The organism is Providencia sp. PROV175, from assembly GCF_032707045.1.
GTDB classification, from domain to species: domain Bacteria; phylum Pseudomonadota; class Gammaproteobacteria; order Enterobacterales; family Enterobacteriaceae; genus Providencia; species Providencia hangzhouensis.
The window spans coordinates 3,575,150-3,632,820 of the sequence record NZ_CP120533.1; the positions used below are offsets into that span (position 1 = coordinate 3,575,150).

Consider the following 57,671-nt stretch of genomic DNA (forward strand, 5'->3'; position numbering starts at 1 on the left):
TACCCAAATAACATCAGAATCAGTACCAGGAGCACTACTTAATACAATATTCACACGTTGTGGCAATGGGCGCCCAATTGATTCATAGGTAACACGGCCCATGATAACCGGTTTGTTTAACGTATTTCGTTTGAACCACGCTAGATCCCCCGGCAAATTCCAAGGCATCGCTTTTTCCATGCCGATAACCTGATCGATCGCCATTGCTGCGATTAAGCTAATATTCATCTACTCACCTTAGAAACAAGATATAAAAATTGAGCACACTATACGGAAAGAGAATTGCTTCGTCGACTAAATTTAAACTTCCTTAAACAGGTTTGAATCACTTATACTCGAATTGATAAACTTATGACTAAAAATAACATTTAAAAACAAAATGAACCCTCTAAGACCAGTCTAAATGTGAGTGTCATTAGCAGGTCATTTTTATTTACCAACATTGAACGGGAAAAGAGATTATAACATGTACGAAACGAGTATTATGGTTGCGACCATCGCTGCACTCGGTATGCTTTCTCCAGGGCCAGATTTCTTTTTGATTGTTAAAAATTCAGCACGCTATCAACGCTCTGCCGCATTAATGTCTGCATGTGGTGTGATAGTCGCTATCGCTTTGCATATGTCTTACTGTGTTGCAGGCCTCGCTGTCTTGATTACAACTACGCCTTGGCTGTTTAATATCTTAAAATACGCGGGTGCAGCCTATTTAATTTGGATCGGTGTCAAAAGCTTACTTCCGCAATCGGGCCATAGCGTTGATCTAACAACCAGTAAACACGAAATTGTTTCATTCAAAAAAGCCTTTATGCAAGGTTTTCTCTGTAATGTATTAAACCCAAAAGCCACGCTGTTCTTTTTAGCGGTTTTTACCCAAGTGCTAGATATTAATTCCACTGTTGGCGAAAAGCTGTGGTTTGCCTTTATTATTTGGGGTTTAGCCGTCATCTACTGGCCTATTTTAGTGTTTTTAATCCAAAGTGCCCCTGTAAGAAAAGGCCTAGCAAAAGTGCAAAAATATGTTGATAAGGTTCTCGGCGTTGTATTAATCGCCTTTGGTATTCGAGTGGCGCTAAGCTAGCTTTGTCAACAACCTAAAGCAGGCTAAATGCCTGCTTATTGGATATTCAATATTGTTGTAATACGAATTATTGCATGGTGTCTTGCGGTGCAACAACCAACTGCCCTACAGACCCTAAATCCGCCTTCTCTAAATTGTGGCTATAAAATAAGAACGGGAAATGGTTATAGGACGGTTGCATCATTTGAACTAATAATTCAACTCGGCTATCAACCCACACTGTATCTTTCCAGCCATAATCTTCTGGCGGTGTTGGTTTACCATTACGGTTTAAGACCTTAAAGCGCACACCTTCAATATGAAATGCTTGCGGTTCATTCGTCGTCACAACCCAACGCTCCCAATTGCCTTGGCGGCTTGAAAAATCAACCCTGTTTGTATCAATAGTCGCATTGTTAATACCAAAACCATCATTAAGGTGAATATTACGTTGTGTAATACTGGATGTGACTTGCGTTTTATCTTCAACTAATTGTGCCGGTAAACCATCCGTTACCAATGACATTAATCCAGTTGCCTTGATAGTTAATACATTGGTTGAAATTAAGCTATTCGATGGTTCAAATAGCCCTTTTAAACGGTCCATAAAGGTAGCCGACTCGCCCGCAGTAATGGTTAACTCTTGCGTTTTCGCCATATCAATCAAGACTTCACGCCGTTCACCCGGCGCTAATGGGAGTTCCTGAACACTAACAGGTACGGTTAATAACCCTTGATCAGATGCAATCAATGAAAATGGGCGACCATCACTGATTTTCATTACATAATAACGGGAGTTCGACGCATTTAATAACCGTAGACGTACCCACCCTCGAGAAACTTCAATGTATGGATTTTGTACGCCATTAACCAGTAATGAATCGCCTAAAAACCCATTTTCATCGGCTTTGTATTCAGGGACGCCAAAATTATCTAAACGCTTATCTTGAATAATGACAGGAAAATCATCAACACCATAGTGTTTAGGTAAACGCAGGTTTTTCGTCACATCATCTTCGATGATCCACATCCCCAATAAACCATTGTAGACTTGCTCGCCCATTTTCCCTTGAGTATTTGCGTGATACCAAAGCGTTGCTGCATTTTGGCGTATCGGGATCACTGGAGACCAGTCCGCATTAGGTGAAATTAACCTTGCCGCTCCACCAATTTGTGTTCCTGGTATTTGCAACCCGCTGATTGTCATCGAAACGGCTTCAGGTAAGCGATTACTATAAATAAGCTTAATATCATCGCCATTTTTTACTTTGACTGTCGGCCCAGGGGAAGAACCATTTACTCCCCAAATATCGGCTGAATATTTTCCATCATAAGACCAATGAATTTTTTGTAATGTTAAAAATAATGGCTGTCCAGACCGTGATTCTAATAATGGTGGCACAGGTAAAGCTGTCGCCCCCTCTGCATTTGCATAAATTGGCACATAGGACAAACATAGAGCCACCCCCGCCGCTATCAGGGCTTGGCATCGATTGAATGACATAAATTCTCCGCTAAACAAAAATTCCAGCGCATTTTATTATTTAGTATTGTAGATTTTCAGCCTATAAAATGGCTAATTTATGATTGGACCCAGCAATATAACAACTTAGATACAACAATTTAAGGTCGCAATAATTTGTAAGCCATGATATCGCGAAAAAAGGCTAAATTCTAAAAATATCTAGCAAATGTGTAAAAATATAATTAATAAGGTTATAAATAGTAAGGGTAAGTAATTAAAAAAGGAAATAAGACAGGTAGGAAACAATAAAGTCAATTTATGCTGTATTCAACCTAAAAGAATGGGCAATATTTGTATATTGCCCATTTTTAAATAAATTCAATGAATTAAGTTATTTGCCTTGTTTTGCCATTTCTTCGACTTCGAGATCGAGTTCTTTTATTTTGGCTTCCATTAAAGCATGGCAATGCTCAGATAATTCCCTCACTTGCTCTCGGCTATAAAGCGATGTATCGATAGGGTCTAGCATTTCAATAATGACAGTACCGTTATTCCAACGGTTTAACTTAATTTTACCTTGTGTACTAGAAACGCAAACAGGCACAATCGGTACCCCTGCTGCAATCGCTGCATGAAATGCCCCCGTTTTAAATGGCAGTAAACCACGACCACGGCTGCGAGTACCTTCAGGAAACATCCACACAGAAATTTTACGTTTTTTAATCTGGTCAGCAACTTGCGTGATTGTGTTATGGGCTTTAGAGCGATTAGCGCGGTCAATTAAAATATTACCCGTTATCCAATATAAAAAGCCAAAAAAAGGTATATAAACCAAGCTTTTTTTACCAACGGTTACCGTTCTTGGTAATACCCCATTTGACATAGTCACCATATCGTAATTGTTTTGGTGATTACCAATATAAATACTCGGGCCATAGCTCTTAGCTTTCTCGGGTACACGATTTATAATGTTAACCCCAAAAACGACTGATAACCGCCCGAACATGTGACCAAATGTCATTACGTGTTTTGGGTTACGAGGGCTAAATAGACAGTAAATCCCCCCCCCTACACACACCGCAATCGTATAAATAATAACAATGATCGCTCTAATAAGCGCTAACATACTAACCCCAAATTGTAAGAAGCTTTTCAGCTCCATGATAAATATTATCTACTTATAAACCTTTTGAAGTTCATACTAAAAAAGGTTTATAAGGTTTGTTCTTTGTTAATTATTCAGACTCTACTGGCTCAATATCAATACGCTCAATATTGTGCATTCCACGCGGTAACGACGTCCCTTTACGACCTCGTTCTGAACGATATTTTTGTAAGTCTTCTGCTTTAAACTTCAGCTTCCGCTTACCGAAATGCAAGGTCATTGATGCCCCCACAGGCAAAATCATCAACCAAGTCAATAAATCATCGCCAGTTGCCGCTTGCGCACCTGCAATATTGATAATCTTATTCCCTTTACCTTTTGAAAGTTGGGGTAAATCCGCCACAGGGAATATTAACATACGCCCTGCCTTGGTAATTGCCAACAGCAAATCTTCCTGTTCATTATGCAGTTCAATTGGTGCCAATACTTTTGCATTTTCAGGCAAAGAAATTAAGGCCTTACCAGTTTTATTTTTAGTGACTAAGTCATTGAAGGTACAAATAAAACCGTACCCTGCATCAGAAGCCATTAAATATTTTTGCTCGTCAGGCGCCATCAATACATGTTCAATGGATGCACCTGGAGGCAGAGTTAATTTACCCGTTAGAGGCTCACCTTGACTACGCGCTGAAGGTAATTCCAGTGGGTCCACAGAATAGCTGCGCCCTGTCGTATCAAGGAACACCGCCGCCTGATTTGACTTACCTCGCGCAGCCCCTTTAAAACCATCTCCCGCTTTATAATTTAGGTTAGTCGGCTCGATATCATGCCCTTTAGCACTTCGCACCCACCCCATATCAGAAAGCACAACGGTAATCGGTTCTGACGGTAAAATTTCATGTTCGCTCATTGCTTTCGCTTCTTCACGCTCATGCAATGGGGAGCGACGGTCATCACCGTAATCTTTGGCGTCAGCTTGAATCTCTTTTTTAATCAGCGTATTTAAACGTCTTTCAGACCCAAGAATCGCTTGTAAATCATCGCGCTCTTTGGCTAATTCATCTTGCTCGCCACGAATTTTCATTTCTTCGAGCTTGGCTAAATGGCGTAATTTTAACTCTAAAATAGCTTCAGCTTGGGTATCACTGATATTAAAACGTGACATTAAAACCGCTTTGGGTTCATCTTCTGTACGAATAATTTCAATGACTTCATCAATATTCAGATAAGCAATCAATAAACCATCTAAAATATGTAAGCGTCTTAATACTTTTTCTAACCTGTGATTTAAGCGATTACGTACAGTTTGGCGACGGTAAGCAATCCACTCATTTAAGATCTCAACAAGCCCTTTTACCGCAGGTCGGTTATCTAAACCAATCATATTAAGGTTAACGCGATAACTACGCTCTAAATCCGTTGTAGCAAATAAATGCGTCATAACCTGTTCAAGGTCAACACGATTACTACGTGGAACTATCACCAAACGTGTTGGGTTTTCATGGTTAGATTCATCGCGTAAATCTTCAACCATAGGCAATTTTTTCGCGCGCATTTGGCTGGCGATTTGTTCTAAAACTTTCGCCCCAGAAACTTGATGAGGTAGAGCCGTGATAACAGCATTACCATCTTCTTTTTCCCACACCGCACGCATGCGTACAGAGCCGCGCCCATTTTGATAAATCTTACGAATATCATCACGGGAAGAAATAATTTCTGCTTCTGTAGGGAAATCGGGTCCCGGCACAAATGCCATGATGTCATCAAGATTTAGCGTAGGTTTATCCAATAAAGCAACCAAAGCTTGAGCCACTTCTCGGGCGTTATGTGGTGGAATATCTGTCGCCATCCCAACCGCAATACCCGTTGTACCGTTTAACAAAATATTTGGCAAACGTGCAGGCAACATTTTGGGCTCGTTTAGCGTACCATCAAAGTTTGGTACCCAATCGACGGTGCCATGACCAAGTTCACTGAGTAAAATTTCAGCGTATTTGGATAGTCGTGATTCGGTATAACGCATTGCTGCGAATGATTTAGGGTCATCCGGTGCCCCCCAGTTTCCTTGACCATCCACCAGCGGATAACGGTAAGAAAACGGCTGCGCCATCAAGACCATCGCTTCATAACAAGCGATATCACCGTGTGGATGATATTTACCGAGAACATCACCCACAGTTCTGGCGGATTTTTTATATTTTGCAGTGTTGCTTAAGCCAAGTTCTGACATTGCATACACAATACGGCGCTGAACAGGTTTAAGCCCATCGCCAATAAACGGTAATGCCCTATCCATGATGACGTACATCGAATAGTTCAGATAGGCATTTTCAGTGAAAGCATGAAGCGGTAAGCGCTCTACGCCATCATGAGTAATTTCACTCATTCAATTCGTTCCTTTCTCATCGCAATTCGGATATTAGACATCAATTTCAGCCATATCGCCTTTTTCTTGCAGCCAATTACGGCGATCTTCAGAGCGTTTTTTCGCAAGAAGCATATCCATGACCGCAAGTGTTTCTTGGTAGTTTTCATCATCGATAATTAGCTGTACAAGACGACGAGTATTTGGATCTAATGTCGTTTCACGTAATTGCAGTGGGTTCATTTCCCCCAGCCCTTTAAATCGCTGAACATTGGGTTTACCTCGCTTGCGGCTAAGGCGTTCAAGTACAGCATTTTTTTCGCTTTCATCAAGGGCGTAAAACGTTTCTTTGCCTAAATCGATACGATATAACGGCGGCATTGCCATATAGACATGCCCTGCTTTTACTAATGTTGGGAAATGACGGACAAATAACGCACATAGCAATGTAGCAATGTGCAAGCCGTCGGAGTCCGCATCCGCAAGGATGCAAATTTTCCCATAGCGTAATTGGCTAAGGTCTTCGCTATCAGGGTCTATTCCAATGGCAACAGAGATATCATGTACCTCTTGGGAAGCTAAAACCTCATCAGAAGACACTTCCCATGTATTGAGAATTTTACCGCGTAGCGGCATGATAGCTTGGTATTCGCGGTCACGCGCTTGTTTTGCAGAGCCCCCTGCGGAGTCCCCTTCTACAAGGAACAATTCCGTCATACTCAGGTCTTGCGAGCTACAATCAGCTAATTTACCCGGTAAAGCAGGGCCACTGGTGAGTTTTTTACGCACCACTTTTTTCGCTGCACGCATTCGACGCTGCGCGCTAGAAATTGCCATTTCTGCAAGCTGTTCAGCCACTTGCACGTTTTGGTTAAGCCATAAACTGAAGGCATCTTTTACCACGCCTGAAACAAACGCAGCGCATTGACGAGAAGACAGACGCTCTTTGGTTTGCCCCGCAAATTGTGGGTCTTGCATTTTAACGGAAAGCACATAAGTACAACGCTCCCAAATATCATCTGCTGAGAGCTTAACACCACGAGGCAATATATTGCGGAATTCGCAAAATTCACGCATCGCATCGAGCAACCCTTGGCGTAAACCATTAACATGGGTTCCACCTAGTGCTGTTGGGATAAGGTTAACGTAGCTTTCCGTCAGTAATTCACCACCTTCAGGCAACCAGAGCAACGCCCATTGTGCGGCTTCTGTTTCCCCTGAAAATTCACCTGTAAATGGCTTTGGAGGTAACGCTTCAAGGCCGTCAATTGACTCCATTAGGTAATCGGTCAACCCGTCACTGTAGCACCAACTTTGCTCTGTATCGTTGAGCTTATCCTTAAACGTGATTTTCACGCCAGGGCATAAAACAGCTTTGGCTTTTAAATTATGAGTTAAACGAGTTACTGAAAATTTTGGACTATCAAAATAGCTGCCATCTGGCCAAAAATGCACGCTAGTCCCTGTGTTGCGTTTTCCACAAGTCCCTATTACATGTAAATCTTCAACCTTATCGCCATTTTCAAAGGCAATTTGATACACTTGGCTATCACGACGAACAGTAACTTCAATACGTTTTGATAACGCATTGACGACAGAAATCCCGACACCATGCAAACCACCTGAGAATTGGTAGTTTTTATTGGAGAATTTCCCCCCCGCATGTAATTGCCCCAGGATCAGCTCAACCGCTGACACTTTCATTTCTGGGTGAATATCGACAGGCATACCGCGCCCATCATCAATTACTTCAAGGGATTGATCGGCATGTAAAATAACCTCAATATGGCTCGCGTGCCCCGCAAGCGCTTCATCGACGCTATTATCAATTACTTCTTGAGCCAAATGGTTCGGTCGACTGGTATCGGTATACATCCCCGGACGACGGCGAACAGGCTCTAAACCACTGAGGACTTCAATGGCCTCTGCGTTATAACTAGATTGAGTCATGTTGTCATTCTGCGGTAATAGGTGATTAATTGAACTATTCAATCAGTGAGTTACTGTTGATAATAACAGTGTTCATACGTTTTGACACTATTTCTCTGCCAATTGTAGGAAATCAACAATTTGAGAAAAGTAAGCGTCAAAACCAATAAAGGCATGATTACCGTCAGGTTCCACAGTTTGTTTGCACTTTGAAAGATAGGCAACAGCCTCTCGATAATCAAGTACTTCATCGCCCATTTGTTGTAACAACCAGATAAGCTGAGGGGATGTTAATCTTTCAATGTATAAGGATTTTAGCTCATTAATGTGCTTTTCTTCCAACACATATTGTTCATGAGTATATGGGTTTGTATTGTCGCCTAAGTAATCTTGCAGTAAATCAAAAGGACGTACCGCAGGGTTTACGACGACAGCAGGAAGCTGATAACGCTCTGAAAACCAAATTGAAAAATAACCGCCGAGCGAAGAGCCGACTAACCCCATTTTCTCATGCGGATGCTGTTGGACAATATCATCCAACATAGCTTGAGCTTGCTGAGGGTAATTCGGTAACTGCGGTACAATCATATTAATTTGCGGATAATTCACCTCAATCCATTGCTTTAAGTTATTAGCTTTAGCTGATTGAGGGGAACTATTAAAACCATGAATATAAAGTAGAGTTGACATAAGCGAATTAATAACCGTCTGAGTCAAGGTCAGGGCTAAATTCCCTTGTATCTAAGCGATGAACGCGGGTTGTAATATGCCTTTGCCCTTGTTCATTAATACTTAATTCTAAATATCGCCAACCTGGCGCGACGGTATCAAGCGCAAAATTAGTACAGTGAGGCTTAAATTGCACACAGGTAGAAGGCGTTGCCAACAACCGAATACCGTGCCAGTTTTCATCCATTTCTTGGTGAATATGGCCACATAGCATCGCTTTAACATTTGAGTAGCTTTTTAAATAATCAGCTAAAATATGTGAATTTCTCAAACTGTGCTGATCAAGCCAAGTACAACCCGAGGCTAGAGGATGGTGATGCAGCATAATCAATGTAGTACGTTCAGGTTCAGCATCTAAGCTGGCTTTCATCCACTCTAACTGTTGTTCAGAAAGCTCGCCATGAGGTACATCTTGAAGTTGGCTATCAAGCATCAAGATTTGCCATTCATCACCAATTAAAACTTGTTTAGCGCTTGAAATCCCAGCAATTCTGAGTGTTTTGACCATAGCCGGTGGATAGTCATGATTACCAGGAAGCCATACGCAAGGAGCAGGAATACGCGCAATACCATCCGCAAAATGCTGATAAGCTTGTGGTGATTGGTCTTGAACTAAATCCCCTGTCGCCACAATTAAGTCGATTGGGAGATTTTCCTCTGAGATAGCATCAAGTACCGCCTGATAGCTACGGTAAGTATTTACCCCTAAAAGCGTATTTTCTGTATTAGCAAAAAGATGCGTATCAGTAACCTGTAAAATTCTCACAACTTTAGAGTTCTTTGCAGTCACTTCAAGCTGGCTGTCCAAAAGTATTCCTTTTCTTAAATATTATTTAGTACCTAATCTATTCATTACAACTATATAAAAGCTCAACATACTTACAACTATCTTAAAGCTTTACTTTCCAACTTTCTGATAATCAGCACACACTTCATCAGATTAATCGTTATTTAACACAGTTTCATCCACTTTTCATGAAGTTTTTGATAGTGAAGTTGTAACCATTGAATCGCTATCACTGTTGCTGCATTATCAATTGTGCCGTCTTCAACCCATTGAAAAGCTTGCTCTCGACTAACCACATGTACACAAATATCTTCATTTTCTGACGCTAGCCCATGAACACCTTTCGCTCGGCTGCTATCAACTTCACCGATAAATACATGCATACGTTCAGTCGTACCGCCAGGGCTAGAAAGATAACTTACCGCTTTTTCAGTGCGACCAATAATAAGCCCAGCTTCCTCAACGGCCTCACGACGAATAACCTCTTCCGGTGATTCGTTTTGCTCTATCATTCCAGCTACCGCTTCAAGTAACCAGGGTGTTTCACTAGTCTCAATCGCTGGCAACCGAATTTGTTCAATTAAAACAACACTATCTGTTTTCGGATCATAGGGTAAAACCACGCCAGCATGGCCGCGTTCAAAAACTTCACGGCGAATTTCTTTACTCCATCCTCCTGCGAAAAGGCGATGACGAAATTGATATTCAACCATTTGAAAAAAACCGTTAAATAATTTACGCTTGGATATAATTTCAACATCATTTTTGCCGTATTTAATTGGCTGCTCTATTTGTTTTGTCATTTCATTCTCCAAACCCAATTATTCCATCTTAAGGAAATAATTGTGGATTAAAACAGTTTTTAAGGTTTTTTAACCTTAGATGAGGTAATGTTTAATAAATTGAGACAAAATGGCACAAAAGGCTACCGTTAATAGAAGTGATACTCTGTTACAATAAGCGCCATTATTCAAATCAAAGAGCAACGTAGTGTCTGTTTTTAATAACTGTCTCTAAAACGGATAATTTAATATCTATCGCCTAGTTAGGCATGGTACGTTTTAGGCAACAGACTCAACTTAATTTGCTGTTTAATCAAGGAATCAAAATGAAGAAACTGCTTCCCCTTTTAATTTCGATGAGTTTTGTGGGTCTCAGTACCAATAGCTATGCAGAAGATTTACTACAGGTTTACCAAAAATCCAAAGAAAGTAACCCTGAATTAAGAAAATCATTAGCTGAACGTAATCAAGCTTTTGAAAAAATTAATGAATCTCGCAGCCCATTATTGCCACAATTAGGTTTAGGTGCAGGGGCTAGCTACGGCAGTGGTTACCGTGACGCAAGAAATACTGAAAGCACAGGTTTAAATGCTTCACTGAAACTCACTCAAGTTGTGTTTGATATGTCGAAATGGCGTCAATTGACTATCCAAGAAAAAACCGCGGGTATTTCTGATGTCACATACCAAACAAGTCAACAGCAATTAATTTTAGATACTGCAACTGCGTATTTTAATGTGTTAAAAGCGATTGACGCGTTATCTTATATTGAAGCAAATAAAGAAGCCGTTTATCGCCAATTAGACCAAGTTACACAACGCTTTAACGTTGGCCTTGTTGCCATTACCGACGTGCAAAACGCCCGTGCAAACTATGATAGCGTTATTGCACAAGAAGTCGCTGGCCGCAATGATTTAGAAAATGCGATTGAAAAACTGCGTCAAGTCAGTGGCGTGTACTACAGCCAACTTGCTTCTTTAAATATCGACCGCTTTAAAACCAATGAGTTGGGCGATATCAACGCTATCCTAAAAGAAGCAGAAGAGCGTAACCTCAGCCTATTAAGCGCACGTTTAGCACAAGATGTTTCTCGTGAAAATATTCGCTTAGCAGAAACAGGCCACATGCCAACAGTTAACTTAGATGCATCAACATCAGTCACAAATAGTTACCAACACGGCAGCGGTTATAATACTCCATATGGTGGTGGTGCGACCAACAGCTATAATGGTCAAAATAGCATTGGCTTAAATTTAAGCATTCCACTGTATACTGGTGGCGCAGTCAGTTCTCAGGTTGAACAAGCACAATATGGTTTCCAAGGTGCTAGTGAACAACTAGAAAGCGTTTACCGTAATGTGATTCAGTTAGTTCGCTCATCATTTAATAACGTATCATCGTCAATCAGTAGCATTAATGCCTACAAACAAGTCGTTGTTTCCGCACAAAGCTCATTAGATGCGATGGAAGCCGGCTATCAAGTAGGAACTCGTACTATTGTTGACGTGTTGACAGCAACAACTGCGCTATACCAAGCGAAACAAAACCTGTCTAATGCACGTTATGACTACATGATTAACCAACTGAATATCGAATTTGCTCGTGGCACACTGAACGAAGACGATATTGCCCGCCTAAATGCGAATTTAGGTAAAGAGATTTCAACCTCTGCAAGTAGTATTATTCGTAATACCAACGCGCCAAAAATGAATTAAAATTCTTAGTTTATTTGAAAATGATATAATGACCCGCTTATATAGCGGGTTATTTTTTGAAGGAAGCCAAGTAAATCGTTTAGAATTGCTAATTTGCACTAATTGAACCGCTTACAACCCCTTTTCATTAGCCTCTGGCACAAATTCAGTTAATTCTCACTCTTAATACTGCGCACTAGAGCAAAAAACAACCAATAGTTAACACATTGATATAAAATAAAAATATTATTTTCCCCTTTAACTAATACCATGCTAAATAGGAAAAAATAGCAAAAAGTTATCAAAATGATAAATTCAGCTCATTTCTCCTATATTTCTGCTTTAATTTTCAGCGTTTATCCCCTATCCTAGAGCTAACATCTAAAAACATCTTACTTAATTAAATTCAGGGTAATTACCATGACCATGAAGCGTACCAAAGATATTAATCAGAGCGCCTTCCGTAAGTCTTGGCGTTCATACCGTTTAGCGCCTGTGGCTGTTGCGGTCAGTGCCGTATTTATGCTTTCCGCTTGTGAAGAAAGTGATGAAACCGTCTCATTGTACACAAACGCACAAGACTGTAGCCAAGCGAACCCATCACAAGCAGAACAGTGCACTATCGCCTACAATAATGCGCTACAAGAAGCCGCTAAAACTGCACCTAAATATGAAACTCAAGCTGACTGTATTGCTGAGTTTGGTGAAGCTATGTGTACTCAAGCTCCGGCTCAAGCAGGTATTGCTGGCACTAGCTCAACAAATGGTGAACAAACAGCTCAAGCCCAAAGTAGTGGCGGTAGTATGTGGATGCCATTAATGATGGGTTATATGATGGGCCGTATGATGGGCGGTAGCGCTGCATCACAACCATTATTCAGCTCAAAAAACCCAGCTAGCCCTGCCAATGGTAAGTTTGTTGACGCTTCAGGTAAAAGCTATGGCCCTGCTGTTGCAGGTGGCCGTTCCATGAGCGTACCAAAAACAGCCATGGCACCTAAACCACCAACAACTTCAACAGTTACCCGTGGCGGTTTTGGTGACACCGTAAATAAACAAGCGATGGCACAGCGTTCATCTTCTTCTGCAAAATCAACCTCTTCTTCCCGTTCGATGGGTGGTTGATAAGTAATGAAACGAGTTCCTATAGTAGAGCGCCCAAACTGGCGCGAAAAAGCTTCTGAGTTTGGCTTTGAATTTCATACTATGTATGGTGAGCCCTACTGGTCAGAAGATGCATATTACCAATTTACTATGGCACAAATTGAAGAAATCGAAGATGCAACCGAACAGTTGCATCAAATGTGCCTAAAAGTGGTTGAACGTGTTGTTGAAAGCGATGAGTTAATGGCACGTTTTCAGATCCCTAAGCATTGTTGGGAATTTGTTCGCAGCTCATGGAAAAGCGAGCAACCTTCTTTATATTCCAGGCTTGACCTCGCTTACGATGGTATTAACCCACCTAAGCTATTGGAAAACAATGCGGATACTCCAACCTCATTATATGAGTCTGCATTTTTCCAATGGATCTGGCTAGAAGATCAAATTGAAGCAGGAAAACTCCCTGAAAATGCCGATCAGTTTAATAGCATTCAAGAGCAATTGATCGAACGCTTTACACAATTAAAAGATCAGTATGGTTTTCGTTTGTTGCATATGTCTTGTTGCCGTGACACTGAAGAAGATCGTGGTACCGTTCAATATCTACAAGACTGTGCAAATGAAGCGGGTATTGCCACTGAATTCTTATATATCGATGAAATTGGCCTAGGTGAAAAAGGTGAGTTTTCGGATACCCAAGATCAGGTGATTAGTAACCTGTTCAAGTTATATCCATGGGAATTTATGCTAAGAGAAATTTTCTCGACTAAATTGCAAGACGCTGGCGTACGCTGGCTAGAACCTGCATGGAAGAGCATCATTTCTAACAAGGCTTTATTGCCTATGTTATGGGAAATGTTCCCAGATCACCCAAATTTACTGCCTGCCTATTTTGCGGATGGCAAAACCCAGCCAGAACTCGAAAAATACGTTATTAAGCCATTATTTTCTCGTGAAGGCGCTAATATCCGTATTATCGAAAATGGTAAAGAAATTGCAGCCGCAGACGGCCCATACGGCGAAGAAGGTATGATTATTCAACAGTTCCATCCACTTCCACAATTTGAAGGTAACTACACCTTAGTCGGAAGCTGGTTGGTGAATGATCAACCTGCGGGGATCTGTATTCGTGAAGATAAAGAACTGATCACTCAAGACTTATCACGCTTTTATCCACATACGATCATCGACTAATCGTATTTAACGTTAAAAGGAAAGCCCAAATATAGCAATATGATTTGGGCTTTTTTGTTAGTCAATTCTATAGCAGAAAACTTACCCTACCTGAATAGACAACATACTTAACGATGCCGACACAATTCCTTCAATCGGTGTACTGATCTCTTCTTGCCCATCCCAAGTTCCCAAAATAGGCAAAATAGGCAAGTAATGCTCTGGTGATGGGTTCGATAATTTGCCATCCTCCCGTTCTAATCCTTTAGTCAGTGGGTGAGGCGTTTCATGACTTTGCAGATTGTCATATACAAATTTTTCAAAAGATATTGCCCACGGGTACGGCTCAGCATGAGAGTTCTGCCAGTTCATCGCCCGTAAATTGTGGACAACATTGCCACTGCCCATAATCAGCACGCCTTTCTCCCTTAAAACACTCAATTTTTTACCGAGTTCATAGTGCCAAGTAGCGGGCTTGCTACCATCGATACTCAGTTGGATCACGGGGATATCCGCTTCTGGATACATACGCAGCAAAATTTCCCATGTACCGTGGTCTAATCCCCACTCTTGTTCATCAAGGTAAATTGGCTCAGGGGCGAGTAATGAAACAACTTGCTGAGCTAATTCAGGAGAACCAGAAGCTGGATATTCGATTTGATACAAGGCTTCGGGGAACCCGCCAAAATCATGAATCGTTTTTGGTTTTAACATCGAAGTCACAGCAGTACCGCGCGTATACCAATGGGCTGAAATCACCAAAATTGCGCGTGGCCGAGGTAAGGCTTTACCGAGATTTTCCCACGCTTGAGTGTAAGGGTTATCCTCAATCGCATTCATAGGGCTACCATGACCAATAAAAATGGCAGGGATCTTATTTTTTACCATCGAAGTATTTAATGACATGATAATTTCAACTCCAACTCAATTAGTTTCTCCCTACAGCATACGCTTTCCAGCAAAAAACACAGTGGGCTAATTATGAGTATGATCATCAAAAAAATTGAAAAGGCCACGAGGTGTGCAACTCAGTGGCCTTTATAACATTCTATATGCTTAACAGACTATTTATTACCTAAATAACTAAAACCATTACATTAGATAATATTCAAGATATGACGAGAAAAAAGATTAGCTCGCTTTCTTTTCCTGCAACTGACGATACTGAACTAAGTCTTCAATCGTCACCACAGTCAAACCATGTTGCTGACCAAACGCAGCCACTTCTGGGGTACGAGCCATAGAACCATCATCATTGGTTAACTCACACAGCACACCGGCTGGCTTGAAACCTGCCAATATTGCTAAGTCGATAGACGCTTCAGTATGGCCACGACGCGTTAATACCCCGCCTTCACGGCCACGCAGAGGGAAAACATGTCCTGGGTGGTTAAGGTCTGAAGGAACGGCGTTATCTGCAATTGCAGCGCGAATAGTAGTGATACGGTCTGCGGCAGAAACCCCTGTCGTCACACCTTGTGCCGCTTCAATGGTCACAGTAAAGCCTGTTTGATTTTGGCTCGTATTGTTATCTACCATCATCGGTAATTCGAGCAACTTACGACGCTCTTCAGTGATACAAAGACACACGATCCCACTGCTATAGCGAATGGTAAATGCCATTTGTTCAGCGGTCATGGTTTCTGCTGCAAAAATTAAATCGCCTTCGTTCTCACGATCTTCATCATCAAGAACAAGAACACCTTTACCTTGGCGTAAAGCCTCGATAGCATTTTCAACACGTTCGATAGGGTTACCGAATACAGAAAGTAGCGAATGATCCATGGTAAAAAACCTCTTAAATAGTTATTAACTAGTTACCAGAATCAAGGCAGTCTTAGGAATACGAGAAATGGTGAATATATAAATAGCCAATAAGAGGCATTTACCTATTCAGGTATGCAGAACACTATTGTGCGTAACAGCACAAACATGCAGATACTGTTAATTCTCTCCCATCCGGACTATAACCGTCGGCCCCAGATTCACACTGGGTCTGCTGACCTTTACCACAAAATGATAAAGCGCTCGCGGGCTTCATGCGTGATGCATGTTTACCGCCGGTGGGGACTTTCACCCCGCCCTGAGATATACGCAATTAATATAACGCCAATAATTCAAGTTCGCAACGATGATAATCAAAATTGGCGAACGACTCACACTTTTAGCCAAAAAACATGAATAAAAACTTAGAGTTATCAAGGTTAATTTCACTATCGGTTCTAAACCTCTCTCTAAATAATTCAAGCTAGCGCAAGGCAGCAAGAGGTATTAAACTACTCCCAACAATTCACAACAATATTTTGATAAACTGAAGGACCCGCGAAATGCTCGATCCGAAAAAAATTGAACAAGTTGCCCGCCAAATTCAAGGCGCTTTACCACAAGGCGTGCGTGATTTAGGTGAAGATTTTGATAAAAAACTGCGTTCACTATTACAATCACAGCTCGGTAAATTAGACTTAGTCAGCCGTGAAGAATTTGATATTCAAACTCAAGTCTTATTACGCACCCGTGAAAAATTAGCGAAGATGGAACAACGCGTTAGCGCACTTGAAGCCCATTTAGATGTAGAAGAAAAAACGGCTGAGTAATTAAATTGAAAAAGTGACCCCACTTTAATTTTAGATAAATAAAAACCTCACGGCGTTTTTACATACCCACGTGAGGTTTTTAACTAACTAATTAATAATGATAAATTAACTCGTTTTCATAATATTTTTAATGATATTGGTTGTAGAAATACCATCTTCAAAGTTAAGGACTTTAACTTCGCCTCCCGCTGCCCAGACCTCCGCACTGCCCGCTATCTCTTCAGGGCGGTAATCCCCCCCTTTAACTAAGATGTCAGGCAGAATTTCTGCGATTAAACGTTGTGGAGTGTCTTCTTCAAAAGCGACGACCCAATCAACGGATCCTAGCGCTCCGAGTACGGTCATTCGCTGTTCTAATGGGTTGACTGGACGTGTTTCCCCCTTTAAGCGGCGCGTCGATGCATCGCTATTGACCGCCACAATCAGGCGGTCACCCAATTTACGCGCGTTAGCTAAATAAGACACATGCCCTGCATGGAGAATATCAAAACAACCATTAGTCATCACCACACGTTCACCGCGCAGTCTTGCATTCTCAACCGCTTGTTTTAATTCACTTTCCGTCATAACACCAAAACCAGTGTCAGCACGGCCACGAATAGCGTTTTCTAATTCAATAGGCGAAACTGTTGAAGTCCCTAATTTGCCCACCACCACGCCTGCTGCGGCATTAGCTAGTGCGCAGGCTTCATGTAATGGACGGCCAGATGCAATAGACGCAGCCAGTACGCCAATAACCGTGTCTCCTGCCCCTGTCACGTCAAACACTTCTTGTGCCTGAGTCGGTAAATGCAATGGGGCTTCATCACGGCGGATCAGGCTCATACCTTGCTCTGAACGCGTAATTAACAGGGCTTTAAGCTCCAATGAATGAAGCAGCTTCATGCCTTTTTCTTCAACGTCTTGGTTGTTTTTACATGGCCCAACAATCGCTTCAAACTCAGACATATTTGGCGTCAATAATGTTGCCCCGCGGTAACGTTCAAAATTGTTTCCTTTCGGGTCAATCAAAACGGGAACATTGGCCTTGTTCGCGAGCGCTATCATCTTTTCAACATGCGTTAACGCCCCTTTTGCGTAATCAGACAGCACTAGTGCGCCAATGTGTGGCAGTGCTTGTTCTATGCGCTCCAGTACGGGGGCTACATCCACGTTTTCAAAACCTTCTTCAAAATCAAGACGAATAAGTTGCTGATTGCGAGAAAGTACACGTAATTTAGTAATCGTTGGATGGGTTGGAATAGCGACAAAATCACACCGCACCTGCACCGCATTTAAATTTTCAGTTAGAGCTTTTGCCGCGTCGTCAATCCCAGTTAACCCCACAAGGCGGGAGTTTGCCCCTAATGAAGCAATATTCATCGCGACGTTAGCTGCACCACCGGGACGCTCTTCTACCATCGTGACTTTAACCACCGGAACAGGGGCTTCTGGCGAAATTCGGTTTGCAGGACCATGCCAATAACGGTCTAACATAACATCACCAACCACCAGCACACCGGCTTGTTTATAATCCGGAAGAGTTACTTTCATCCTGCACTCCAGTCTTAAAAAGGAAATCTGATAATAATTAGCAACAATACTAGCATATTGCGCTGTTTAGCTAAATAAAATGCGTTTGTTCCTTATTCCTCAAGCCATTTTTGCCAACTTGCTAAAACTTGTTCACGTTGTTGAGTAAATTGGTTTATTTCAACGCGGCTTGGCAACGATTGTAATGCTAAGTGATGGAGTTCATTACGCATCGTGACATACGCTTGAGTTAAAGCATTCGCCTCATCTTCAGGCATGAAACCATATTGCGCCATTAGTTCGAAAATACGCACATTATCAGACCAACGTGTTAACACATTGTTTTCTGAAGCGAAACGCAACACTAAGTATTGCGCGATAAATTCAATATCAGTGATCCCACCTGGATCAGCTTTTAAGTCGAACACATTGGCTTGATGGCTTCCTAAGTGCTGATGCATTTTTAACCGCATATCGCGCACTTGCTGCTGCAGAGTTTGAGGTTCTCTTGGCATACACAAAGTTTCGTGGCGAGTGTGTATAAATTTCCGTTGTAAATCCTCATCACCAAACACCATTCGGGCTCGAATTAGCGCCTGATGTTCCCATGTCCAAGCATCGTTTTTTTGGTAGTCATCAAATGATTGTATTGTACTGACTAACATTCCTGACTCACCGGAAGGCCTAAGTCGCGCATCAACTTCATACAACACACCAGAAGGGGTTCGAGTACTAAACAAATGGATAATGCGCTGAGCGACACGCAGATAAAATTGGCGAGCATCAATGGAACGTTCGCCATTGGTGACGACATCTAAAGGACAATCGAAGAGAAAAACGAGGTCTAAATCCGAACTATAACCCAATTCCCAGCCACCTAGCTTTCCATAACCTAACACCGCAAAACCATATTGTTTTTTATCATTTAGTTCTAGATGTGAGGGCTCTCCGTAGCGTTTTGCCATTTTTTGCCACGCTTGGTGTACCACTGCATCAATAATCGCTTCAGCAAGGTAAGTCAGATGGTCACTGACCTTCATTACAGGTAAAACCCCCGAAATGTCTTCGGCGGCGATGCGCAACAATTGGGCTTGTTTAAATTGACGTAAGGCTTCAAGTTGCTGCTCTTCGTCATCTTCAGGAACCCGCATTAAATATTGGCGCAGTTCATCGCGGTAAGCCGTTAGTGGTAGCGGCTGGTATAATGATTGAGGGTCGAGCAATTCATCTAATAACAATGGGTGGCGCGCTAGCTGCTCCGCTATCATAGGTGACGCTGCACATAAGCGAATAACGTGAGTTAAAACCTCGTCAAATTCGAGCATTAACTCCAGATAAGTTGTACGGCTAACAATGCTCAATAACAGGGGGGTGATACGCTCAATGACTTGGCCTGCATCATCACGTTCACCGACTTTTGCCAATAATTTAGGCATTAATTCATCAAGAACATCCCGTCCACGAGGGCCAATGGTGCGTTTATTAAGATCATGACGGAACATCACTATGCCGTGAATAATGCGTTGGGCAATATCTTCATTTTTAGAGGGTAAGTAAGTGGCTAATTCTTCTTTCGATAATTCACTTTGCCATAGCGTGATATAAATTTCATCGAATGCATCAGTGTTCTCACTATCATCTTCCTTGCCTATTTGCTCAGTGAATATTTGATGCACCGCGGCCATTTTCTGGCTCAAAACCAGATAAAATGCGGGCCAATCCGCAAAGCTCATTCCCCACGCTAAGCGCGTTTGGTTTAAACTATCGTCAGGGAGTGTTTGTGTCTGTTGGTCATCGATACTTTGCAGTAAATTTTCGACTCTACGCAAGAAAAGGTAGCCATCTTGCAGGATATTCACTTGTTCTTCCGTTAATAATGCAAGTTCTCGGATCCCTTGTAATGTTGAAAATAAGGATTGCGACTGTAAAACAGGTTCTCGCCCCCCTCGAATTAACTGAAAAACCTGTGAAACAAATTCAACTTCACGAATACCTCCAGCCCCTAATTTGATATTATTTACCAAACCACGACGCCGGACTTCCCGCTCAATCATATTTTTCATGTTGCGCAAAGATTGGATCACGCTAAAGTCGATATAGCGACGATAAACGAAAGGACGCAAAAGCTGTCGCAAACACGCCTCATAATGCAGGCTATCAGCCCCCATAATGCGAGCTTTCACCATCGCATAACGTTCCCAATCACGCCCTTGTTCTTGGTAATAGTCTTCAAGTGCGGAAAAACTAAAAACTAACGGCCCGCTATCACCAAATGGCCGTAAGCGCATATCAACCCGGTAAACAAAACCATTCTCTGTCACTTGATCAAGTACACGGATCAACTTTTGCCCTAAACGCGTAAAAAATTGCGCATTATCTAACTCTTTTCGGCCACCTTGGGTAACCCCGTTTTCTGGATAAACAAAAATTAGGTCAATATCTGATGAAAAATTAAGCTCTCTGCCCCCTAACTTTCCCATCCCTAAAACCAATAGCGGCTGCGGTTTTCCTTCTGCATTACAAGGGGTTCCCCATGACTGACTATATTCTTGATACAACCAATCTCGCGCCGCAACAACCAAGGTCTCCGCCAATATGCTGAGCTGATAAATCGTTTCTTTTTGCGTGCTTATTTCTAACACTTGCATCCATGCACAGCGCACTAACATATGGTGGCGAAAGATGCGCAATACTCGCATCAAATGTTCTTCATTGTTAACTAACGACAAATTTTGTGATAACCATGATGCATAACTTTTCCATTCATCAGCTTTCGGTGGCTGAGAACGAATTTCAAGTAAAAACTGTGGGTGCGCGAGTACTTGCTTGAGTGCAAAATCGCTGAAAGACAGCACCTGAATTTCTTGTTCACTTAACGGCAATAACTCGTGAGCCTGCTCCGTAATTCGGTTTAAAACACGTTCACCTTGGCTTTGCAATACGTCAGGAAAAGCATGCATATTATCAATACCTTAATGGGCTTCTTGATAGGTTAAAGCACTTAACCATTGGATAAAGGCTAATTTACATTTTAACCACTGGCTGCTATAGCAAAAATCCTCTGCACTCATGGATTCATCAGCAATGTTTGTGCGTAATTGTTCTAGCGGAGTATCATGAATAAAATGAGGCGCTGAATTTTGGTAATGCACTAAAAATGCCTGAACAAAACGTAAAAACTCACTGAAACCTTGGCGCGCATTGCTTCCATTTTCTAACCAGTAAGCTTCATGCTGCTGGCAAAGTAATTGCATATGCATTAATGACTTTTCTAAGGGCAGCTCTTCGTAGTCAAACAGCGAGTCTGGACAAGTTAATGGCTCTTTTGGCAGCGATAGCAAGGAATATCCACGTGCAGCTTTGCTAAGTGATGACAAATGTAATCCGTCGATATCTGCAAATTTCTTCGCTAAATTGAGTACATCAGCAATAAAGCCTTTTTTTAGTTCTAGTTCAAACTCTTGAATAGGCAAATCCTTTGCGCCAGAGGAAATTTCACCTTGGTCAAAAACCACTTCTATTTCGCTATCTTCAAAAGTCACTAACCATTTTTCACGGGTAAAATTGGTGCTAAAGAGGATATTTAATTCAGACTGAAGCTGTGAAACATCAGTGCCTTCTGGCCAAATTTCAGCAGGTAATGCGGCTAAATCAAGCTCAGGTGAATCAATGTCAACATTATATTCAGGCCGTTGGTGTAAGCCGCCTATCGCCTGCCCAGCCGTTTTCATTGTCATTTCATAACGACCATCACAACCGCGGATACGTAAGCCCATATCCCACTGACGTAACTGCTTATTTGCCGTATCAAAGTAGATATTGGTTAACTTCGTTGGTTCGCTGTACTGGTGAGACAATGTTGATAGACACTGTCGTACAGCCTCTATTGCCGAGTGCTTAGCAGCAAGTTTGAGTTCAACCTCTACGTGGCTCATACATATCCTTATTTAATTATTTCACTACACTCATATTACCCCAATCGAGCTAAGCTGAGAAAAGAAACTGCATAGGAATCAAAAATTCTACCTGTCATATTTCTTTCAGTGAGTTATATTGAAAATAGAGTGAAAATAAGGGTAATTTAGACAGTTAGGATAGTTCTCATTCTCCTTTTGGGTGTGAATACATCTGCGTTTAGGGTTTGCACCCTTACACTTTACTCATTAGTATTCAAATAATATAAAACTCATTCACCATCAAAAGACTGTAAATACCATGCGAAAAATTCCATTATTATTAATTTCAATCATGGGGCTAGGCCTTTCCTTAAATTCATATGCAGCAGAAAAACGTTATGTGTCGGATGATTTATCCACATACGTTCATAGTGGACCAGGCACAAAATATCGTATTGTAGGTACGCTTAATGCCGGGGAAGCGGTTGAACTGCTTTCCACAGATAACAAATTTGCACAAGTTCGCGATGAAAAGGGTAGAACGGTCTGGTTACCCGTAGATCAACTCAGTAATACACCCAGTATGAAAACCCGCATTCCAGAACTTGAAGCGGAAAATCAAAAACTACGTCAGCAACTCGATAATATTGACAACACTTGGAATACACGAACCGCAGATATGCAGCAAAAAGTCGCTGATAATGACAATATTGTCAGCCAACTGAAAGCTGAAAATGAAAAATTAAAAAACGAGCTAATTAAATCAGGTAAAAAGCTGGAGATTGCAGAAGTCAACTTAGATGATCGCCGTCGTGAATTGATTTTACAATGGTTTATGTATGGTGGTGGCGTTGCCGGTGTTGGCTTAATTTTAGGTTTGATTTTACCGCACATCATTCCACGTCGTAAAAAGCGTAATGATGGTTGGATGTAATTGAGGCCATTCACATGAAAGTCTATCTCGTGGGGGGGGCTGTACGTGACCAACTTCTTGGGCTACCTATTTCAGATAGGGACTATGTGGTGGTTGGCACAACACCCGAGGCAATGCTATCGCAAGGTTTTCAACAAGTTGGAAAGGATTTTCCTGTATTCCTACATCCAAAGACCCATGAAGAATACGCTTTAGCCCGCACAGAACGTAAAACTGGTGCCGGCTATACTGGCTTTAGCTGCTATAGCGCTCCCGATGTTACTATTGAAGATGATTTGCTACGTCGCGATCTAACAATTAACGCGATAGCACAAAGTGGATCAGGTGAAATTATTGACCCATTCCAAGGCGTAAACGATCTCAATAACCGTATTTTACGTCATGTGTCTGACGCATTTTCTGAAGATCCTTTACGGGTCTTACGGGTTGCGCGATTTGCCGCTCGCTACTTTGAACAAGGTTTTACGATTGCGCCTGAAACATTGGCATTAATGCAAAAAATGGCCACAACAGGGGAATTATCTCACCTCACCGCCGAACGCGTTTGGACAGAAACCGAAAAAGCGCTGAAATCAAATTCTCCACAGGTGTATTTTGATGTTTTACGCCAATGTGGTGCTTTAGCTGTACTTTTTCCTGAAGTTGATGCGTTATTTGGTGTTCCTGCCCCTGAAAAATGGCACCCTGAAATTGATACCGGTATCCATACTTTAATGGTAATGAAAATGATTGCCGAGTTATCTAATAATGTAGATATTCGCTTTGCGGCCTTATGCCATGATTTAGGCAAAGCGCTAACACCACCGGATATTTGGCCGAGCCATCCAAACCACGCTGAGGCAGGTATTCCATTAATAGAAACTCTCTGCGCAAGATTAAAAGTACCAACTACGGCTCGTGACTTAGCCCGTCTAGCGGCACGCTATCATGATAAAATCCATGTTATCAATAAATTACCTGCTAATGAGCTAATTGCGATTTTTGATGGGCTTGATAGCTGGCGTAAACCAGAACGTATTGAACAACTGAGTTTAATCAGCGAAGCTGATGCAAGAGGCCGGTTAGGCCTTGAACAGCAAACGTACCCACAAGGGATATATTTCAAGCAGGCTTTTGCTATCGCACAAGCGGTTGATGTCAAACCTATTGTTGAACAGGGATTTAAAGGCCCTGAAATTCGCCAAGAACTTACAAAACAACGCATTGAAGCGGTAACAGATTGGCAGCAGCAACAAATCATCTAACGACCATAAAACTGGCGGCTAAACACCGCCAGTCATCATTTAAGCGGTTTTCATGCCTCTTTCGATAATAACCCCAACCTGCTTGGCTCGCGCCACGGCTCCCGGCTTAGCCACCTTAATACGAACCCATGGGCTAGCAAACTGTGTCATCAATAACTGTGCAACTTCTTCAGCAACACGTTCTACTAACCCAAACTTGTTATTCCCTACATGAGCTAGGATAGCCTGACTGACTTTGGCATAATCTAGGCAATATTCTACATTATCGCTCATAGACGCGCGTTTGTTATCCCATCCCATTTCGATATCGAGCACGAGTTTCTGTTCAATATCTTGTTCCCAGTCATATACACCAATCGTGGTGATGACTGATAATTGCTCAATAAATACGATATCCATCACGTCATTTTCTCATTTATGTACTGAATTGATACCACTTCAGCAAAAATATGCGTATTATCCAAGACTGAAGTGAATTTATGGCCTTAACCGTTTTTGGAGTTAGCTATGAGTGCAACCGCGCTTGGCATGATAATCTTCGCCTATCTTTGCGGCTCAGTTTCGAGTGCGATACTGATCTGCCGTTTGGCGAGACTACCCGACCCCCGTCAACACGGCTCTGGTAACCCTGGTGCAACTAACGTATTACGTGTAGGCGGTAAAGCAGCCGCTGCCGGAGTACTCATTTGTGACGTATTAAAAGGGATGATACCAGTTTGGCTTGCTTATTATTTAAATGTGCAGCCATTCTATCTTGGCTTTGTTGCAATTGCAGCCTGTCTTGGGCATATATATCCCATTTTCTTTCGTTTCAAAGGCGGAAAAGGGGTAGCAACCGCATTTGGTTCAATTGCCGCTATTGGTTGGGATCTTTCTGGTTTAGTCGCAGGGACATGGTTACTTACGGTATTGCTTAGTGGTTACTCATCACTCGGCGCGATTGTCAGCGCCTTACTTGCCCCCTTCTATGTTTGGTGGTTTAAACCTGAGTTCACTTTCCCTGTCGCCATGTTGTCTTGTTTAGTGTTAGTTCGCCATCACGGTAATATACAACGCCTTTGGCGCGGTCAAGAAAGCCGTATTTGGCAAAAACTAAAAAACAAAAAGCAAAAAACCAATAAAGAAATAGCCCAAGAAACCAAAGAACAAGAACTAGATGACTAATCGTTAATATGATTTTTCCTAAGAAGAGCTGATTTCAGCTCTTTTTTATGCTATTTGCCTTGTTTAAAATTTCCAAAAACTCCCCCAATAACAACCGTTCGATATCTCTCCTTAAAACTGTACTGATAGCAATTTGTGCTACGTTACATTTTTGCCATAACCAGCGCACACTTTTAAAAAAAAGTTAAATAATTGCAAATTTATTACTAAGGAATATTTAAAAGCTGTCGACTATATAAAAGGAAAATTAAACAATAATAATGGTATTTATAATGAGCAGAACCCCTTATATCACTCAAAACGAATATGTATTAGATGAAAATATCACCTTGATGACAACCAGCGATTTGCAAGGAAATATTGTCCACGCTAATGATTTCTTTGTACAGGTTAGTGGTTATGAATTAGATGAGTTATTAACACGTCCACACAATATTATCCGCCATCCGGATATGCCCAAGGAAGCTTTTGCCGACATGTGGGCAACACTTAAAAAAGGAGAGCCTTGGACTGGTATTGTGAAAAATCGTCGCAAAAATGGCGACCATTACTGGGTTCGAGCCAATATCATTCCAATGGAACGAAAAGGGGCTATTACAGGCTATATGTCTATTCGGACACGCGCAACACGTGAAGAAATTGCTACGGTAGAACCCATCTATGACGCAATGAATGAAAATAAAAGCCAACGAAAAATTTTTAAGGGAATTGTGCTTTCTAAAAAAATGCCATTTCACTTTTCAACATATTCAACGCGTTCGCGTATCCGGCTAATCATGAGTTTGTTATTTATTCTTTGGCTCATCATGGCAAGCTTCATTCCCCAGCCAATCGCACCTCTTATGATGATGAGCGCCTGTACATTTATCACGTTACTAGTCGGTAATGTGGTATTTGAAAAAATGCTAGCAGCGCCATTGGAAAACATCACCAAACAAGCACTTGGTATTGCACGAGGAAATCGACATAGCGTTAACCATATGCAGCGCACAGATGAAATTGGCTTAATATTACGTTCTATCGGGCAGCTTGGGCTAATCTGCCGTTGGTTAATCAAAGATGTCTCCGAACAAGTTGATAACGTTCGCAAAGGCAGTGAATCTTTGGTTTCTGACTGTCGTGAATTAGATACTCACACTCAGCTAACCGTCGGCTATATGCAACAAACCGTTGCAACAATGAACCAAATGGCTGTTTCCGTAAAAATGAATGCTGATAACACGATTCAAGTTGATCAGCTTTCCAATACCACCAGCGAAACTGCAGTAAGTGGAGGTGCCATGATGGAAGCTGTTGTTGATACCATGAATGAAATTGTCAGTAGTACCAGCAAAATCAATTCCATCACTGATGTGATTAAAAGCATTGCATTTCAAACTAATATACTCGCGTTAAATGCGGCGGTAGAAGCCGCGCGTGCAGGTGAGCAAGGCAAAGGCTTTGCTGTGGTTGCCAATGAGGTCCGTAGCCTTGCAAGCCGCAGTGCAAGCGCAGTGAATGATATTCGCGAATTAATTAATGATTGTGAAAAGAAAGTCAATTCAGGAAAAAACCAAGTCCATACAGCCGGAGATACCATGAAAGAGATTGTTGACCAAATACAAAATGTCACACAATTGATCACCCATATTAGCCAAGCGACCTCTGAACAAGCGGCTGGTATCGCAGACATTACCCAAGCAGTCAGTGAGCTCGAAACCATCACACAACAAAGTACATTACTGGTAGAGCAAAGCACAGAGACATCAACGATGGTAAAAGCACGCTCAAGCCAACTTGAAGATGCTGTTGTTGTTTTACATTAATATCTAATTGAATAGCAAAAGGGCTGTCATCCAGCCCTTTTTACAAAAAATATGAATTCATTAACAATGATTATTTTTCTAAGGGTGGTAATTCAGCCAAAGGCCAGCGCGGACGAACTGTTACACCAAGTCCTGCCGTTGTTCCACCTTTAAGACGAATAAGCCCCGCTAACGCAATCATCGCTCCGTTATCTGTACAAAACTCAGGGCGCGCATAAAAAACTTCACCACCGCGCTGTTTGAGGACGTCTTCCATTTTAGCTCTGAGAGCACGATTAGCACTAACGCCGCCGGCCATCACCAAGCGTTTAAAACCAGTTTGCTCCAATGCACGTTTGCATTTAATCGCAAGCGTATCTACCACCGCATCTTCAAAGGCTCTCGCAATATCTGCACGGGTTTGGTCATCATCCGCATTTTCACGAATGGTATTGGCTGCAAAGGTTTTTAACCCTGAGAAGCTGAAATCCAGCCCTGGTCTGTCGGTCATTGGACGAGGAAAAACAAAGCGACCTGCTGTGCCTTGCTCTGCCATTCGAGATAACACAGGGCCTCCAGGGTAGTCTAAGCCTAATAATTTAGCTGTTTTATCAAACGCTTCACCTGCCGCGTCATCGATGGACTCGCCAAGTAGCTCATACTCACCAATTCCCGTCACACTGATAAGCTGGGTATGCCCACCTGAAACCAGTAACGCAACAAAAGGGAATTCAGGGCTTTTCTCTTCTAACATCGGTGCCAATAAATGGCCTTCCATATGGTGAACGGCCACGGCAGGAACATTCCATGCAAAAGCTAATGAACGCCCAACAGTTGCACCAACCATTAAAGCCCCCACCAAACCAGGGCCCGCAGTGTAAGCTACGGCGTCGATGTCTTCACTGGTTAAATTGGCTTCTTTCAACGCCGCTTGAATTAACGGCACTGTTTTACGAATATGATCACGTGAAGCCAGTTCAGGCACGACACCACCGTAGTCTGCATGAACTTTAATTTGGCTGTATAATTGATTGGCTAATAAGCCACGCTCATCATCATAGATTGCGATACCAGTTTCATCGCAAGAGGTTTCGATACCTAAAACACGCATTGCACTACCCTTGTTTATTGCATAACCGCAAGTCTATCACTATTTTCGTTCAATCGCGTAATTAATGTTGTCAAAAGGCTGACTTTCCTAACTGTATAGTCTATAATCAGCCCCCTGTAATAAAAAATTTCGTGTGGCTAATTCTCATTATTATCTGGTTTTGTTTGCTTTTTCATCAAATGAACTGCAAATCAGGTAATCTTGTGTGATTCAATTTTATACGGCACTTTACAAACCCGTACTCATTGAAGTAAAATTCCGCACCATTTTAAATGAAGGCTGGTGAATCAGTACCAGCAACAAACCGATTTCTATTGAGGTGAGAGGCACATGCCGGTAATTAAAGTACGTGAAAACGAGCCATTCGACGTTGCACTGCGTCGTTTCAAACGTTCCTGTGAAAAAGCAGGTGTTTTAGCTGAAGTTCGTCGTCGTGAATTCTATGAAAAACCAACGACTGAACGTAAACGCGCTAAAGCATCAGCTGTAAAGCGTCACGCTAAGAAACTGGCTCGCGAAAACGCACGCCGTACTCGTCTGTACTAATTGTTTGCGGTGAAAACCGCATTCATTGCAGACGATAGCTAATACAAAACTTTAGTTTCTCTCGTAGTCACTCAGTTTTTGTAGTAGTAAATAGCTAAGCAGTTAAAGGCCGTGCTTTCCACAAGGAAGCGCGGCTTATTATCGTTCATCAACAGGCGAAAAAGAGGCTTATGGCTGGACGAATTCCGCGTTCATTTATCAATGACTTGTTAGCAAGAACCGACATCATTGATTTAGTCGATGCAAAAGTCCCGTTAAAAAAACAGGGTAAAAACCATCACGCTTGTTGTCCGTTCCATAATGAAAAAACGCCTTCTTTTACTGTAAATGGTGAAAGGCAATTTTATTACTGTTTTGGTTGTGGTGCGCATGGCAATGCCATCGATTTTTTGATGAATTACGACAAACTCGATTTTGTCGAAGCTATCGAAGAATTATCTGCACTACACGGCCTTGATGTCCCATATGAAAAAGGAACGGGTTCAAGCCAAATAGAACTTCATCAACGGCAAAATTTATATCAGTTGATGGAAAAAATTAATCAATTTTACTGTGCTGCCTTAAGTCATCCTTCTGCTAATAAAGCGAAAGATTATTTAAGCCAACGTGGTTTAAGCACTGAAATTATAGAGCATTTTTCGATTGGCTTCGCCCCTGCGGGCTGGGACAACTTGCTCAAAAAGTTTGCTGTAAACCCAGAAAGTCGCAAACAGCTTGATGATGCTGGCATGTTAGTGACAAATGATAATGGCCGAGTCTATGACCGCTTTAGAGAGCGAGTCATGTTCCCAATTCGGGATAGGCGCGGTCGTGTGATTGCCTTCGGTGGACGCGTATTAGGAGATGCACTCCCTAAATACTTAAACTCCCCTGAAACCGATATTTTCCATAAGGGTCGCCAGTTATTTGGCCTTTATGAAGCAACACAAAACAGTAATGAATTATCAAAATTACTGGTAGTTGAAGGTTATATGGACGTTGTTGCACTTGCTCAGTACGATATCCGCTATGCGGTTGCTTCACTGGGTACATCAACAACCTCAGAACATATTCAGTTACTTTATCGTTCAACAGATACGGTTATTTGTTGCTATGATGGTGACCGCGCTGGCCGAGAAGCGGCATGGCGAGCACTTGAAACAGCCCTACCTTATCTGACGGACGGCCGTCAATTGCGTTTTATGTTTTTACCAGACGGCGAAGACCCAGATTCATTAGTACGTAAAGAAGGCAAAGACGCTTTTGAGCAACGCATGAAGGATGCTCAAACCCTTTCTGCTTTTTTATTTGATTCACTTGTGCCACAGGTAGATTTAAAAACGCAAGAAGGGAAAGCAAAATTTAGTAAACTAGCTATCCCTTTGATTAAGCAAATACCTGGTGAAACGCTGCGCCTTTATATGGCACAAGAGCTAGGAAATTTTATTGGTATACCGGATATTTCTCAAGTTCTTGCTATGATTGATAGAGAGAGCACAGAACAAGTTAACTATCAGGCTCCCAAATTAAAACCAACCACAATGCGAATACTTATCGCGCTGTTGGTACAGAATCCGAACTTTTCGGAGCTTGTTCCCTCATTAGAGGGAATTGCCCATATTCAAATGCCGGGGCTTTCTCTATTTCAGGAATTGGTTGATGTCTGCCGTTCCACCCCCGGAATGTCAACTGGGCAGTTGCTAGAGCGTTATCGTGATAATAAATTTGCGAAACAGCTTGAAAAACTGGCAACGTGGAACGATATAGAAATAGAGGAGATAGCGGAAAATACTTTTATAGATGCCTTAAACCATCTATTTAATAGCGCACTCGACGAACGTTTCGACTATTTGATAGCAAAAGAACGAACTGAAGGGCTGACCCCAGAAGAGCGCGAAGAAGTCCGCTTAATCACTCTTTCCAGAGTGAAAACATAATCTAACCCAAAACAGAATTAATATTTTAAACGGCTTAAGTGCCGATAAACACAAGGCAAATGCCTGTAAAATGCTACGAAAATAAAGGGCGTAGCGAATAATAAATATTCCCTTTGTATGTTCTTGTTGGCCGAATGTTTCGCCGACCGACACCAATCTAAATACTCAGAAGTGTGGATACCGTCTTATGGAGCAAAACCCGCAGTCGCAGCTTAAGCTACTCGTAACCAAGGGTAAAGAGCAAGGTTACTTAACCTATGCTGAGGTCAACGACCATCTGCCGGAAGATATCGTCGATTCAGATCAAATCGAAGATATCATTCAGATGATTAATGACATGGGCATCCAGGTCATGGAAGAAGCACCTGATGCCGATGATTTAATTTTGGCTGAAAATACTTCCGATACTGATGAAGATGCAGCAGAAGCCGCTGCACAAGTGCTGTCCAGTGTTGAAAGTGAAATTGGCCGTACAACCGACCCTGTTCGCATGTATATGCGTGAAATGGGAACCGTCGAGCTTCTCACTCGAGAAGGCGAAATCGACATTGCAAAACGTATCGAGGATGGTATTAATCAGGTTCAGTGCTCTGTTGCTGAATATCCTGAGGCTATCACTTATCTTCTTGAGCAATATGACCGTGTTGAAGCAGGAGAAAGCCGTTTATCTGATTTAATTACTGGCTTTGTTGACCCTAACGCGGAAGAAGATCTTGCACCAACAGCGACTCACGTTGGCTCTGAATTACCACAAGAAGAGCTTGATAAAGACGATGACGAAGACGAAGAAGATGAAGACGGCGATGACAGCGATAGCGATGACGATAACAGCATCGATCCTGAATTAGCACGTCAAAAATTCTCTGATCTTCGTGAGCAATATGAAAAAACGCGTCAACATATTAAACAATATGGCCGTAGTGATGCGAAAACGGCTGCCGCTATCGAGCAGCTTTCCGAAGTATTTAAAGAATTCCGTTTAGTTCCTAAGCAATTTGACTATCTGGTCAATAACATGCGTGAAATGATGGACAGAGTTCGCTTACAAGAGCGTACCATCATGAAACTATGTGTTGAGCAGTGTAAGATGCCGAAGAAAAACTTCATTACTTTATTCAGTGGTAATGAGACCAGTGAAACTTGGTTAACTGCTGCAAAAGCAATGAACAAGCCTTGGTCAGAAAAACTGCTTGAAGTTGAAGAAGAAATTCTGCGTTGCCTACAAAGACTGCGTCAAATTGAAGAAGAAACGGGTCTGACTATCGAACAAGTTAAAGATATCAACCGTCGTATGTCTATCGGTGAAGCGAAAGCACGCCGTGCGAAGAAAGAGATGGTTGAAGCAAACTTACGTCTGGTAATTTCTATCGCTAAGAAATACACCAACCGTGGCTTGCAGTTCCTTGACCTGATTCAAGAAGGTAACATCGGTCTGATGAAAGCCGTTGATAAGTTTGAATATCGCCGTGGTTATAAGTTCTCAACTTATGCAACTTGGTGGATCCGTCAAGCTATCACGCGTTCAATTGCTGACCAAGCACGTACTATTCGTATCCCGGTTCACATGATTGAAACTATCAACAAACTGAACCGTATCTCTCGCCAAATGCTGCAAGAAATGGGCCGTGAGCCATCGCCAGAAGAACTGGCAGAACGCATGCTAATGCCGGAAGATAAAATTCGTAAAGTACTGAAGATTGCTAAAGAACCTATCTCTATGGAAACCCCTATCGGTGATGATGAAGATTCACATTTAGGTGATTTTATTGAAGATACAACTTTAGAGCTGCCTTTAGACTCAGCAACGTCAGAAAGCTTACGCTCTGCAACTCACGAAGTGTTAGCAGGCTTAACCGCCCGTGAAGCAAAAGTGCTACGCATGCGTTTTGGTATCGACATGAATACTGACCACACCCTTGAGGAAGTTGGTAAACAGTTTGATGTTACCCGTGAGCGTATCCGTCAGATCGAAGCAAAAGCGTTACGTAAATTACGTCACCCAAGCCGCTCAGAAGTTCTGCGCAGCTTCCTTGACGAATAATTGATTTATTTATATCTAAAAACACCTGCTCCGGCAGGTGTTTTTTTATGGTCACTAAAACCATGGAAAGCTACACTACCGGTGTTTCATGCAAATAAACCCAAACACACTTTTCGAGTTCGACCCTGATACATGCAGTCGAAATTCTTAGCGACTCAATACCATTTATTTGCTGTTTTTCTTGATACTGAACCCAGCAATAGCCATTGTCTTCGCGCAATGGAATCAGATTAATACACTCTGTAGAAAATGATGTTCTAGCCCCTACATTCTGACTAAATAACTGAGTCACTGCATTTAATCCAATACAATGGCCTTGTGTGGTAACCATTTTGAAGTTGTCATCGAAGCTGGCTAATAACGGCGCCAAACTTTTATTACCACGACGCCCTGTAAAAATATCCTCAATAAGAATATGTAAATCCACCACGCTTTGCTGCGCTCTTTCCATTGTTTCACTCATTTATTTTTCCTTGATCACTGAAATTAATGAAAGTAACCCGAGTATTGATGCAATAAGAAACGTAAATTGATAACGGAATAAATCACTCGAGAAAGTCATTAAGCTAAATATAGAAATAAATACGACTGCACCAACACTAAATGCGACTTGTCGATTAATATTCCATAACACGCTACCTTGAAGTAAATCTTTGTCTTTGAAATCCATCAACGAGCTAATTTGTGCAGTATTGGCGCTCAACCCTCCGCCCATCCCCATCAATAAATAAGCGATTATCAATAAACTGAGCTGGCTGGAAGATGAGACCCAATAAAGCAGAAAAACACCAAAGCTATGTAATGTAATACCAATAATAAATAATCGTTTTTTTCCTATCTGTAAGTAAAGACGTCCACCAGTTAACATTGATATTACCGCCCCCAATGCATATAGCACCATAAATAGCCCGGTTTTTGCTGCACTGAACCCTATGTTCTCTTGTAGATTAAAAATATTGAGTAAATTGACTCCCGTAAAAATACCGGGAACAGCATAGTAAACAATAAAAGCATTACGCAGATTGCTATTTTTCAATAACTGAAAATTTAAAATAGGTTCTCGACATTTTTGGGCATATTTAATGTAAACAATAAATACGAATACAGAAGTAAAAAAGCTCGCCAAAGCCAATAGCAAATTGTGATAATCATTATAAAAAGAGAATGATAATAATAGGCTTAACAAACTTAAACTCACCATTATTAGCCCCAAAATATCTGGCTTTTCTCTTATTTTTTTCCCATCATTTTTTATCCATATCCAAGCGAGTACTGCCGTTAGTAATGAGAAAGGTAAATTAGAATAAAAGACCCAATGCCAAGACAAAGAATCAATAATTAGGCCGCCAATTGCAGGTGAAAATGCGGGAGCAATTAACGCGACTGTCATAATCAATGTTGATATACGCTGACGATCATTATTTGGAAATAATGCGAAAACTAACGCCTGACCTACCGGAATTAATAACCCTCCCGCAGCCCCTTGGATAAAGCGCCAAAAAATTAAGCTATATATTGAATCACTGCTTCCACTGAGCCAAGCTGCAATAGAAAAAAGTAGCATGGAATAACACAGTAATTTTTGGTTACCTAACCTACCTGCTAACCATAAGCTGATTGGCATCACCAGAACTAAACCTAAAATATAGGCATTGGCAACCCAAGCCACTTGAGATTGACTTGCTGAAAATGATGCAGCAATGTCAGGTAATGCTATCGCTGACATAAAAATATTAATACAATCAATAAAGAAACCGAGCAAAAATACTGTGGCAATTTTGTATCGATAAGTCATGGACTTCCTCCGGTGGCAAAGAATAGGTTTAAGTACTTTCTTTGTCGATACAAGGGAGGTAACATGATTGTTTAATAAAAAAGAACAATCGTTATCATTATGCAAAGAAATCTTAAAAAGATTATCAGTTTTCTACAGGTTGTTGATTCGGGTTCATTCACTAAAGCCGCAGATATTTTAGGGCTAAGTCGCTCTATGGTTAGTGTCGATATCAAACAATTAGAAGCTCAGCTTAATGTAAGCTTGCTAACACGAAACACGCGAAATATTGCATTAACAGAGGTAGGAAAACATTTTTATGACGACTTTAAACGTATTCAAAATCAAATAGATGAAGCATTCGAAAAAAGCCAAAATTTAGGAACGACTATTGCTGGTTTGCTACGTTTTTCATCAACGAGTGAATTTGGCCAACGTTTTATTTTGCCGCTACTCCCTGAATTTTGCCGCCTTTATCCTAAGTTAAGGTTACAATATTCATTTAACTCATCATTAGATGACCTGATCACAGAAAAACTCGATTTATCTATTCGATTAGGTAATTTAAAAAATTCATCTCTTAAAATGAAAAAACTGGGTGAATATGAGATTTACTTAGTCTCCTCTCCTGAATTTCTAAAAAAATACCCAATCAAACAACTCACTGATTTAGCAAATGTCCCATGGATTAACCATGCGCTATTAAACTGGCAAGATCCTCAATATTTTTTACAGAATTCAAAAAATGAAAAATATTACTTACCTTTAATTAAAAACCAATATGAGTCTAATTCTGCGGCCGTTATTCACCATATGGTGCTAGCCTCTTTAGGTATTGCTATCTGCCCTGCTTGGATGGTTGACGACGACTTGCAGCATGAACGTTTAGTTCATGTGTTACCCGAATACCGTTTACCGAAACAAAATATTCAATTACTTTATCCAAATACTTTTGTTTTACCGGCTAAGACACGTGCATTTATCGATTTTTTAGTCGATAAATTAGCTGTAAATAAATAAAGATATATCGATTCAATGTTTCTAAAGTGTAGTTTCTAATCTACCACAGTATAAAAACTCATTTTTCTCATTGTTAATGGCTATTATGCCCTCCATGGCATAATAGTTAGCATTATTTCTTAGATGCTAAATAATCTTGCAGAGTGCCTTCCGGTTTTTTCTTACAAAACTCAACAATCTGAGGGACCTCAGCAACACTTTGCTCTGTTAGCGCAACATAATCTCCACCTTTAAATTGCGTTTCTTGGTTTGTTACCCATAACGCAACAGGTGCCCAGCTTTGAGGATCTAAATTAATAAATTGCTGGCAAGTCATATTCTCAGGTGTAACCGTATTTTTGTCTGCTGCCATTGAGTTAAATGAAATTGTAGATACAGCAAATAATACACTAGATATAATAACCTTTCTCATTTTAAACTCCTTTGGAAAATTAAAAACATATAATCATGTGGCTGGTTATTATTAGCATATTATTTATGAGAATTACATATTCCAATTTTGATGATTAAATTTATACTGAATTAAAGAATCGAATAACAAACAATAAAAACAATCAATTACAAACAATGACCTAATTAGAGCATCAATATAAGATTTGTTTTTTATAGAAAAGCCACTTATAAAAAGTGGCCATAAAATTTAACTATACTACTTTTACTTCCATCTCTGCAGGGTCTTTAATTGGTTTATTAACAAAGAAGAAATAAACCAATGATGCAAGGAATGCGACCGTTGCACAAACAACAAGAGCTAAGGTAAATGAATGTGTTTGGTCAATAATAATACCGGTAATAATCGGAGCAAATGACCCTCCAATAAAACCACCGAAATTTTGAATACCACTCACTGAGGTAATTAAACGAGAAGGCACTGAAACTAAAATCAATCCCCAAGCAGAAGTCCCTGCAAAGTGAATAGAAAACAAGGCCATACTAATACAAGCAACAGCTGAAAATGTGCTGTCAGTATAAGCAGCAGGTAGTGTAAATATGGCAGCAAATAATAAGCCTAAGCAAATCATCCATTTACGACTTTTCATTTTGTCAGCACCACGTTTCACCACATAGTCTGCAACAACACCATTTACGAGCATTCCAAGCGCACCAAATAAAAAGGGTATTGCGGCAACCCAGCCAGTTTTTTCTAGACTTAAACCTCTGGAGTTTTCAAGATAAGCGGGCAACCATGTTAGATATAGCCAAACCATATAACCCACACCATTAAACCCAATAATCATTCCCCATAAAGAACGTTGTTTAAATAATGATGCCCATTCTTTGAAAGAAACTTTATTCGTTGAAGATGGTGGAGCTCCGTCATTTAAATAGTTTAATTCATCATCTGTTAATTCTAATTGTTCACGATTACGATAGAAAATAAACCAAAGTATAGACAGAATAATCCCACTAATACCGATAATAATAAACATTGTACGCCAGCCAAAAGCTAACATTAATGCAATGAGCAAAGGTGGAGCCAGCGCTTGAGCTAACGTAGAGGACATATTAACAATCCCCATAGGTAACCCTCGTTCACGAATATTATACCAATCATTAACGACTTTAACGCCTGTAGGTAAATGTGGGGCTTCACCAATACCTAAAATAACTCGCGCAATAATTAAATGGGTAAATGAAGATAATAGCCCTGTAACCGTTTGTGCTAACGACCATAAAAACAAACCAAAGCCATAAATCTTTTTAACTCCAAAGCGCTCCATTACCATACCTATAGGTAATTGGCATAACGCATAGCCAAATGAAAATACTGATAACAGTAATCCCATTTGGGTTGCACTAAATCCTAATTCTTTACTTATTGTAGAGTTAGCAATAGAGAGTGATGCTCTATCTAAAAAGTTAATGATACCTGCTATCAACAAAAATGTAAGCGCAATAAGCTGCCAGCGCTTTAGTCTTTTACTCGCATGTAGTGACATAATTAAGTACCTTTAAGACGTAACAGGACCCTGCGGAATAATATTTACTCCGCAGATTTATTTTATTAATAATCTTTAGTTGTTATCTATTATTTACGATTTTAGCTTTAATATTAATTCTATTTCCACTGGCGTATCAAAAGGCAATGTATTCGTACCTATTGCTGAACGTGCGTGCTTACCTTTATCACCGAGTATTTCAATTAAAAAATCTGAAGCTCCATTCATGACTTGTGGCTGATTTTTAAAATTATCAGTGCTTTGTACAAAGCCCAATAATTTTATACATTCATCAATTTTATCTAAATCTCCTAAATAGGCTTTTAACGAGGAAAATATATTAACAATACACTGTTTTGCTGCTTCTTGGCCTTGCTCGACTGTTAATTCTTTACCTAACGTACCGCTATAAATTAATACACCATCTTTTTGACAATCATGGCCTGATGTATAAAGTAAATCACCATACTGCTTAATAGATACATATGAAAACTTTGGTGCCTCTGGTGTGGCAAGTTTAATTCCTTTTTCTTCTAATTTCTTCTCAATATTCATTCAATTTTCCTATTTATTCAGCAATGTATTTGCCATGTCATAATAAATTTCAGCCGCAAGATATAACTCTTTTATTTCAACAAACTCATCTTTAACATGAGCTTGAGCTAGTCCCCCAGGCCCCATAATAAGTGTAGGAATCTGGCTGGTAACCGAGAAAAAAGGCGCCTCACATGTCGCTTCAAATATTTCAGGTAGCGCTGTTTTTTCTGTGAAACGGCTCACTGTATCTAATGCAACTTTAGTTAATTCGTGATCCGCTGGGATATCTGAAGCGGGAATAAATAAGTAATTATCTAAGTGATAATCTATCTCTTCACCTTTATTATATTGCGCGATAGCTTGATGTAATCTCGCTTCTATTTCTTGTTTTTCTTCCCCTGGAACGAGTCTTCTATCTATTTCAATATCACAATGCTGAGGAACAATATTCGGAGCTATGCCACCATTAATAGTGGTTATAATCATTGAAGCACTACCTAATAGTGGATGACTAATTTCCTCAACAGAAGCGCGATGTTGTTCTATAGCAGGTAGTATTTTAGACATCTTAGAAATTGCACTATCAGGATAACGAGTTTTTGCTGCATGGCCTGCAGTGCCTTTAGTACTTAAATTATAGCGGCTAACGCCTTTATGTGCGATGCATACACCAAGAGAAGTTGGCTCACCAATAATGGCATAATCTGCAGAAATTCCATCTTTAATATAATGCAGCATGCCAAGATTAATTCTCTCCTCATCCACATTAAATCCTAAAGTTAAATTACCTGAAAATGTATCTTGATTACGTTTTAATAATGTTGCCGTATACATCATTGCAGCAACACCAGATTTCATATCTGCAGCCCCTCTCCCAAAAACCTTTCCATCTTTAATCACAGGGTCGAATGGCTCGGTACTCCAACCACAACCACAAGGCACAACATCTATATGACCGTTAAATAATAAATGTTTACCTTTTCCTGAACCTTTTAAATGTGCAATAACATTTGGACGACCAGGAGCTACCTCTTGCATTTCAACATCAATATTTTCTTGTTTAAAATAGTGATATATAAATTCAGCAACTTGTTGCTCTTCCCCTGGCGGGTTTTCGGATTTATGCCGAATTAAGGCACAAAGAAGCTCTAGCAACTCATGTTGTTGCTGTTCATTTAATTTATACATTTTATTCTCCGATATTTAATATCGTGCGTCTGGTGTAATAATATGGTCTATTTCATTATTATTTAATGCATATATTTTGTTTGTTAAATTAGGAATGACACAACTGTGATTCGGTATAATATTTAATACATCACCAATATTTAATTTAATTTGTTTTGGGTCATAGCGAAGATAGCCATGTTCTTCATTTAATTTAACTAGTTTTATAGTTGGGTCTTCCACTATATAACCAAAGCCTGGTTCTGCAGATTGGTCAGAAGTTAATGTTTTTGTCCCTGCATCTACTGTTGCATACCCCTCAATAGGAATACTCACAACAGTTGTTCTTATTGTTAAAGCGCAATCTTCAGGCGTATAAATACCACCATAGATAGCATTCATATCTCCAAAAATAAAGTTCCCAGCCCGTGACTCTGTAATCCCTTTTAATTCATCAGCATAGAATGAAGATAGTGTTGACCCGCCAGATGTCCGAGGCGCTGTAATACCCAATTTTTCTAACCGTTCTTGGCAATATAATAAAAGATCTGCTTCTGCTTTTGCCGCTTTACGTATTTCAGGCTCGGTTCGGTATTGGTATATTGTTCCTGCATAAGTAAATACACCAATAATTTTCAAATTAGGTAATTTTTGTATTACCAGTGCAAATGGCTCTAAGTCATCTAATTGAATACCTTCCCGGTGAGCACCATAATCAACAGCAATATAGACCTCAATAATTTGGTTTTCTTGCTTTGCTGCTGCTGATAATTGTTCAGCACCTTGTAGGCTATCAATAATCGTTCTTAATTTTATTTTTTTAGCTAACTCAATAAATTGCTGACATTTTTGTTCACCAATCATTGGGTAAGCAAGCAGAATATGATCAATTCCGCCTTTCGCCATAACCGTCGCTTCTTGCAATGTGGCACATGTAATTCCTTTTGCACCACAGGCGATCTCAAATTTCGCTAATTCTACTGATTTATGTGTTTTTATATGCGGCCAGTGTTCAATACCTTGCTGTGTTAGCTTGCCTGTCATGCCTCTGACATTTTTTTCAAGTTGCTGTAAGTCTAAAGCAACGTAAGGCGTTATTGGCATAAAAACCTCTCTTATTCTTCATTATTGTCTTCCCCTTTTAATTCCGCTAAATAGGTATAAAGGGTATATTTGGAAATATTTAAAAACTCACAGATTTTCTCACCTGCTTTTTTGATTAAGAAAGCACCTCTATCATCAAAGAATTTAATTGCATCCATTTTTTCTTTTTTACCCATATTGATGACAGGGACTTTGATAACCTGCATGCATTCTTGAATAAGGTGATCTAAAATTTCATTAACGTCCGTGACAAAAACTTCCTTAACCGTATCTTGCTCAATACTATTACGTTGTGTAATGCCTTGAATGGCTTTTTCTGCGGCAATAAATTCTGAGATATCTTGATTAATACAAAGCGCCCCAGAAACTTTGCCAGTTTCATCACGTAAATAAATTGAAGTTGAACGCAACATTTTCCCATCTTTGGTTTGGGTAAAATAATTGTATTTGTCGCCATCAACATCTGTCCCACGCAGTACCTCAAGCCCTAAATTACTACTTGGGTCTCCCACCTTTCGTTTCGTAACATGGCCATTAATAATTGCAACAATACTACTTTCTAACCCTTTGCTATGGTCATGTAATACCACTTCACAATTGTCGCCAAATTGGCCCGCAATTCCTTTCATAACTGCCAATAACATTTCAAAGTTGTCTTGAATAATTTTCATTTTCTACCAAACTTATTTTAAGCCTAACTAAATATTAGTTAGATAATGATGGAGACTCAATCAAGATTTGAGCAATTTGTGATCTATCTCTTGATTCTAGCTAACAAATTTTTAGTTGCCATGACTAACATAGCAATACTCCCAGTTTATAAAAAAACTGGGAGATATGATAGAACAAGGGGTTTCAGAGAGTTTATTGATAAATGGGAAACTATGCAGAGACAAATTAGCAACCTAACTTTTTGTTAGTTTCTATTACCAACAAAAAGTTAGCAGCCCTATTTTTATAAACTCACCCAAAACACGCCAGTTTCTCGGATCTCTGTAAATTGATTTTGGAATTCGACTAAGTTTTGTTCTGGATTTAATGCGCTAAATCGTTCTGGATGCATAAATTTAGCCATAGCTTCAATGGCAAATATATTCATCGGATTGTTGTAAAAATTATGGTAAATCGCCATAACGCGCTTTTCTTTAACTGCCGTTAATGATGAGATCCCTTGTCTATCCATTAATACTGATAACTGCTTCTGCACGTTAGCTTTATTTGCATTATATCCTAAGCTTACTGCGAGCGAACGACGATTAAAGTTGTGCCAATCGGCGCCTGTCAGTAAATAATATTCTGGGTTTAATGTAATAATATTCTCAATGGAACTTTCAGCCCCTTTTGCAGGAAAGCTATCTGCAACTAGATTATTTCCACCTGCCAGGGCCGCTAAAGAACCGTAACCTGAACGACCATAAAGTTGACAACAATTATCGCTAAATAACCCTGCATTCGCTTCAATCAAAACAGTTGGAAATGGCTGAGCTAATTGGCTTTCAATCGCATCTAATTTTTCTTGATACAGTTTCGCAAACTGTTCAGCTCTTTCTTGTGTTCCTAATAATTTCCCTAATAATAAAATACTTTTCGGCGTGTTTCTCGCGATATCCATTCGAAAATCAATAAAAATAACTTGAATACCGGCGGCTTCAAGTTGCGGTAAAATTTGGCTATCACGCATCGCACCATAATTAGCCTTATGCATAATTACCACATCAGGCATTAATTCGATCAATTTTTCAACTTGAAGACCCGCTTCACGAGTTTTCTTTAAGGTTGGAATTTTGTCTAATTCAGGCAACACACTGAAATAAGCTTGTTTTAAATCTGGCGCGTACTGCGTAAGCGAATCACTCCAACCCGCAATACGAGATATCCCACTTTTACCCGCAGCAATATCCACTGGCAAAATATCACGACTATCCACCAAAAATAATTTTTCAACGGGAAGATTAACTGTGACTTCACGACCTTGTAAGTCGGTAATCACCGTTGGCGTTTTTGCCTGCCCCCAAAAGCTTAGTAAGCACAATAATCCTGAGAGAAATAATTTCATGGAAAATCTTTTACCTTAAATTTAAATAGGTTGGTATGAATAAAGCCACTGTACAGTGGCTTATCATTAGTTAAAATATCAAATTAGAAAGTCACACTGTAATTAAGGGCAAAAGTTCGGCCACGGCCTTTATAATCGTACAGGTTTGCAGCGCCATATTTAGGGCTATATAAGCTTTGTGCCCGCTGTCCCCAAATTGTGGAGTAATTTTTATCCAGCAGGTTTTCGACAGCAAAGCTAACTTTACCCACTGGTAGCATATAACTTCCTAATAAATCAACGGTATTATAACCATCGAGTTTCTTACCAGCCGCATCCGTTAAATTGAACGTTTGCTGGCTTTGTAAGCGTAGCGCCCAGTCATTCGGCTCCCAACCAATATAGGCATTCACTTTTGATGGGCTCGCGAAATCAACGCTCCATTTTTCCCAACTACCATCCACTTTAGTTTCTGATTTTTGTAGATTGAAGTTACTTCCAACACTCCAATCTGAGTCAGCAAAGAAGTAATCCACCGCACCTTCTACCCCATAGATACGGCGTTTATCGGTTTTCATATAGATGGTCATGTCATCTTTATTAATGCCATAGCTTCTATCAGACAAAGAATAATAGGTAGCAACTTGTGTGCGTAAGTTTTCCCCTGTGTAACGCCATCCTAACTCGAAAGAGTTAACCTTAATTCCTTTTACCTTGGTATCATTAATGTTAACACTTTTATTGAGATGATAGTGGCCATTGGCATCTGGGGTCTTCGCATAATCACCTGTTCCGTAATACTTAGCAATATCAGGAATTTCAAAGCCTTGAGAGAAATTAAACCATGTTTGTTGCTCTTCGGTTAAGTTAACCAGCAGCCCTGCGTTAAACAGTAAGTTGTTGTAATCCGTTTTCCCACCCGGTACTGCATCTGCTGATTTACCTTTTCCGTTAGCAATCGCTTCTTGCTGTGCATAACCAATAAAATCATCGACTTTATTTTCTGTGTACTGATAACGTACACCACCGCTTAACGTGAACATTGGCGTAATGTCATAACTACTTTGTAAAAATGTCGCCATATTCGTCGTGGTATAGCTTGGATAGCGGCCAATTTGGAAAGCTTTAGTTAAGTCCATTCCTCCGGATTCTTTCGCTTTATCTAAATCAAAAAACATTTGGTTCGCACGAAATTGCTCATGCTCTGCATCCACACCATAAGTTAACGTTAATTCATCGATAGGTTGGCTATTGAACGTCAGCTTAGTTCCATAAAAATTGGTTTTTTGATCCGATGAGCTGATACTTGTAACATCTTTGCCTGTAAGGGTTGGGAAAGGATAAAACTTTTGTGATTCATCACGATAATAAACTTGTGCAACAAAATCCTGCCCAAATACATCTGCATTTGAATATTGTAAATTGAGCAAATTACGCTCAGTTCCCGGCAAACGGTCAGAACTTAATTTGCTGCTGTTATAAGCTTCACCTTGCCCTTTAACCGCGGAAAAATTTTTTCCTAAATAGAGGCCGTGTTTACCATCAGACTCACTTTTATAATGCTGATAAACAGCTTGAACCTGTTGTTTTTCATCGATTTTGATAGTACCTGACGCCATCACATCCAAACGATCAGAAAATTGCAGCCCTGTTTGGGTATTATCAATATTAATCGCATTACCTTTGCCATCATACCAACCGCCATAGCGTTGATAAGCAACAGAAACACGTCCGTGAGCGTTCTCATTACCACCACTTACTGCTGCAGCAATATTTTCATCGTGATCTTTACCACTGTTAAAGCCTGTTTTTCCACCTAATTGCAGGGAAACTTGTTTTTCTTCTTGGCCTTTTTTCGTCACAATATTAATCAAGCCACCACTGCTACCACCACCGTACATCGCCGTTGCGCCTGAAATAACTTCGATATGATTAATATTAAAAGGATCGATAGAATCTAATTGGCGACTATCACTACGAGAAGAGTTAAGGCGTACTCCATCCACCATCACAATCATTGAACGGCCACGCATATTCATGCCATAGTTTGTCCGCCCTTGGCCACTGACACTCATTCCTGGAATAAGCTGCGCTAAAATATCTTTTAATTCTTTTCCACCTTCAGCTTGCTGCTCAATTTCAGCATTATCAATCACCCATGTGGTTTGTGCCATTTCTGAAACGGTTTTATAACCACGTGTAGCAGATACGGTTATGGACTCTTCTTTTTTATCGGCACCAAATACGGAGGGGGAAATAAAAGGGAGAAAGCAAGGAGAGATAATAAAAAAATGCTTTATTTTCATTAAATTAAACCTTTACATTATTAGAATTGCTGTTATTGAATCTAAAAAATAAATCACAATGCATAACTAAATGACTGTTTATTATTTTATCAAATAATTATTATCAGCAGTAACTAATAATCAAGATAAATATAAGAATTATTATTATTAACAATAGGTAATGAAAGGTTATTCAGTACTAGTCACGCATCCTTGCGCAAGATATTCCTATTAATTACTTCACGCTAACGACTGCGATATAATTCAATTTTCCACGATTTTGCCGAAAATGACGGAACATACGCAAAAATTGAGGCCGGTTTTCTTTCTTCAATGCATTACGGATAATCTTTAGCGTACCGAATACACCTTCATCGTAAATTAACCCTTTTGGCGATAACAGTGTCATTGGGCCAGTATGGGATACCACTTGCTGGAAACCCGCTTGTTGAAATAATTCCACCCACTGTGTTTCCGGTAATGGTTGCGCTTTGACATTAATCGCTTGTTGCATTTGAGAAACCACATTTTGCACAGCTTGGGCATCTTTAAATGCAATATCATGAGTTAATAAACAGCCACCTGGCTTTAGTACTCGATAATACTCCTGCAATAGCTTTGCTTTCGCTTTATCGCCGTACATGGTTAGCATGGCTTCATTAATGACCACATCAAAACTGTTGTCCTCAAAAGGTAATTTTGATGCATCTGCCATTTGAATAGTCACTAAATCTGTTAACCCTTTATTCGCAACGTTTTTTTGTGCTTGGGCGAGCGCCTGCTTGTCCATATCAATACCCGTAATATGGCAATGGAATTGGGAGGCAATTTCAATGGCAGTGGTTCCCATATTACACGCGACTTCAAGAACTTGGCTGTTCTTGTGTAACCCTGATTGGCTAAGTAACCATTCGGTTGCTTCTTTTCCCCCTGGGCGTAAACGTTTTTTCCCCAAGCGTGCTAGAAATTTGTGCCCTGCTTCGTGGGCGGTAAATGATTGGTCCATTTTCACCTCCAAGTTAATGTGTACAAGCCGTTTCAGGCTCACGTAACATAACTAACAGCATTTTTGCGGGCTCAAGCGCATCTACCGCATGAGGAATATTAGCAGGCATTCTGACAACTTCCCCCGGTTTAGCCATTACAGGCTTTCCTTCGATGGTAAGTTGTAAGCTCCCTTCAACAACCATCACAATCGCATCAAAAGGGGCGCTGTGTTCAGACAGCGCTTGGCCTTTATCAAAAGCAAATAAGGTGATATTTCCCCCGCCATTTTTCGCTAATACGCGGCTTGCAATACCTTGTTCAGTATAATTAATTAACTGATTGATAATCAGCGCTTCTGAAGGTGTTATTGTGTTATTGCTCATCGTTTAATATTCCTTAATTCAATCGTTTTCATTCAGTTATCTAAATAGCGGAATGACCCCTTGGGTCTGCCGGCCTTGATAATCCATTGGCGTAATTGCGACGGGTAATTGGTACAGTTGTGTCAGGTTTTCTTCCGTTAAAATTTGTTCAGTTTCACCAAATAAACAACCGCTGCCGTTAAATAACAACAATGAATAGTCAGCGATATGCAGCGCATGCTGTGGATAATGGCTCGTAAATAAGATCGTCATTCCGCGATGTATGGCTAAATCACGTAAAACGCTGAGCACACTGTCTTGGTTGGCAAGGTCCAACGCGGATGTCGGTTCGTCCAGAATCAAAATTTCTGGTTCACTGGCTAATGCTCTCGCAATCATAACCATTTGTTTTTCCCCTCCACTGAGACAGTTAAAGGGTTGGTCCGCAAAATTACTTATGCCTAAGTACGCTAAACACTGCTCTACAATTTGGTTATCTTTTTCATTGGGTGAGGCATACCAAGGTAAATGACGAATACGCCCGAGACTCACCATAGTGCGAACAGAGTAATGAAACAGTGAACCACTAAGCTGTGGAACATAAGCGACGGGTGCATTTAGGGAAATATTGCCTGTTGATCCTTTTTGTAAGCCGAGTAGTAGTTTTAATAAAGTTGTTTTTCCGCGGCCATTTGGCCCTAAAATCGCGCCAATACTGCCCTTTGGTTGCCGAAAACTAACATTCGTAAATAATTGGCGTTGGGCTATTTTGAAATTAAGGTGTTCAACTTGGATCATAAATCGGCCACCTTTTTATTCAATGTGTGGATCAGTAGTGCAAAAATAGGGGCGCCGATCAGTGCGGTGATCACACTTAATGGAATTTCTGCATTCGTCATACTGCGTGCAAAGGTGTCGACAGCTACCATATAAATCCCACCAATGACCGCACTGGCAGGCAGTAATATCCGGTGATCATGCCCTACCATTAGCCGTGCAATATGTGGAACAATCAGCCCTACCCAGCCGATGGTGCCGGATACCGCCACTGTCGCACTAGTGATCAAGGTCACGCTGAGTAACACGGCCCAACGGGTTCTATTAATTTTCATCCCTAAAGCTTGTGCATTTTCTTCCCCAAGGGACAGCACATTGATACGAAAACGCAGCGCAAAAATGACCAAGACACAGACCAGCACAACCGGAAAAATAATATTGAGTTTGAGGTAAGACGCACTGGCAAAGCTGCCCATAAGCCAAAAAACAATGGTTTGTAACGTGTTGTTTGGGTCTGCAAAATAGGTAATTAACGAAATTAATGCGGCAAAAAAAGCATTAATAATCACCCCCGCAAGGATTAACATTAATAGCTGGCTGCCTTGGCGATTCAAACCAAGTAAAAAAACCAGCACGATAGCCAACAACCCACCGATAAAAGCCAATGAAATGGTGATCAACAAAGAAGAAAATAATAAAATAGCTAGCGCGCCACCCAATGCAGCCCCTGATGAAACACCAATAATTTGCGGCCCAACTAATGGGTTGCGGAAAATACCTTGCAAAGCCGCCCCCGCAACCGCCAACCCAGCCCCTGACGTTCCTGCTATCAGAACACGCGGTAAGCGCACATTCAGCACCACATTTTGTTCCGTTCGGCTATAGTTCCCCATCATTTCATTACCAAAAATAGTGTCATAGAGAATATGCCAAACCGCGGAAAACGAAACTGGGTAACGCCCACAGCTTAGGGCCAAAACAAAAGTCAACAATAGGCCAATAGCAAAAATGAACCAAAGATATTGGGGCTTACGCATGCGGTTTCCCCATCAAAGAAAGATAGTGCTGACCACTTTTGTTCATCTCTATTTGCAAAATTCCGTCAATTTGCTCATCTGACACGTCATAGCCATAAAGTTGCTGATATCTAAGGCGAATTTCCTCACGCAATGGCATTTCCATCGTTTCTGGGTGAAAAATCATCGATAACCATTGCCAGTACAGTGGTGTTTCTTGGTTTGGTGCATCCCAGATAAAACCACCAATAGGGAGCTTATACACACGCTGGTTTTTCACGGCGGTGACTTCACTTAGCATAGGGTTGCGGTAAACATCAGCTGGCGATAACCCTTCCTCGAAATTACCCAATAGAATAATGTCAGGGTCCCAAACCAGAATTTGCTCAATATTGAGGGTTCTTGGCCCAGTGAGGTCACGGTTTAAGCTCACCCCACCCGCCAGTGCAAAATCTGCATTGTTGTGTGATGTTGAGCCAAATGTTTGAATACTCTGGTTAAAATGGGATAGATACAGGACTCGGGGCTGCTGCGCTTCTGGGATTTTAGCGGTGGTTGCCGATAATGCATCGACAACTTGTTGCCGCCACTGGATCATCTTTTGCGCTTTATCATTGTGGCCAAGTGTTTGCCCCATTAGGCGAACCCACTCTTGCGTATAGCGTTCTTGCCCATAATCTAACGTAGCAACGGTGAGCCCTGCATCACGCATAGGAGAAATAATGTCATCTCCTCTATGCCCCCATTGCCACACTAAATCGGGCTCCACATTAAGTAATGCTTCAATGTTTGGCGTAAAATTGTTACCCACCACATTTGAATTCACTTGTAGAACAGGAGAAAACATTTGGCTTAGCATGCCATCTCGCGCAGCAACCTTTGCAAAGGGATGCATTCCGACTAATTTTTCACTGCTTTCATCCATGCCAACTAACATCGAAGCGGCAGGAATTGGGATCACAACAATACGTTTTGCAGGGGATGATAAATGAATTTTATCACCTGACATATCTGTGAAATCAACAGCTTGTGATGCATATACATTGGCTATTCCACCGAAAGTTAGAAAAACGGCGGCGAGTCTAAAAGCATTATTTATCATAGGGTTATTCAGCTCTCTGCTAACATCTCAATTGATAATGTGTATAATTATCATTTATACTTAAGCCATTCTAAGACGGCGTAAGAGGATGACCTATGACATTTGTCAAAAACGTTTTCCCCCATGCACAATCACTCAATGCCCTTAAATCGTGCTTACTGTTTAATGGGGTAGAAGATGAGAAACTGGCATTACTGCTGGAAAATTGTGGCCATATTCGCTTTAAAAGTGGTGAAATTCTGAACCATGAAGGGGAACCATTTAAGCATTGCCCCTTGATGATCAGCGGGCAAATAGAAGTGTATCGCCACACCTATTTGGGTGAAGAAAAAATTTTTGGTTTGTTTTGTACGGGGGAAATTGTTGCCATCGCAGCCGTTTTTATGCCTCACAACCGTTATCCCATGAGTTTACGGGCAAAAACCGACGGTGAAGCTTTGCTACTTGATAAACGCGATATTTTACGACTATGCCATGCCTGCCCGCAAATTATGGAAAAACTGCTAAGGCGTTTTAGTAGCAAACTATATGAAAACATTAACCATATCGACTGGCTAACTTCGAGTTCTGCTGAACAACGGCTAGCGGCCTATATTCTCGATTTAAAGCATAAGCAACTGACTTCAAATATTGTTTTGCCTTTATCTCGGGGCCAGCTCGCGGCTAAATTAGGCATACGTTACGAAACACTCAGTCGGTTAGTTTCTGGGTGGCGGCAAAAAGGGTTTATTGATATCGAGAAAGACACTGTGCATATCCATAATGAAAACTACTTAACGAAATTATCTATTTCTGCACAGCGCCCATTTTAAGAATAACGCATTAACGAATATTAATGCGTTTATTCATTATTAGAAGTTATAGGTTACACCACCATTCACATTAAAGCCCATACCGGGGAACAAGGTGCTATCTTTTGCTGTGACGGTCTGATTAGCAACTGATGTTGTCGCATAACGTTCATCCGTTAAATTATCCATCGATAAATACACAGACCACTGCTCTGTTGGTTTATAGCTACCTTTAAGCCCTAATACGGCGTAATGTTTACGTTTTTGAATATCGAGATTGTTTTGGTGATCAACAGCCATATCCGTTGGCGCCCAATGAATATTTGGCCCGAAGCTCCAATCCCCAATTTCATATAACACCTCGGCAGCGACAATATTGCGAGGAATACCTGCGATATAGTTGCCGTTATACTCTCCCCCCATAAAACGGAAATCATTATAAGTCCATGAAACTCGGTAATTGATATCCCCCAGCCCTGCGCCAACACGTCCTGTCAGCCCAGCTTCTAAGCCTTGATGGCGGGTTTTCGCGGCATAATTAAACACGCCAACAACCGTCCCTGCACTGTCATAAGTGGTAATATACTCATCTTTAATTTGACTGCGGTACAGCGCAAGGCTCCATTTCAACCCATCGGTGACATCGCCTTCTCCCCCAATTTCATAAGTAATGGCTTTTTGTGGTGAGAGTTTCGTCAATTTTCCATTGCTGGAGTTAATAATTTCCCAAAATGTTGCAGGTTCTTCACTCGCACTGATATTAGCAAAGTAACGCTGGCTTTCCGTTGGTCGCCAAATCACTCCCGCTTTTGGTGTCCAAAATGTCCAACTTTGGTCTAACGACAAATGACTCTGTCGTTTTTCTACATCACGGCGCGCATGTGTGCCTTTCACATCTAAATTAACGGTCACTGTTGGCGTAATATGTAAGTCTACCCCAACACTGCCGTAGAGGTTTTCAGCTCGGCCATCATATTTACCTATTTTTGTTTTGTCTGCGGGTGTCCCTTTACGATTTTGCATTAATTCAGTCTGCAAGGTCATTTGGTCCCATGCAAGAGCTGTACGATATGTCACGGGCTCAGTTTCAATATTATAGGTAAATTGCAGCCCTTCACTGTGGCTGCGGCTAAACCGGTAGTAAGCGGGAGTAGTAAAATTATCATGAGTACGAATGTGCCAAACTCCTGCACCAATTGCTTGGTTATCCACTTGCCAGTCAGAGCGGTTAGCCACTCGGAATTGCTCAACATTACGGTGTGGGTCACGTAGCCACACCATCGGGTACACATCTGTAGGGTTATTATTGAGTACCTCTTCAGAAACAGGCCCCGCAACGTCAAAGCGCAAATCTGTCCAACTCAACCAAGTTCGGTTTTCAAAGTTATTAGTCACATAACCAAAGTTGCTGCGTAACGTTTTACGTTGAGAAGCAGAGTGTTTGCGATAGCCATCAAAATGGTCATAAGTGAAATTTACACGACCATCAAATACCCCATCGTCAGAAACGCCACCAAATGCCGTTTGTAACCCTTCGCGACCATGGGAGCCGTACTCATAACGTAGGCGGCCTTGCTCGTTTCGACCCGTGTAAGAGAGCACATCCAATTCACCTCCCAAACTATTACTTTGTGGGTTAAGGCTATTTGCGCCGCGGCGTACACTCACCATCCGCGCATCACGCATTTCTAAGGTGCTGATGTGAAAACTGCCGTCAGCATCCGTCGCGGGTAAGCCATCTTGGAGCAGCAATACACCACGAGCAAGCGGTGCGCTTTGTACTCCAGACCCACGAATATTCAAACGCGGCTGATCAATACCACCAAAGAAATTTTGAATCACAAGCCCAGGCTGATAATCAAGAGCATCTTGTAAGGTCGCAAGGCGAGTCTCTTTTTCGATAACAACTAAATTTGTTCCGCCAGCCACTTTTTCAAGCTTGCCTTTTTCTTGCTGTTCACTCGGTGACAAACGGCTTTGACCTGTTGAAGACGTGACGATCAGTTTGTCCGATGTCACTGCTGGTGCAGCGAACCCAATTGGTGTCGCCAAAGTTCCTATACCTAAAGTGAGTGCAATACAATGCGCCAATTGGTGCCGTTTTAAACGATAAGACATATATTCACCCCAATAACAGTAATGGTTATCATTTTCACTTAAGGGATTTAAAATAGAGGATGGGTTTAGATATCCCTATGACATTTGTCAAAAATGCCTAGAGTGAACTTCGTTTTCAGGCTAATCACACATGTAATTAACCAAGTGGCACTTTAAGTTACTGTGGGTATCAAAGTATCAATAGCCCATTTTGATTACATGGCAATTTATCATCACGATCCCACGTTAAAACCAATACAGATAAGTCATCTTGAACAGAAAATTCACTTCCTTCAATAATGGCTTGTTGCTTTTCATTATCACATTCAGCCCAAAAAACATCTGTTGCAATAATTAGCCGACAATCCACCTCAGTGACTTTTTTATAATCAAGTAAAAATGTTTTTTGTAAATTAAAACATCGAGTAACTATTTTTCTATTTTCATCCTTCAACATACTTTGTACAAAAGGTTCGCCGAGTGGATTAGCACCAGTATGAACATTAGTAAGCCAATTTATCGATTTATCTTTTTTCCAGTTACCTAAACGAATATCTCCCGTATGAAAACAGAAAACAGATTCCCCCGAATTAAAAGTTCCAATAACTAATAAACTCGCCTTCCCAATTTTATATTTAGCTTTAGTTTCTTTAAATCCAAGCTGTAAAATATGTTCAACGATATTTTCAGTTAAGTGACTCTGCTCTATTGAATTTAATTCTTGAATAACTATCTCAAAGAAGAATTTAGCCATTTCAGTAGTAGCTGGAGATGACGTTGAAACATCAAAAGCAATCACCAAATTAAAATTACCTCGGTCAATTAACGCATATAAATCTTTATTTTGTTTTCTATCAGCACCCATTTGAGTCGCAAATAACCATGAGAGCTCTTTAGCTGTTCGCGTTAATGTTTGATGCATTGGGTTAATCTTTCAAAAATAATATCTTCTCGTGAACGAATTCCTTGGCTAGTGCTCTGTACTGCCATTTCAAAATCATATTCATTAATCAATAAAGCTAAATTATTTGAAATATATTCTTTTAATGCTGTACTTGACTGAGAGATCTCTTCAACAATACTTTCTCTTCCATCGAAAATATTTAAAATATCTTCAATATCTCGACTACTTAATAAATCACCATTCCCTCTACCTAGATACGCCTCTAATTTTGTGGCAATAAAATATTCAGGCCGAATTAAATTTATAGTGACATTCTGAGTTAATTGATATTGGCATGCCATTTCTACAGCGTCTTTGTACCAACGATTACTAAAACCTAATGCATTTTGGTCTACAGGCATAAAGTCAACTTTGAGTTCACCAATTAACATTCGGCAGATAACATCATCAAAAGGATCTTCCCTGAACCCTCGTTCTCTCAACTTTTCTTGTAATTGGCTCCACTTAGCATAACCAACTATATCGACCACTAAGTCAACATCATCAGTATATCTAATTTGCTCTTTGGTATATTCATCAGTGACTAACAAGCCTGTAGTACAACCGCCAACAAAGACAACTTGAGCTAATAGCTCTTCACCTAATGCATCTGCAACCACCAGTAACATACTTTTTTGTAAGTTAACCTTTTCGCTCATTTAACTTCCTCAAAAATGATTTTTAGTTTTTCTAAGGATAGATTGTGCTCTCTCGGTCTGCCAATCCTAACCGCATCAACTAAAGCTAACATTGCATACAGCCTACTATCTAATTGAACTGCACGAATAATATTAGAATGTAATGGCTCAATAGCAAATCCTTTTGTCTTTCCTCTTGGATCTGGCCATACAAGAGGAAATTCTCCTGATGTCATTAGTTTTCCTTTTAATACAGGAGCTGCTATTGATGTTGCAATCCCCCTTGTCAGCTCACCTTCCTTTGCAGGAAAAACATACTTGATTCCAAAAGCAATAAAATCAAATAAAGCCTTAGTATTCACCTTGGGAATCGCTAATCTTCTATCTGGCTTCGCTAGACCAACATCGTACATACGATTTAAGCCTAAACTGATTTGTGACTTACTAATTCCTGTCAAAAACTCAAGGTTTCTGACAGAAAAACGGCTTTTAATCGCGCTTTCCTCATTATAACTAGGCTTTAGCCCTTTTTCTGTCCATTCATCCTCTACGACGACTAAAATATCATCATCAACATGAGCTAAAGAAAAATCCGCGGATGACTCTCCCGAAGTATCCTGCCCCTCAAACATATCCCCCCAATCAACTTTACTTTCATATAAATGAAAAGTATCACTATCGAAATTCTGACGATTCAAATCGATATGCATCGAAATTATTTTTAAAAGAATCAGTATATCTTGACTTTTCATATTCTAAATTCCGCCTTGTCTCACGTCCTAGGACACGGGACGATTATTAATAAAAAAATATTTTTGTCAATACACGAACTTCATCTAGGTTTTGCTAACTCCCCAAATACGGCTACACACTTTCTCTAATAACGCTTTGTTATGGCTAAAAATAACCATTGCGAGTGGTCGCTCTTCGGATAATTTCACTAACAACTGCCAAATTTCTTTTTGCAAATTGGCGTCTAACTGTGCGGTGATTTCATCGGCAATTAAAATTTTCGTTCGCGGGTCAAGGGCTCGCAGCAACGCAATACGAGCAAGTTCACCACCCGATAACTCACTGGGAAGCCTTTCAAGCCAAGAAGGTTTAATCGAAAAGTGCTCTAACCAATGGGTTTCTGGCTGCCAAGCATCAAATAAACTCGCCCCCACCTTGCGATAGGGGTTAAAGCTTTTTTCGGGATGTTGGGGGACTAATTGAATTGGACAATAACCCTGCTGAGGTAACGGTTTCCCTTCAAACAAAATGGTTCCTTGGGTTGCATGCTGCCACTGAGCGAATACTCGGCCTAACGTAGTTTTACCAAAACCACTGGGGGCAGAGATCCCAAGGCGTTCACCGCTAGTCAGTGACATGCTAAAGCCATCCCACAGCCGTTGGCCACCTTGTTCAATGCATAAATTATTTACTTGGAAAATAGGTTCAGTGATACTCATTTACTTGCCATAAATTGATGTTCCGGTAACGCATTCCACAACGACTGCAGCCATTGACCACCACCACCTTGTTGTAGCTTTTGGCTACTTAACACGTCTTCCAACGCTCCGTTACGCAATAAGGCAATACGGTCAGCAAAACGCACTGCCATGGACAAATCATGGGTGACCCATAAAACACCTCGGCCATCGTGGCAGAGCGATTTAATGTTTTCGAGTAGCTGCATGGCATGCTCATCATCCAGCCATGATGAAATTTCATCCGCTAAAATATATTGCGCGCGCGAGAGTGTCGCACTACTGGCGAGTACCCGTTTAGCCATTCCACCGGATAACTGGTTTGGGTAGCTATCTACCAATGAGCCTTGCAGATTATATTGCTGTAAATGCCGTGCGACATCGTGCATTTTAATATGCTGCCCACTTAACACAGCGGCACGTTCTAATTGTGGGCCGATACGAATTAACGGATTAAGCGCATTAACCCCTTGAGGGATATAACATAATGCGTTTCCACGATGCTGAGCTTTATTTTGTTCAGTCAGCTTTTTACCATTAAGGTGAATACCGCCACGACAGCGCATATTATGGGGAAGCAACCCCAAAACGCTCTGTAATAACAAGCTCTTACCTTCTCCGCTCCCACCTACCAATGCAACCATCTCACCGGGCTGAATATCCAATGAAATCCCTTGCAGTAACGGCGACCAACGTTTACGCCCTAACCAACGAAATTGCGCGACATCCACGGTGAGATTATCAAGACTCAACATACGGCCCCCTTCAACCATAACTGCTGTAAGGCTTTGGCGAATTGGTCAAATAATAACACTAACCCAACTAAAGCAACGCCAGGGAAGACCACCAGCCACCACGCTCCTGTGCTGAGATAACGCAATGCATCAGACAATAAAATGCCCAGTGAGGGCTCATGGGGCGATAAACCAAAACCTAAAAAACTTAATGCTGCGCTGTGTAATACTGCGTGGGGAAACATTAATAACGTCCCGACCATCCATTGCGGCAAAATCATGGGTAAATAGTGATAGCGCCAGCGATAAAATGCACTGTTACCAATACGTTGAGATAACATAATGTAATCTGACTGGCTAACTCGTTGTAACTCTGAACGTAAAATTAGGGCTAATTTTGGCCAATGTGTCAGTGCAACGGCCCAAATCACCCCCATTTTTCCACCACCCAACGTAAAACAAATCAATACCAGTAATAAAAGATGTGGCAATGCCAACATGGCATCAATAACGCCACGCACTACATAGTCCATCACTTTGCTTATTGAAGATAAACCGGCCATGACAAGTGCAATAAAACCACTGGTAACCGCTGCCATAAGGCCGATTTGCAAGCTAGTTGCCACCCCTTGAAAAGTTCTGGCAAATAAGTCACGTCCTAAATTATCTGTCCCAAATAGATGTGCCCACGACGGTGGCAAGCGCCTATCGAGTAAATTCATTTCAATATCATTAAGGGAGAGGCCAAACGCATAAATACTAACGATGACCAATAAAAGTAATGAGAAAGCTAACTTAAATAAGGCGCGATTAGGGTTATAGGTCATGATCCTCTCATCACTCCCTTATTCACTTTTTTTAGCAGGCTGTCTGCTACCGTATTGCTTAAAAATATTAGCGTAGCGCATAACATGACGATCCCCATCAACAAGGGAATATCTCCACGTAGCCCCGCATCTATCGTTGCCTGACCTAAGCCTGGATAGGCAAATACTTTTTCAGCTAGCAATGCCCCACTCAATAATTCACCTACAGAAGCAAACTGCAAACAAATTGCGGGGGTGATGGCATGTTTCAACACGTGGAAACCCATCATTGACCAGCCATTATCCCCTTGAGCCCGTGCGTAATGAATAAATTCACTGCTCATCACCTCAACAACTTTGGCTCGTGTATGCAATGCGATATTACCCACGCCTAGCATACCCAACGCAATTACAGGCAAAATTAGGTGATGAAGTTTCTGTGAAAAAGTTGCCGTTTGCTCATCCAAGCCTATCGGCCAAGCACAGCATATCGGAGCCCATTGTAATGTCACCGCGAACAAAGACAGCAACAGCAAACCGACCCAAAAAACAGGAATTGAAGCAAGTAAATAGCATAATGTTGAGATAAGTTTGTCTGGCCAGCGGTTTAAATAACGCCCAGCGACTAACCCTAGCGCAAAACCCACAATACCAGAAAACAACCAAGCACAAATAAGCAATGCTAAAGAAGGCACAAGGCGGTCTGCAATCACTTGAATTACAGGGGTATTATAGAGCATGGAATAGCCCAAATCCCCCTGTAATACTTGTGAAAACCAGCGCCAGAACTGTACCCATAAAGGCTGATCAAGCCCCCATCGCGCAGCAATTAGCGCATATTGCTCAGGAGGCACGTGCAGTAAGTCATTGCCAATATAGGCTTTTATTGGGTCGATAGGCGAGTAACTCAGCAGGATAAAAATCCCCGCTGCCGTTACGGTTAATAAACCAAAAAATCGCAATAAAAGCCCAAGTGCGGTTCGCATTACTGACAGGTCCACGCCCATTCATCGACATTATTTAACACCGACCAAGATCCGTGAATTTCAGGAGCACTGGTACCTAAATCAACACAATTATTCAGTAAATAAATATGTTGTAGGTTCATCAACCAAGCCCATGGAGCATCACCTTTAATACCAACACCCGTGCTAC

53 protein-coding genes and 1 riboswitch (2 of these 54 running past the window's edge) are annotated in these 57,671 nt (G+C 40.9%); of the genes, 14 read left to right on the forward strand and 39 right to left on the reverse strand.

Annotated elements, in window-relative coordinates; genetic code table 11:
* Positions 1–228: the 5' portion of a type 3 dihydrofolate reductase gene (gene folA / locus P3L44_RS16225; RefSeq protein WP_140171579.1), read on the reverse strand. It extends 267 nt beyond the left edge of the window; only the first 228 of its 495 coding nucleotides appear in the window; the start codon lies at positions 226–228; its stop codon lies beyond the left edge, outside the window.
* A 238-nt stretch (positions 229–466) separates the two neighbouring features.
* Here folA and P3L44_RS16230 point away from each other — a divergent pair, with 238 nt between their 5' ends.
* Positions 467–1,081: a LysE family transporter gene (locus tag P3L44_RS16230; RefSeq protein ID WP_004257687.1), complete on the forward strand. Its 615-nt coding sequence runs from the start codon at positions 467–469 to the stop codon at positions 1,079–1,081.
* Positions 1,082–1,148: 67 nt separating this feature from the next.
* Here the strand turns inward: P3L44_RS16230 and ftsP are convergent, their stop codons facing one another.
* The 7 genes from ftsP to nudF form a co-directional block, all read right to left on the reverse strand.
* Complete coding sequence (gene ftsP / locus P3L44_RS16235) at positions 1,149–2,564, reverse strand: cell division protein FtsP (RefSeq protein ID WP_004257690.1); 1,416 nt, start codon at positions 2,562–2,564, stop codon at positions 1,149–1,151.
* A gap of 352 nt (positions 2,565–2,916) precedes the next feature.
* Entirely contained in the window at positions 2,917–3,651 is a 735-nt protein-coding gene (locus P3L44_RS16240) for a 1-acylglycerol-3-phosphate O-acyltransferase (protein ID WP_272661613.1), read from the reverse strand.
* Positions 3,652–3,760: 109 nt separating this feature from the next.
* Positions 3,761–6,016, reverse strand: a complete 2,256-nt coding sequence (gene parC / locus P3L44_RS16245) for a DNA topoisomerase IV subunit A (protein WP_096864070.1) — start codon at positions 6,014–6,016, stop codon at positions 3,761–3,763.
* 33 nt (positions 6,017–6,049) lie between these two features.
* Entirely contained in the window at positions 6,050–7,945 is a 1,896-nt protein-coding gene (gene parE / locus P3L44_RS16250; protein ID WP_094961099.1) for a DNA topoisomerase IV subunit B, read from the reverse strand.
* An 87-nt stretch (positions 7,946–8,032) separates the two neighbouring features.
* Entirely contained in the window at positions 8,033–8,614 is a 582-nt protein-coding gene (gene yqiA, locus P3L44_RS16255; protein ID WP_004257706.1) for an esterase YqiA, read from the reverse strand.
* A gap of 7 nt (positions 8,615–8,621) precedes the next feature.
* Positions 8,622–9,461 (reverse strand): 3',5'-cyclic-AMP phosphodiesterase, encoded by an 840-nt coding sequence (gene cpdA / locus P3L44_RS16260; protein WP_004257710.1) that lies wholly within the window; start codon positions 9,459–9,461, stop codon positions 8,622–8,624.
* Positions 9,462–9,604: 143 nt separating this feature from the next.
* Positions 9,605–10,243, reverse strand: coding sequence for an ADP-ribose diphosphatase (gene nudF / locus P3L44_RS16265; protein WP_140171576.1), 639 nt, complete (start codon positions 10,241–10,243; stop codon positions 9,605–9,607).
* Between the two features lie 305 nt (positions 10,244–10,548).
* Here nudF and tolC point away from each other — a divergent pair, with 305 nt between their 5' ends.
* From tolC to P3L44_RS16280, 3 genes are all read left to right on the forward strand, one after another.
* On the forward strand, positions 10,549–11,937 hold the full coding sequence (gene tolC / locus P3L44_RS16270; protein ID WP_036958003.1) for an outer membrane channel protein TolC: 1,389 nt from the start codon (positions 10,549–10,551) through the stop codon (positions 11,935–11,937).
* Positions 11,938–12,336: 399 nt separating this feature from the next.
* Complete coding sequence (locus P3L44_RS16275) at positions 12,337–13,041, forward strand: DUF1190 family protein (protein WP_004257725.1); 705 nt, start codon at positions 12,337–12,339, stop codon at positions 13,039–13,041.
* 6 nt (positions 13,042–13,047) lie between these two features.
* Positions 13,048–14,211, forward strand: coding sequence for a glutathionylspermidine synthase family protein (locus tag P3L44_RS16280; protein WP_004908587.1), 1,164 nt, complete (start codon positions 13,048–13,050; stop codon positions 14,209–14,211).
* 81 nt (positions 14,212–14,292) lie between these two features.
* Here the strand turns inward: P3L44_RS16280 and ygiD are convergent, their stop codons facing one another.
* Positions 14,293–15,096: a 4,5-DOPA dioxygenase extradiol gene (gene ygiD / locus P3L44_RS16285; RefSeq protein ID WP_405029955.1), complete on the reverse strand. Its 804-nt coding sequence runs from the start codon at positions 15,094–15,096 to the stop codon at positions 14,293–14,295.
* Positions 15,097–15,321: 225 nt separating this feature from the next.
* Positions 15,322–15,975, reverse strand: a complete 654-nt coding sequence (gene ribB, locus P3L44_RS16290; protein ID WP_272661612.1) for a 3,4-dihydroxy-2-butanone-4-phosphate synthase — start codon at positions 15,973–15,975, stop codon at positions 15,322–15,324.
* A gap of 158 nt (positions 15,976–16,133) precedes the next feature.
* A riboswitch (FMN riboswitch) is annotated at positions 16,134–16,285 on the reverse strand.
* A gap of 232 nt (positions 16,286–16,517) precedes the next feature.
* Here ribB and ubiK point away from each other — a divergent pair.
* On the forward strand, positions 16,518–16,784 hold the full coding sequence (ubiK, locus tag P3L44_RS16295; protein WP_125890340.1) for a ubiquinone biosynthesis accessory factor UbiK: 267 nt from the start codon (positions 16,518–16,520) through the stop codon (positions 16,782–16,784).
* A gap of 105 nt (positions 16,785–16,889) precedes the next feature.
* Here the strand turns inward: ubiK and hldE are convergent, their stop codons facing one another.
* From hldE to P3L44_RS16310, 3 genes are all read right to left on the reverse strand, one after another.
* Positions 16,890–18,317: a bifunctional D-glycero-beta-D-manno-heptose-7-phosphate kinase/D-glycero-beta-D-manno-heptose 1-phosphate adenylyltransferase HldE gene (hldE, locus tag P3L44_RS16300; RefSeq protein WP_125890341.1), complete on the reverse strand. Its 1,428-nt coding sequence runs from the start codon at positions 18,315–18,317 to the stop codon at positions 16,890–16,892.
* Between the two features lie 92 nt (positions 18,318–18,409).
* Complete coding sequence (gene glnE / locus P3L44_RS16305; RefSeq protein ID WP_272661611.1) at positions 18,410–21,256, reverse strand: bifunctional [glutamate--ammonia ligase]-adenylyl-L-tyrosine phosphorylase/[glutamate--ammonia-ligase] adenylyltransferase; 2,847 nt, start codon at positions 21,254–21,256, stop codon at positions 18,410–18,412.
* A gap of 12 nt (positions 21,257–21,268) precedes the next feature.
* Complete coding sequence (locus P3L44_RS16310) at positions 21,269–22,231, reverse strand: inorganic triphosphatase (RefSeq protein ID WP_213913062.1); 963 nt, start codon at positions 22,229–22,231, stop codon at positions 21,269–21,271.
* 280 nt (positions 22,232–22,511) lie between these two features.
* On the opposite strand from P3L44_RS16310, the gene P3L44_RS16315 reads away from it, so the two are divergent.
* A complete protein-coding gene (locus tag P3L44_RS16315; RefSeq protein WP_125890344.1) occupies positions 22,512–23,126 on the forward strand; it encodes a TIGR04211 family SH3 domain-containing protein in 615 nt (204 codons plus the stop codon).
* Between the two features lie 14 nt (positions 23,127–23,140).
* The gene (locus P3L44_RS16320) at positions 23,141–24,370 is read left to right on the forward strand and encodes a multifunctional CCA addition/repair protein (RefSeq protein ID WP_272661610.1); all 1,230 of its coding nucleotides are present in this window, start codon (positions 23,141–23,143) and stop codon (positions 24,368–24,370) included.
* A 39-nt stretch (positions 24,371–24,409) separates the two neighbouring features.
* Here P3L44_RS16320 and folB read toward each other — a convergent pair whose 3' ends face one another.
* On the reverse strand, positions 24,410–24,769 hold the full coding sequence (folB, locus tag P3L44_RS16325; protein ID WP_004257772.1) for a bifunctional dihydroneopterin aldolase/7,8-dihydroneopterin epimerase: 360 nt from the start codon (positions 24,767–24,769) through the stop codon (positions 24,410–24,412).
* A 108-nt stretch (positions 24,770–24,877) separates the two neighbouring features.
* Here folB and plsY point away from each other — a divergent pair, with 108 nt between their 5' ends.
* The gene (gene plsY, locus P3L44_RS16330) at positions 24,878–25,534 is read left to right on the forward strand and encodes a glycerol-3-phosphate 1-O-acyltransferase PlsY (protein WP_004257775.1); all 657 of its coding nucleotides are present in this window, start codon (positions 24,878–24,880) and stop codon (positions 25,532–25,534) included.
* Positions 25,535–25,806: 272 nt separating this feature from the next.
* Positions 25,807–27,339 (forward strand): methyl-accepting chemotaxis protein, encoded by a 1,533-nt coding sequence (locus P3L44_RS16335; RefSeq protein WP_140171571.1) that lies wholly within the window; start codon positions 25,807–25,809, stop codon positions 27,337–27,339.
* Between the two features lie 70 nt (positions 27,340–27,409).
* On the opposite strand, the gene tsaD is transcribed toward P3L44_RS16335, so the two are convergent.
* Positions 27,410–28,429 (reverse strand): tRNA (adenosine(37)-N6)-threonylcarbamoyltransferase complex transferase subunit TsaD, encoded by a 1,020-nt coding sequence (tsaD, locus tag P3L44_RS16340; RefSeq protein WP_094961091.1) that lies wholly within the window; start codon positions 28,427–28,429, stop codon positions 27,410–27,412.
* Between the two features lie 330 nt (positions 28,430–28,759).
* Here tsaD and rpsU point away from each other — a divergent pair, with 330 nt between their 5' ends.
* The 3 genes from rpsU to rpoD all read left to right on the forward strand — a co-directional run bounded on the left by rpsU (position 28,760) and on the right by rpoD (position 32,932).
* Positions 28,760–28,975 (forward strand): 30S ribosomal protein S21, encoded by a 216-nt coding sequence (rpsU, locus tag P3L44_RS16345; protein WP_001144069.1) that lies wholly within the window; start codon positions 28,760–28,762, stop codon positions 28,973–28,975.
* 170 nt (positions 28,976–29,145) lie between these two features.
* On the forward strand, positions 29,146–30,891 hold the full coding sequence (gene dnaG / locus P3L44_RS16350; protein ID WP_110591259.1) for a DNA primase: 1,746 nt from the start codon (positions 29,146–29,148) through the stop codon (positions 30,889–30,891).
* A gap of 106 nt (positions 30,892–30,997) precedes the next feature.
* On the forward strand, positions 30,998–32,932 hold the full coding sequence (rpoD, locus tag P3L44_RS16355; RefSeq protein ID WP_071585863.1) for an RNA polymerase sigma factor RpoD: 1,935 nt from the start codon (positions 30,998–31,000) through the stop codon (positions 32,930–32,932).
* Positions 32,933–33,002: 70 nt separating this feature from the next.
* On the opposite strand, the gene P3L44_RS16360 is transcribed toward rpoD, so the two are convergent.
* Positions 33,003–33,395 (reverse strand): hypothetical protein, encoded by a 393-nt coding sequence (locus P3L44_RS16360; RefSeq protein WP_112307504.1) that lies wholly within the window; start codon positions 33,393–33,395, stop codon positions 33,003–33,005.
* Positions 33,396–34,727 carry an MFS transporter gene (locus tag P3L44_RS16365; protein ID WP_272661609.1) on the reverse strand — a complete coding sequence of 444 codons (1,332 nt, stop codon included), beginning with the start codon at positions 34,725–34,727 and terminating at the stop codon, positions 33,396–33,398.
* A gap of 99 nt (positions 34,728–34,826) precedes the next feature.
* Here P3L44_RS16365 and P3L44_RS16370 point away from each other — a divergent pair, with 99 nt between their 5' ends.
* Entirely contained in the window at positions 34,827–35,726 is a 900-nt protein-coding gene (locus tag P3L44_RS16370; RefSeq protein WP_272661608.1) for a LysR family transcriptional regulator, read from the forward strand.
* Between the two features lie 112 nt (positions 35,727–35,838).
* Here the strand turns inward: P3L44_RS16370 and P3L44_RS16375 are convergent, their stop codons facing one another.
* From P3L44_RS16375 to P3L44_RS16435, 13 genes are all read right to left on the reverse strand, one after another.
* Positions 35,839–36,138 carry an HdeA/HdeB family chaperone gene (locus P3L44_RS16375; RefSeq protein ID WP_036958008.1) on the reverse strand — a complete coding sequence of 100 codons (300 nt, stop codon included), beginning with the start codon at positions 36,136–36,138 and terminating at the stop codon, positions 35,839–35,841.
* A gap of 232 nt (positions 36,139–36,370) precedes the next feature.
* Positions 36,371–37,666, reverse strand: coding sequence for an MFS transporter (locus P3L44_RS16380; RefSeq protein ID WP_140171568.1), 1,296 nt, complete (start codon positions 37,664–37,666; stop codon positions 36,371–36,373).
* Between the two features lie 93 nt (positions 37,667–37,759).
* Positions 37,760–38,221: a RidA family protein gene (locus tag P3L44_RS16385; protein WP_140171567.1), complete on the reverse strand. Its 462-nt coding sequence runs from the start codon at positions 38,219–38,221 to the stop codon at positions 37,760–37,762.
* A 9-nt stretch (positions 38,222–38,230) separates the two neighbouring features.
* Positions 38,231–39,391, reverse strand: coding sequence for a M20 family metallopeptidase (locus P3L44_RS16390; RefSeq protein WP_140171566.1), 1,161 nt, complete (start codon positions 39,389–39,391; stop codon positions 38,231–38,233).
* 15 nt (positions 39,392–39,406) lie between these two features.
* Positions 39,407–40,474, reverse strand: a complete 1,068-nt coding sequence (locus tag P3L44_RS16395; RefSeq protein WP_272661607.1) for an alanine racemase — start codon at positions 40,472–40,474, stop codon at positions 39,407–39,409.
* Between the two features lie 11 nt (positions 40,475–40,485).
* Complete coding sequence (locus tag P3L44_RS16400) at positions 40,486–41,145, reverse strand: transcriptional regulator (protein WP_004257829.1); 660 nt, start codon at positions 41,143–41,145, stop codon at positions 40,486–40,488.
* Positions 41,146–41,429: 284 nt separating this feature from the next.
* Positions 41,430–42,530, reverse strand: a complete 1,101-nt coding sequence (locus P3L44_RS16405) for an ABC transporter substrate-binding protein (protein WP_272661606.1) — start codon at positions 42,528–42,530, stop codon at positions 41,430–41,432.
* 83 nt (positions 42,531–42,613) lie between these two features.
* On the reverse strand, positions 42,614–44,815 hold the full coding sequence (locus P3L44_RS16410) for a TonB-dependent siderophore receptor (protein ID WP_094961082.1): 2,202 nt from the start codon (positions 44,813–44,815) through the stop codon (positions 42,614–42,616).
* A gap of 214 nt (positions 44,816–45,029) precedes the next feature.
* Positions 45,030–45,800 carry a class I SAM-dependent methyltransferase gene (locus P3L44_RS16415; RefSeq protein WP_140171562.1) on the reverse strand — a complete coding sequence of 257 codons (771 nt, stop codon included), beginning with the start codon at positions 45,798–45,800 and terminating at the stop codon, positions 45,030–45,032.
* Between the two features lie 13 nt (positions 45,801–45,813).
* The gene (locus P3L44_RS16420; protein ID WP_004257847.1) at positions 45,814–46,164 is read right to left on the reverse strand and encodes a cupin domain-containing protein; all 351 of its coding nucleotides are present in this window, start codon (positions 46,162–46,164) and stop codon (positions 45,814–45,816) included.
* Positions 46,165–46,200: 36 nt separating this feature from the next.
* Complete coding sequence (locus P3L44_RS16425; protein ID WP_140171561.1) at positions 46,201–46,941, reverse strand: ABC transporter ATP-binding protein; 741 nt, start codon at positions 46,939–46,941, stop codon at positions 46,201–46,203.
* Positions 46,938–47,957, reverse strand: a complete 1,020-nt coding sequence (locus P3L44_RS16430) for a FecCD family ABC transporter permease (protein ID WP_272661605.1) — start codon at positions 47,955–47,957, stop codon at positions 46,938–46,940. Before P3L44_RS16430 ends, P3L44_RS16425 begins: the two co-directional genes overlap by 4 nt.
* Complete coding sequence (locus P3L44_RS16435; protein WP_140171559.1) at positions 47,950–49,038, reverse strand: ABC transporter substrate-binding protein; 1,089 nt, start codon at positions 49,036–49,038, stop codon at positions 47,950–47,952. The genes P3L44_RS16430 and P3L44_RS16435 overlap by 8 nt, the downstream gene beginning before the upstream one ends.
* Before the next feature lie 95 nt (positions 49,039–49,133).
* Between P3L44_RS16435 and P3L44_RS16440 the strand changes: the two genes are divergently transcribed.
* Positions 49,134–49,850, forward strand: coding sequence for a Crp/Fnr family transcriptional regulator (locus P3L44_RS16440; protein ID WP_094961080.1), 717 nt, complete (start codon positions 49,134–49,136; stop codon positions 49,848–49,850).
* A 39-nt stretch (positions 49,851–49,889) separates the two neighbouring features.
* On the opposite strand, the gene P3L44_RS16445 is transcribed toward P3L44_RS16440, so the two are convergent.
* The 9 genes from P3L44_RS16445 to P3L44_RS16485 all read right to left on the reverse strand — a co-directional run.
* On the reverse strand, positions 49,890–51,947 hold the full coding sequence (locus P3L44_RS16445) for a TonB-dependent receptor family protein (protein WP_272661604.1): 2,058 nt from the start codon (positions 51,945–51,947) through the stop codon (positions 49,890–49,892).
* A 169-nt stretch (positions 51,948–52,116) separates the two neighbouring features.
* The gene (locus P3L44_RS16450) at positions 52,117–52,848 is read right to left on the reverse strand and encodes a hypothetical protein (protein ID WP_272661603.1); all 732 of its coding nucleotides are present in this window, start codon (positions 52,846–52,848) and stop codon (positions 52,117–52,119) included.
* Positions 52,833–53,528 (reverse strand): hypothetical protein, encoded by a 696-nt coding sequence (locus P3L44_RS16455; protein ID WP_094961077.1) that lies wholly within the window; start codon positions 53,526–53,528, stop codon positions 52,833–52,835. The genes P3L44_RS16450 and P3L44_RS16455 overlap by 16 nt, the downstream gene beginning before the upstream one ends.
* Positions 53,525–54,259, reverse strand: a complete 735-nt coding sequence (locus P3L44_RS16460; protein ID WP_140171556.1) for a hypothetical protein — start codon at positions 54,257–54,259, stop codon at positions 53,525–53,527. The genes P3L44_RS16455 and P3L44_RS16460 overlap by 4 nt, the downstream gene beginning before the upstream one ends.
* An 84-nt stretch (positions 54,260–54,343) precedes the next feature.
* Positions 54,344–54,940 (reverse strand): ATP-binding cassette domain-containing protein, encoded by a 597-nt coding sequence (locus tag P3L44_RS16465; protein WP_227528992.1) that lies wholly within the window; start codon positions 54,938–54,940, stop codon positions 54,344–54,346.
* Positions 54,941–54,954: 14 nt separating this feature from the next.
* Complete coding sequence (locus P3L44_RS16470) at positions 54,955–55,731, reverse strand: ATP-binding cassette domain-containing protein (RefSeq protein WP_140171554.1); 777 nt, start codon at positions 55,729–55,731, stop codon at positions 54,955–54,957.
* Positions 55,725–56,537 (reverse strand): ABC transporter permease, encoded by an 813-nt coding sequence (locus P3L44_RS16475; protein WP_272661602.1) that lies wholly within the window; start codon positions 56,535–56,537, stop codon positions 55,725–55,727. Before P3L44_RS16475 ends, P3L44_RS16470 begins: the two co-directional genes overlap by 7 nt.
* Positions 56,534–57,502: an ABC transporter permease gene (locus tag P3L44_RS16480; protein WP_004908492.1), complete on the reverse strand. Its 969-nt coding sequence runs from the start codon at positions 57,500–57,502 to the stop codon at positions 56,534–56,536. Before P3L44_RS16480 ends, P3L44_RS16475 begins: the two co-directional genes overlap by 4 nt.
* On the reverse strand, positions 57,502–57,671 hold the end of the coding sequence (locus P3L44_RS16485) for an ABC transporter substrate-binding protein (protein WP_410480065.1). Its footprint extends 1,384 nt past the window's final position; only the last 170 of its 1,554 coding nucleotides appear in the window; the start codon falls outside the window, past its right edge; it ends in the stop codon at positions 57,502–57,504. Before P3L44_RS16485 ends, P3L44_RS16480 begins: the two co-directional genes overlap by 1 nt.

Excerpts from the sequence above, each read along its gene's own strand:
- P3L44_RS16415 (WP_140171562.1), bottom strand. The coding sequence starts at position 45,800 with ATGGACCAATCATTTACCGCCCACGAAGCAGGGCACAAATTTCTAGCA.
- P3L44_RS16425 (WP_140171561.1), bottom strand. The coding sequence starts at position 46,941 with ATGATCCAAGTTGAACACCTTAATTTCAAAATAGCCCAACGCCAATTA.
- tolC (WP_036958003.1), top strand. The coding sequence starts at position 10,549 with ATGAAGAAACTGCTTCCCCTTTTAATTTCGATGAGTTTTGTGGGTCTC.
- yqiA (WP_004257706.1), bottom strand. The coding sequence starts at position 8,614 with ATGTCAACTCTACTTTATATTCATGGTTTTAATAGTTCCCCTCAATCA.
- P3L44_RS16430 (WP_272661605.1), bottom strand. The coding sequence starts at position 47,957 with ATGCGTAAGCCCCAATATCTTTGGTTCATTTTTGCTATTGGCCTATTG.
- P3L44_RS16280 (WP_004908587.1), top strand. The coding sequence starts at position 13,048 with ATGAAACGAGTTCCTATAGTAGAGCGCCCAAACTGGCGCGAAAAAGCT.
- rpsU (WP_001144069.1), top strand. The coding sequence starts at position 28,760 with ATGCCGGTAATTAAAGTACGTGAAAACGAGCCATTCGACGTTGCACTG.
- P3L44_RS16410 (WP_094961082.1), bottom strand. The coding sequence starts at position 44,815 with ATGAAAATAAAGCATTTTTTTATTATCTCTCCTTGCTTTCTCCCTTTT.
- P3L44_RS16450 (WP_272661603.1), bottom strand. The coding sequence starts at position 52,848 with ATGCATCAAACATTAACGCGAACAGCTAAAGAGCTCTCATGGTTATTT.
- P3L44_RS16320 (WP_272661610.1), top strand. The coding sequence starts at position 23,141 with ATGAAAGTCTATCTCGTGGGGGGGGCTGTACGTGACCAACTTCTTGGG.
- P3L44_RS16455 (WP_094961077.1), bottom strand. The coding sequence starts at position 53,528 with ATGAGCGAAAAGGTTAACTTACAAAAAAGTATGTTACTGGTGGTTGCA.
- ygiD (WP_405029955.1), bottom strand. The coding sequence starts at position 15,096 with ATGTCATTAAATACTTCGATGGTAAAAAATAAGATCCCTGCCATTTTT.
- P3L44_RS16310 (WP_213913062.1), bottom strand. The coding sequence starts at position 22,231 with ATGAGCCACGTAGAGGTTGAACTCAAACTTGCTGCTAAGCACTCGGCA.
- P3L44_RS16370 (WP_272661608.1), top strand. The coding sequence starts at position 34,827 with ATGCAAAGAAATCTTAAAAAGATTATCAGTTTTCTACAGGTTGTTGAT.
- P3L44_RS16445 (WP_272661604.1), bottom strand. The coding sequence starts at position 51,947 with ATGTCTTATCGTTTAAAACGGCACCAATTGGCGCATTGTATTGCACTC.
- P3L44_RS16440 (WP_094961080.1), top strand. The coding sequence starts at position 49,134 with ATGACATTTGTCAAAAACGTTTTCCCCCATGCACAATCACTCAATGCC.
- P3L44_RS16400 (WP_004257829.1), bottom strand. The coding sequence starts at position 41,145 with ATGAAAATTATTCAAGACAACTTTGAAATGTTATTGGCAGTTATGAAA.
- P3L44_RS16360 (WP_112307504.1), bottom strand. The coding sequence starts at position 33,395 with ATGAGTGAAACAATGGAAAGAGCGCAGCAAAGCGTGGTGGATTTACAT.
- P3L44_RS16470 (WP_140171554.1), bottom strand. The coding sequence starts at position 55,731 with ATGTTGAGTCTTGATAATCTCACCGTGGATGTCGCGCAATTTCGTTGG.
- ubiK (WP_125890340.1), top strand. The coding sequence starts at position 16,518 with ATGCTCGATCCGAAAAAAATTGAACAAGTTGCCCGCCAAATTCAAGGC.
- P3L44_RS16315 (WP_125890344.1), top strand. The coding sequence starts at position 22,512 with ATGCGAAAAATTCCATTATTATTAATTTCAATCATGGGGCTAGGCCTT.
- P3L44_RS16380 (WP_140171568.1), bottom strand. The coding sequence starts at position 37,666 with ATGTCACTACATGCGAGTAAAAGACTAAAGCGCTGGCAGCTTATTGCG.
- P3L44_RS16480 (WP_004908492.1), bottom strand. The coding sequence starts at position 57,502 with ATGCGAACCGCACTTGGGCTTTTATTGCGATTTTTTGGTTTATTAACC.
- hldE (WP_125890341.1), bottom strand. The coding sequence starts at position 18,317 with ATGAAAGTAACTCTTCCGGATTATAAACAAGCCGGTGTGCTGGTGGTT.
- P3L44_RS16460 (WP_140171556.1), bottom strand. The coding sequence starts at position 54,259 with ATGAAAAGTCAAGATATACTGATTCTTTTAAAAATAATTTCGATGCAT.
- P3L44_RS16385 (WP_140171567.1), bottom strand. The coding sequence starts at position 38,221 with ATGAATATTGAGAAGAAATTAGAAGAAAAAGGAATTAAACTTGCCACA.
- parC (WP_096864070.1), bottom strand. The coding sequence starts at position 6,016 with ATGAGTGAAATTACTCATGATGGCGTAGAGCGCTTACCGCTTCATGCT.
- parE (WP_094961099.1), bottom strand. The coding sequence starts at position 7,945 with ATGACTCAATCTAGTTATAACGCAGAGGCCATTGAAGTCCTCAGTGGT.
- P3L44_RS16475 (WP_272661602.1), bottom strand. The coding sequence starts at position 56,537 with ATGACCTATAACCCTAATCGCGCCTTATTTAAGTTAGCTTTCTCATTA.
- ribB (WP_272661612.1), bottom strand. The coding sequence starts at position 15,975 with ATGGATCATTCGCTACTTTCTGTATTCGGTAACCCTATCGAACGTGTT.
- P3L44_RS16390 (WP_140171566.1), bottom strand. The coding sequence starts at position 39,391 with ATGTATAAATTAAATGAACAGCAACAACATGAGTTGCTAGAGCTTCTT.
- P3L44_RS16365 (WP_272661609.1), bottom strand. The coding sequence starts at position 34,727 with ATGACTTATCGATACAAAATTGCCACAGTATTTTTGCTCGGTTTCTTT.
- P3L44_RS16375 (WP_036958008.1), bottom strand. The coding sequence starts at position 36,138 with ATGAGAAAGGTTATTATATCTAGTGTATTATTTGCTGTATCTACAATT.
- P3L44_RS16335 (WP_140171571.1), top strand. The coding sequence starts at position 25,807 with ATGAGCAGAACCCCTTATATCACTCAAAACGAATATGTATTAGATGAA.
- P3L44_RS16275 (WP_004257725.1), top strand. The coding sequence starts at position 12,337 with ATGACCATGAAGCGTACCAAAGATATTAATCAGAGCGCCTTCCGTAAG.
- nudF (WP_140171576.1), bottom strand. The coding sequence starts at position 10,243 with ATGACAAAACAAATAGAGCAGCCAATTAAATACGGCAAAAATGATGTT.
- folB (WP_004257772.1), bottom strand. The coding sequence starts at position 24,769 with ATGGATATCGTATTTATTGAGCAATTATCAGTCATCACCACGATTGGT.
- glnE (WP_272661611.1), bottom strand. The coding sequence starts at position 21,256 with ATGCATGCTTTTCCTGACGTATTGCAAAGCCAAGGTGAACGTGTTTTA.
- plsY (WP_004257775.1), top strand. The coding sequence starts at position 24,878 with ATGAGTGCAACCGCGCTTGGCATGATAATCTTCGCCTATCTTTGCGGC.
- P3L44_RS16405 (WP_272661606.1), bottom strand. The coding sequence starts at position 42,530 with ATGAAATTATTTCTCTCAGGATTATTGTGCTTACTAAGCTTTTGGGGG.
- P3L44_RS16240 (WP_272661613.1), bottom strand. The coding sequence starts at position 3,651 with ATGTTAGCGCTTATTAGAGCGATCATTGTTATTATTTATACGATTGCG.
- P3L44_RS16420 (WP_004257847.1), bottom strand. The coding sequence starts at position 46,164 with ATGAGCAATAACACAATAACACCTTCAGAAGCGCTGATTATCAATCAG.
- ftsP (WP_004257690.1), bottom strand. The coding sequence starts at position 2,564 with ATGTCATTCAATCGATGCCAAGCCCTGATAGCGGCGGGGGTGGCTCTA.
- P3L44_RS16435 (WP_140171559.1), bottom strand. The coding sequence starts at position 49,038 with ATGATAAATAATGCTTTTAGACTCGCCGCCGTTTTTCTAACTTTCGGT.
- dnaG (WP_110591259.1), top strand. The coding sequence starts at position 29,146 with ATGGCTGGACGAATTCCGCGTTCATTTATCAATGACTTGTTAGCAAGA.
- tsaD (WP_094961091.1), bottom strand. The coding sequence starts at position 28,429 with ATGCGTGTTTTAGGTATCGAAACCTCTTGCGATGAAACTGGTATCGCA.
- P3L44_RS16395 (WP_272661607.1), bottom strand. The coding sequence starts at position 40,474 with ATGCCAATAACGCCTTACGTTGCTTTAGACTTACAGCAACTTGAAAAA.
- P3L44_RS16230 (WP_004257687.1), top strand. The coding sequence starts at position 467 with ATGTACGAAACGAGTATTATGGTTGCGACCATCGCTGCACTCGGTATG.